This is a genomic window from Streptomyces sp. NPDC007164 (assembly GCF_040634135.1).
Taxonomy (GTDB): domain Bacteria; phylum Actinomycetota; class Actinomycetes; order Streptomycetales; family Streptomycetaceae; genus Streptomyces; species Streptomyces sanglieri.
Genome location: NZ_JBEYFB010000020.1, coordinates 1 through 56,970, shown reverse-complemented (window position 1 = coordinate 56,970; position 56,970 = coordinate 1). Strand labels below are relative to the sequence as shown.

The following is a 56,970-nucleotide window of genomic DNA, read 5'->3' as shown; positions in this document are numbered from 1 at the left end:
GCCCACGGCACCGCGGGCACCCTCCCGGCCATCGCCGACCTGCTGCTGCGCATCGTGGCCGAGCAGGCCGCGTCGGGGGAGCCGGGCGCGCCCGGCCGGACGGGCGAGTACGGGCAGCCGGCCGGTGAGCCGGTGGTGCCGCAGGAAGTCCTGGACGCGGTGGGCGCCCTGGGCCGCAGGCTGCACGAGCGGGGCGCGATCCGGCCGGTCTGTCTGCTCGGCGCCGAGAACGCGCGGGACGCCGGGAACGCACTCCTCGCGACCATCGCACTGGATCTGCTGGACCGGCCCGGACTGCTGGACAGCGAGCAGGCGATCCTGCTCGAACTGCTGCTCAGGGCCCCCTGGACGGGCACCCGCGCCCGGGTGCACCGGCTGCTGCGCCACCGCGACCGGCACGTACGCAAGCACGTCATCGCCCTGCTCGCCCGCGACGCCACGGGGGAGGACGCCGAGGCCCTGTCGGCGACGCTGATCGCGCTGACCACCGCGCCGGACATCCAGACCGTCCGGCAGGCACTGCTCGCCCTGGGCCACGCCCGCGCCCACTGGGCGAGCAGCGCTATCTCCGCGTGCCTCGACCATCCGAACATGAACATCAGGAAGACGGCGGCCGAGGCGCTGGTCCGCGCGGGCACCCCGGCGGCGCTCCCGAAGCTCCTCTTCCGGCTCGGACACGACGAGAACCTCGCTCTGCGCGACAGAATCTCCGAGGCCCTGCACGCCGTCCTCGGTGACGCCTACGCGGCCACGATCGTCGCCGCCGCCGAGCACAGCCGGGACGACAGCACCCGTGAACTGCTGCTGAAGCGTCTCCACGGCACCCTTGCCGCACGCTCGGTCCTCGCGCTGCACGACCAGGAGTCACCGGCGGCGGTCACGCTGCTCACGCTGGTGGCGTCCCGCCGGATCGGACTGGCCTCCGGCACGATGCAGGACCTGGCGACAGCCATGGCCGCGCACGGGATCGCCGCACCGGCCGCCGAGCAGCCTCCGTCGGTGGCCGACGAGGCGGACCGTGACATCAGGGCGCTGGTGGCGGGGGGCTGGAACCCGGCGGTCGCGCTGCGCGTCGCCGAACGGGACGGGCCGCCCGGCCACGACCGGACGGCACAGCTCCGGCCGATGCTGGCCGACTGGCTCCGGCTCGCCGGCTCCCGTCCGGGACCTGGGGGCGGGGCCGTGCGGAACAAGGTGGTGCGGTTCGCGCTGCGGATCTGCGCCGAGCCCCGCGACGACGCCGAGCTGGCGGCCTTCGCCAGGTCCGCCCCGGTCCTGCTGGACGCGCTCGCCGACGCCCGGGACGAGGACCGGCACGACCTGATCGCCGTACTCGAAGCGGTCGCGCCGCTGCTGACGGCCACCGGAAGAACGGCCGCCGTCGCCGCCGTACGGGCACTGCGCCCCGCACCCGCGACGCCGAGCCGGTCCACGCTGACGCTGCTGCGCCGCCTCGGTGCGGTGCCGGTCCGCGCCGACCTCGACCGTGCCCTCGCGGGCGCCCGGCTCGGCGCCGACCCCTGGCAGGCCGAGACCGCCGTGCTGCGGGAGGCCTTCGCCATACCGGAGAGGGCCGCCGCGCCCCTACCCACCGGAACCCGGGCATGGCGGGCCGCGCTGGACGAGGCGGTCCGCACCCCGGGCGCATGGGAGGAGTTCCGCGGGCGGGACGACGGCGCGGTCCCCTCGCGGGACCGGCTGACCGCCCTGATCGAGGTTCACCGGCGTGCCGATACCCGGGTCCGGGCCGGACTGCTCGACTGGATGACGCTGATCCAGCCCATCGACGCGCCGCCCTGGACCATCGCCGAGACCGCCCACGCGCCGACTCCGCCACCACGACGGGTACGCGACGACGACCTCGACCAGCCCCGTTCGGCGGCCTTGCGGGAGCGGCTGCTGGCCATGCTGAGATCGGCCGCCGCCGACCGCAGGGAGACCGCCGCCCTGGCGCTGGCGCGGTGGCCCGAACCGGAGGCCCGGCTGCCGGTGCTGCGCGCGTACCTCCGCGGCCGGGTCGACCTCCGCTGCGGCACCGACCTGGCCCGCGAACTGGGCGCTCTCGACGAGACGGAGCTCCGGGGCGACGACATCCGGCGTGACAGGGTGGCGCGAGCGGCCGCCCGACTCGACCCGTGGGAACTGGAACGGCTGGTCCCGCTGCTGCTGGAGTGGTGGGAGCAGGCTCCGCCCGCCGTGGCCCCCGCGGTCGCCGACGCGTTGCGCGCGTACCCCGCCGACGCACTGGCCGGGGCCCTGAGCGACCGCCTCGACGCCGGCGCCTGGGGCTTCCTGGACCTGCTCGTCGGCCGCCCGCTCCTGCGCACCCCCGCACTGACGCGGACCCGCCGACGCCTGCGTACCGAAGGGCGCGACGAACTCGCCGGCCGGCTCCTGCTCGTCGAGGGGCCACTGCGCGGGCCGGACGCCGGGCGGCAGGACGCGGCGGCTCTGGCAGCCCTCCGTGACCGTGGCACGGCGGTACCCGCCGGAACCGGGCGGCGCCCGACCCGGCGGGAACTGCTGGACCTGGCCGCAACCGGCGCACCGGAGCAGATCTGCCGGGCGCTCACCGAACTGGCCGGGACACACACCGGCCCGGAGCCGGACGAGGACCCGCAACTCCTCGATCTGCTGGGCGAGTTGCTCACGCATCCCCGGTCCAAGGTCCGCCTGCGGGCCCACCGCGCCTCACGGACGATGCTCGGCCGGCCGACCCACCTGCGCCACACCGAGCTCCTCCTGGACGACCCGATTCCGGACGTCGTGCGCATGGCGATCCGTACGCTCTGCCGGGCGGGTTGGGGCCCCGCGCTCCCCGCCGTGACGGGACTGCTCGGGCACCCGCATCCCGTCGTGCGCGAGACGGCGGCCGACGGGCTCGTCGAGATGGGCGGGCCGGCGGTCCCCGCCCTCCGCAGGGCCGCCGCCCACGCCCGGCCCGACCGGCGCACCCGCTACACCGACGTACTGGACCGGATCAGGGCCGGTGAGAACCAGGGCCCGCCCATGGAGCCCGGCCCTACACGTACCGCTTGATCTCCCGCCGGGCCAGCGACCGCTGGTGCACCTCGTCCGGGCCGTCCGCCAGCCGCAACGTCCGGGCCGCCGCCCACAGTTCGGCCAGCGGGAAGTCCTGACTCACCCCGCCCGCGCCGTGCAGCTGCACCGCCCGGTCGAGGATGTCGACCACCGCCCGCGGGGTGGCGATCTTGATGGCCTGGATCTCCGTGTGCGCGCCCCGGTTGCCCACCGTGTCCATCAGCCATGCCGTCTTCAGCACCAGCAGCCGCAGCTGCTCCACCGTGACCCGGGCGTCCGCGATCCAGTTCTGCACGACGCCCTGCTGGGCGAGCGGCTTGCCGAAGGCCGTACGGGACACCGCCCGCCTGCACATCAGCTCGATGGCCCGCTCGGCCATGCCGATCAGCCGCATGCAGTGGTGGATCCGGCCCGGCCCGAGCCGCGCCTGGGCGATGGCGAAGCCGCCGCCCTCCTCGCCGATCAGATGCGCGGCCGGCACCCGCGCGTCGGTGAACACGACCTCCGCGTGACCGCCGTGGTAGTGGTCCTCGTACCCGTACACCCGCATCGCGCGGCGCACTTCGAGGCCGGGAGTGTCGCGGGGGACCAGGATCATCGACTGCTGGCGGCGGATGTCCGGGTCGTCGGGGCCGGTCTTGCCCATCACGATGAAGATCTCGCAGTCCGGGTTCATCGCCCCGGAGATGTACCACTTGCGGCCGTTGATGACGTAGTCATCGCCGTCGCGCGTGATCCGGGTCTCGATGTTCGTCGCGTCCGACGAGGCGACCTCGGGCTCCGTCATCGCGAACGCCGAGCGGATCTCCCCGGCCAGCAGCGGCTCCAGCCAGCGCTTCTTCTGCTCGTCCGTGGCGAACTGGAAGAGCACCTCCATGTTCCCGGTGTCCGGGGCCGCGCAGTTGAGCGCGGTCGGCGCCAACTGCGGGGAACGGCCGGTGATCTCGGCCAGCGGTGCGTACTGGAGGTTGGTCAGCCCGGCCCCGTACTCGGCGTCGGGCAGGAAGAGGTTCCACAGACCCTGCCTGCGCGCCTCGGCCTTCAGGTCCTCGACGACCCGCGGCGTGTCCCACGGGGAGGCCAGCAGTGCGCGCTGCTCGTCCGCGGTCTTCTCGGCCGGGTACACGTACTCGTCCATGAAGGCGAGCAGCCTGCCGCGCAGCTCTTCGGTGCGGGCGTCGAATGCGAAGTCCATGGGGGTGATCAGCCTTCCTGGAGGGTGGTGAGGCCGTGCTCGATGAAGACGGGGACGAGATCGCCGATGCGGTCGAAGCCGGCGCCGACGGTCTGGCCCAGGGTGTAGCGGTAGTGGATGCCCTCCAGGATCACGGCGAGCTTGAACCAGGCGAACGCCGTGTACCAGGAGATGGCGGAGGTGTCCCGGCCGGAGCGGGCGGCATAGCGCTCGATCAGCTCGGCGGGGGAGGGGTGGCCCGCCGCGCCGCTGGTGGTGGAGACCGGCGAATCGGCCAGGCCGAGGTCGGAGCTGTACATCACCAGCAGGCCGAGGTCGGTCAGCGGGTCGCCGAGCGTCGACATCTCCCAGTCGAGCACGGCCTTGATCTCGTCGTCCGGGCCGATCAGGACGTTGTCCAGGCGGTAGTCGCCGTGCACGACGGTGGGTGCCGGGGAGACGGGCAGTTCGCGCCCGAGAGCCCCGTGCAGCTCGTCGATGCCGGGCAGCTCGCGGCCCCGCGAAGCGGCCAGCTGCTTGCCCCAGCGGCGCAGCTGCCGGTCGAGGAAGCCCTCGGGCCGCCCGAAGTCCCCGAGCCCGACGGACGCGGGGTCCACGGAGTGCAGTGCGACCAGGGTGTCGACGAGCCCGAGGACCGCTTCCCGGGTGCGCTCGGCGCCCAGCGGGGCGAGCTGCTCGGCGGTGCGGTACGGGGTGCCCTCGACGTACTCCATGACGTAGAAGGGCGCCCCGACGACCGAGTCGTCCTCGCAGAGCAGCACCGGTTCGGGTACCGGAACGGCCGTCGGGTGCAGGGCGCTGATCACCCGGTGCTCGCGCTTCATGTCGTGCGCGGTGGCCAGCACGTGGCCCAGCGGGGGCCTGCGGACGACCCAGCGGCCGGTGCCGTCCGTGACGACGTACGTCAGGTTCGACCGGCCGCCCTCGACGACCCGGGCTTCGAGCGGTCCGTTCACCAGGCCCGGCCGCTCGCGGTCGAGATGCCCGCGCAGCCGGTCGAGGTCGAGGCCTGGCGGGTGGACTGGGCTCATCGTGCGCACCTCCGGGGGTGAAGACGGTCGGAGACCATCATGCCGACCAGTCGGTATGTCGTCCAGTGGGCGCCCGGGATCCAGCGACCGGACTCGGCCCCGGCTTGGCCGGAGTCTGGCGTTCAGTCGTATCTCTGAATAAGGTTCACGTATGAATACAGTGCTGCTGATCGACGAAGTCCGGCTGACTCCGATCCTGATAGCCGACCCGCCGCTGCTCAACACCCAGGGCGTCCACCAGCCCTACACCCCGCGGCTCATCGTCGAGGTCGTCACCCGCGGCGGAGTCACCGGCATCGGCGAGACGTACGGGGACGGCAAGTACCTCGAACTCGCCCGGCCGCTCGCCACCGCCCTTGCCGGACGCCCGGTCAGCGATCTGAACGGCCTGTTCGCCCTGGCCGACGAGGTGTGCGGCGATTCACGCGCGGCCGACGACCGGGTCGACGCCGGCGGGCTGCGCGGCGTCCAGACCGCCGACAAGCTCCGGCTCTCCGTCGTCTCCGGCTTCGAGGTCGCCTGCCTGGACGCGCTGGGCAAGTCCCTCGGCCTGCCCGTGCACGCCCTGCTCGGCGGGAAGGTCCGCGACCGCGTCGAGTACAGCGCCTATCTCTTCTACCGCTGGGCCGCCCACCCCGAGGGCGGCGAGAGGGACGACTGGGGCGCCGCCCTCGACCCGGCCGGCGTCGTCGCCCAGGCCCGGCGCTTCGCCCGCGAGTACGGCTTCTCCTCCTTCAAGCTCAAGGGCGGGGTCTTCGAACCCGACCGGGAGATCGCCGCGATCCGTGCCCTGGCCGAGGAGTTCCCCGGACAGCCGCTGCGCCTGGACCCCAACGGAGCCTGGTCCGTGGAGACCTCGCTGTACGTCGCCGAGCAGTTGAAGGACGTACTCGAATACCTGGAGGACCCGGCGAGCGGCACGGACCTGATGGCCGAGGTCGCCGCCGGCGCCGGCGTACCGCTGGCCACCAACATGTGTGTGACCACCCTCGCCGAGGTGCCGGAGGCCTTCGCCCGGGGCGCCGTGCAGGTGGTCCTCTCCGACCACCACTACTGGGGCGGGCTGCACCGCACCCGTGAACTGGCCGGGATCTGCCGCACCTTCGGCGTCGGACTCTCCATGCACTCCAACACCCACCTCGGCATCAGCCTCGCCGCGATGACCCAGGTCGCGGCCACCGTGCCCAACCTGGACTACGCCTGCGACAGCCACTACCCCTGGCAGACCGAGGACGTCATCACCGCCCGTCACGTCTTCGAGGACGGCCGGCTCACCGTGTCCGACGCGCCCGGCCTCGGCGTCGAACTCGACCGCGAACGCCTGGCCGCACTCCACCGGCGCTGGCTCGACGACGACGGCACGATGCGCGAGCGCGACGACGCGGCCGCCATGCGCAAGGCCGAGCCGGAGTGGCGGACACCGGCGATCCCGCGCTGGTGACGCCCCCGCCGCACGGGCGGCGGGCCTGAGTTGCGGGTGCCCGGACCCGCACCGATGGTCGGGGCATGAAGGCGATCAGCTACAGCGGGTACGGCGGGGCCGAGGTGCTGGAGTACGGCGAGCGGCCCGACCCCAGGGTCGGCCCGGACACCGTCCTGGTGAAGGTGCGGGCCGCGGCGGTCAATCCGGTCGACTGGAAGGCCCGCGAGGGCTACCTGGACGCCGCGCTGGAGGCCGTGTTCCCGGTGATCCCCGGCTGGGACGTGTCCGGCGTCGTCGTGCAGCCCGGGGCGGCCGTCGACGAGTTCTCGGTCGGCGACGAGGTCATCGGCTATGTGCGGGAGGACTTCCTCAGCCGGGGCACCCTCGCCGAGTACGTCGCCGCCCCCGTGCGCACCCTGGCCCGCAAACCGCTGAGCCTCAGCTTCGAGGAGGCGGCCGGACTGCCGCTGGCCGGTCTCACCGCCTACCAGGTCCTGTACCGCACCCTGCGGATCAGGGCGGGCGAGACGGTCCTCGTCCACGCGGCGGCCGGCGGGGTGGGCTCCTTCGCGGTCCAGCTCGCCCGGCACACGGGCGCCCGTGTCATCGGCACCGCGAGCGAGCACAACCACGAGTACGTCCGGCAGCTCGGCGGCGAACCGGTGGCCTACGGGGACGGCCTCGCCGACCGGCTGCGGGCCCTGGCCCCGGACGGCATCGACGCCGCGTTCGACACCGTCGGCGGGGAGGCGCTCCGGGTCTCCGCCGAGGTGCTGAGGTCCGGGGGCCGACTGGCCTCCGTCGCGGACGGCGAGGTCCTCGCGTACGGCGGCCACTACGCCTACGTACGCCCGGACGCGACCGACCTCACCCATCTGGCCGAACTGGCCGAACAGGGCATCGTCTCGGTCCATGTGGAGCGGGTCTTCCCGCTGGAACGGGCGGCGGACGCCTACCGGCTCAACGAACAGGGGCGCACCCGCGGCAAGATCGTCGTCACCGTGGACTGGGAGGTCCCGGACCTCGGCCCGGACGCCTGACGGCCCCGCGTCCGGGAACCCGGGTCAGAACAGCATGGCCGCGGCGAACACCGCGAGCGCGACCGTGCACGCCGCCGCCGTCAGCGCGCCGCGTGCCGACAGCGGGCGCGGCCGCGCGGTCCCCATCCCGAGCACCCGCAGATGTGCCACCCGCAGGAAACCCAGCCAGGCCAGCGCGCTCAGCGACACCGCCACGATCGCGGCCGGGTCCGCCCCGCCGTGCAGCGCCTGCCTGACCGCCAGCAGCGCCACCACCGTGCACGACAGCGTCGTACGCCGCCAGGCCAGCCGGGTCCGTTCGGGCTGCAGCCCGGGGTCGCGACCCGGCGTGGTCACCGGCCCTCCCAGCCGAAGAGGACCACCACCACCATCGCCACGGCGACGACCCCGACGGCCAGTCCGAGCAGGGTCGGGAACCGCGAGACCGGCAGGTCCTCGCCGCGCCGCATCGCCCGCTCGCACCGCACCCAGTGGTTGACCGCCCGCAGCGCGCACAGCACCCCGGCCGCCAGCAGCGCGAGCGCCAGACCGGCCCGGATGCCCCACGCCAGCTCCGGCAGGAACTGGTCGACCGCGAACCCGCCGCCGATCAGCGCCAGAGCCGTCCGGATCCAGGCGAGGAAGGTCCGCTCGTTGGCGAGCGAGAACCGGTAGTCCGGGGTGTCGCCCTCGTCGCGGATGCGCTGCGGCGCGAACCACAGCCGCAGGCTCTGTACGAACTCGTTCACGCGTGAACCTTATCTGCCGTTTTGTGGATTCCGGACGCCGCGCTCAGGAGGCCGCTCCGCCCGCCCGGAAGGCGCGCATCCGCTGGTACGCCGCCAGGCCGTCCGGCACCCACTCCCAGTCGCCGATCCGCCGGGCCAGCTCGTCATCGGTGAGGAAGGTGTGCCAGGCGACCTCTTCTGCCTGCGGGTTCACCGGCAGCTCGCACCGTACCCGGTAGACGTACGACCACCAGGAGTGCCCGGCGCTCTCGTAGAGGAACTTGAAGAGCGGCTCCGGCCGGGGGAGCCCGGAGACCCCCAGCTCCTCCTCGGCCTCCCGCAGCGCCGCCTCGTCGTACGACTCACCGGCGCCGACCACCCCGCCGACGAACATGTCGTAGTGCGACGGGAAGACCAGCTTGTCCGGCGTCCTGCGGTGGACGAAGAGCCGGCCCTCCGCGTCCCGGGCCTCGATGAAGACACAGCGATGGCGAAGGCCCCGCGCGGTGGCCTCACCGCGCGGGGCCTGCCCCACGACCACGTCGTTCTCGTCGACGATGTCCAGGATCTCGTCAGAAGGAGTCATGCTCCTCATCCAACATCAGGCCATCGCGGGACGGGCTACTGGCCCATGACGTACTTGACCGTCGGGCCCGTGGTCCAGCCGCCGTCCACGGCGAGCTCGGCACCGGTGATGTACGAGGCGGCGTCCGAGAGCAGGAAGGCGACCGCCTCCGCGATCTCCGGGGCCTCGCCGACCCGGCCCATCGGGGTGTTCGGGTAGTTGCCCTCGCCCTGCTGGATGCCCACGGACGCGGTCATCGGCGTGTAGACCATGCCGGGGTGCACGGAGTTCACCCGGATCCTCGCCGTGCCCAGCTCCACCGCGCCGACCTTCGTCAGGCCGCGCACGCCCCACTTCGAGGCGCCGTAGCTGGAGGTCAGGGCGAGGCCCATCAGGCCGGCGGCCGAGGAGATGTTGACGATCGAGCCGCCGCCGTTCTCCTTCATCACCGGGATCACGGTCTTCATGCCTATGAAGACGGCCGTCAGGTTGATGTCGATGACCTTGCGGAAGTGCTCGACGGACTCGGTCTCCAGCGGCATACCGGTCGACACCCCGGCGTTGTTGACCAGGCCGTCGATCCGTCCGAACTCGGCGACGGCGAACTCCGCGACGCGCTGCCAGTCCTCCTCGGAGGTCACGTCGTGGTGCACGAAGCGGGCCTTCGCACCCAGCTCCGCGGCGGTCGCGGCGCCCTCCTCGTCGAGCACGTCGGTGATCACCACATTGGCCCCGCCCGCCACCGCGAGGCGGGCGGCCTCGGCACCCAGGCCCCGGGCGCCGCCGGTGATGACGACGGTCTTGTCGCTGAGCTTGCTCTTGTCGGTCATGTCGCTTCCTTCATGTGGTGCAGGTGGCATGTGGTGCCGGTGATGAGTGGTGCGGGTGGTCACGCGTGGCCCGGCACGGGAGCGTGCAGGAACGCGTGGGTGGTCTCGACGAGATCGGCGAGGAAGAGCTCGTCGCCGGTCAGCGGTTCGATGCCGTCGAGACGCTGGTGGGCGCGGTCGGCCATCGCCGCGCCGATCAGGGTGAGCGCCAGATCCAGCCGCTCCAGGCGGACGGGGCCGGGCAGCGCGCCCAGACGGTCCCCGACGCGGCCGATCAGCCGCCCGTAATTGGTGCCGTCCAGGGCGGGGTGCAGCCGGCCGGTCCGCAGCCCGGTCTCGTGGGTGAGCTGGGCCGAGATCCGCAGGCAGCGGCGGCCGCGGTCGTCGGCGAGCAGGCTCGCCTCGGCCGCCATCAGCGCGGTGAGCAGCTCCCGTACGCCGCAGTCCTCGCCCAGTGCGGCGAGCAGGGGCGTCAGCACCTGTTCGGTACGGGCCAGGCGGCCCGCCATCACCGCGTCGAGCAGTCCGGCCCGGGAGCCGAAGTGGTACTGGACCGCGGAAGGGTTGCTCTGCCCGGCCAGTCGGACGATGTCCCGCAGCTGGGCGCCGTCGGTGCCCTGCGCCGCGAAGACCTCCTCGGCCGCACGGATCAGCTTCTCCCTGGTCTCCTGTCCGGAGGTTCGCGCCATGCGACCACTCTAATGCTGGCCATTATTAAAAACCAGCGGGCGGGCGCCCCGGCGACCGGGAGGCCCGCTCAGTTCGGCTGGAGGCTCTTCTCGCGGCGCCCGCCCACCGGCCCCTCCGGCATCGCCGGATGCAGCCCGAGCAGCACGATCCCGGCGACGATCGCCGCCAGACCGGCCGCCTGCCAGGCCAGCGCGCCGGTGTCGGTACGCAGTTGGTCGCCGAGGAAACCGACCCCGCAGGCGATCCCGGCCAGCGGCTGGGCGGCCGTCAGCGGCGGCAGCGAGACCCGGAGCGGGCCCGTCTCGAAGGCGCTCTGCACCAGCAGCAGCCCGGTCACCCCCAGCACCAGCACCGCGTACGGCTGCCACGCCGTCACCAGCGCCGCCCACCCCTCGTCGGACAGCCGCTGGCCACTGACCCGGGTGAGCGCGTCCTGGAGCCCATACAGCAGCCCGGCCGCCACGGCGAGCAGCGCGGGGGCGGCCCCCGAGTCGGAGCGCTTGGCGAAGGCGGTGAGCAGCAGTGCGGTGCCCACGACGACACCGATCACCAGCCAGTGCCGCAGCGCGCTGGTCACCGCCTCGCCGCCCTGCGGCTGGCCCGCGAGCAGAAAGGCGGTGACCCCGCCGGCCAGCAGCCAGAGGCCGGCCCAGCCCTGATGGCCAAGCCGCTGACCGGTCCGATGGCGCGACAGGGCCATCGCGAAGAGCAGATTGGTCGCGAGGAGGGGTTCGACGACGGACACCTCGCCCTTGCCCAGGGCCAGGGCGCCCAGCACCATGCCGCAGACCATCAGCCCGATTCCGGCCAGCCAGCTCGGCACCCGCATCAGGTCGAGCAGCAGCCGGGGCGAGAGGTAGTCGCTCCGCGGGGCGTGCGAGGCGGCGGCCTGCTGCAGGACGAATCCGAATCCCAGGCAGCAGGCGGCACTCACGGCGAGCACGATGACCAGCACCGACACGCTTCTACCTCAAGTCAGGCCAGAAGTGGGTGATTTGTATCGACGATAGCGCCTGTGCCCCCGGGGTGCGGCCGGAGCGCCGCCGACCGGGCGGTTGACGCCGGAGCGGCCGGTGCCGAAGATCTGACGCACGAGTAACTTCCGGTGCCGGGGACGGTGCCGGAGCCCGACCGTGGCCGTGACCGGATCGCCCCGACAAGGATGGAACCCATGGCGTACGACGCTGATGTGATCGTGATCGGGGCAGGGCTCGCCGGCCTGGTGGCCACCGCCGAGCTGGTCGACGCGGGCCGCTCGGTGATCCTGCTCGACCAGGAGCCCGAACAGTCGATCGGCGGCCAGGCCCACTGGTCCTTCGGCGGCCTCTTCCTCGTCGACTCGCCCGAGCAGCGCCGGATGCGGGTCAAGGACAGCCATGAGCTGGCCCTGCAGGACTGGCTCGGCACGGCGGGCTTCGACCGCGAGGAGGACCACTGGCCGCGGAAGTGGGCCGAGGCGTACGTCGACTTCGCGGCCGGTGAGAAGCGCTCCTGGCTGCACGCCCAGGGCCTGCGGATCTTCCCCGTCGTCGGCTGGGCCGAGCGCGGCGGCTACGACGCGAACGGCCACGGCAACTCCGTACCCCGCTTCCACATCACCTGGGGCACCGGCCCCGGCGTCGTCGCCCCCTTCGAGCGCCGGGTCCGCGAGGGCGTCGCCAAGGGCCTCGTCCGGTTCCGGTTCCGCCACCGGGTCACCGGCCTCGGCCGCAGCGCGGGCGCCGTGGACACCGTGACCGGCGAGGTGCTGGAGCCGAGCGCGGCGGCCCGGGGCACCGCGAGCAGCCGGGTGGCGACCGGCACGTTCGAGCTGCGGGCCCAGGCGGTGATCGTCACCTCCGGCGGCATCGGCGGCAACCACGACCTCGTGCGCAAGCAGTGGCCCGCCCGGCTGGGCACCCCGCCGGCCAAGATGCTCTCCGGCGTGCCCGCCCATGTCGACGGGCTCATGCTCGGCATCGCCGAGGAGGCCGGCGCCCACCACATCAACCGCGACCGGATGTGGCACTACACCGAGGGCATCGAGAACTGGAACCCGATCTGGGCCAGGCACGGCATCCGGATCCTGCCCGGACCGTCCTCGCTCTGGCTGGACGCCACCGGCAAGCGCCTCCCGGTCCCGCTCTTCCCGGGCTTCGACACCCTGGGCACCCTCGAACACATCATGAGGTCCGGCCACGACCACACCTGGTTCGTCCTGGACCAGAAGATCATCGGCAAGGAGTTCGCGCTCTCCGGCTCCGAGCAGAACCCGGACCTCACCGGAAAGTCGATCCGCGACGTCATAGGCCGGGCCCGCGCCGACGTACCGGCCCCGGTGAAGGCGTTCATGGACAACGGGGCGGACTTCGTCGTCGAGAAGGACCTCGCCGCGCTCGTCCGGGGCATGAACGCCCTCACCGAGAAGCCGCTAATCGACGAGGCCGAACTGCGCCGCGAGATCACCGCACGCGACCGCGAGGTCGCCAACCCCTTCACCAAGGACCTCCAGATCACCGCGATCCGGGGGGCCCGCACCTACCTCGGCGACAAACTGATCCGCACCGCCGCGCCGCACCGCATCCTCGACCCCAAGGCCGGCCCGCTGATCGCCGTACGGCTGAACATCCTGACCCGCAAGTCGCTCGGCGGCCTGGAGACGGACCTGTCCTCCCGGGTGCTCACCGCGGACGGTACCCCGCTGGAGGGCGTGTACGCGGCGGGGGAGGCGGCCGGCTTCGGCGGCGGCGGGGTGCACGGCTACCGGTCGCTGGAAGGCACCTTCCTCGGCGGCTGCATCTTCTCCGGCCGCGCGGCCGGGCGGGCGGCGGCCCGGGCCGTCGGCTGAGGCGTCCCCCACGGCGCCCGTACCGGTCCGCAGCCCGTTCCGTACGGTCCGGGGCGGCCGGACCCGACCCCGGCGGGCGTGGATAGAGTCGTGGCGTGAAGATCCCGCGTCTCCTCGACGGCCGGCTGAAGCTCCGCCACCTGGTTCTCGTCGACGCGCTCTCCCGGCAGGGAAGCGTCGTCGGCGCCGCCGCGGAGCTGCACGTGACCCAGCCCGCCGCCACCCGCAGTCTGCACGAGCTGGAGGACATCCTCGGCGTCCCGCTCTACGATCGCGGGCCCCGGGGCGTCACCGCCACCGTGTTCGGAGAGGCATTCACCGAGCACGCCCGGTCCGTGCTCGCCCAGCTCGCGCAGGCGGGCCGCCATGTGGTGGAGCTGGCCGACGCCGACCGCGGCACGGTCATCGTCGGCACCCATCTGGCCGGTTCGAACGTGCTCCTGCCGCGGGCCATCGCCGACATCAAGAAGGCGCGCCCCTATCTGACAGTGATCGTCCGGGAGGCGTCGCCGGAGGCGCTGCTCCTGGAGCTGGAGGCCGGCCGGATCGACTTCGTCGTCGGCCGGCTCACGGTTCCCTCCGACGAGCGGACGGTGCGCCGCAAGCTCTACGACGAGTCGGTCGAACTCGTGGTCAGGGCCTCGCACCCGCTTGCCGGGCAGAGTGCGGTGGAGCTTGCGGACCTGCCGGACTATCCCTGGATCCTGCCGGGCGCGGAGACCGCGCTGCGACGGGAGATCGAGGAGTTCTTCGCCCGGCACGGCATGCCGCTGCCGATGAACCGGGTCGAGACGACCTCGTTCCTGACCGTGCGCCAGCTTCTGCTGGAGACCGATGTCGTCGCGGCGCTGCCCGGTCTGATCACCCGGGACGACACCCGTATCGTCCGGCTGGCGGTGCCGCTGGACCCGATCGGGCACAGCGTCGGGCTGACCCTGTCGGCCGCCCGGGCGCTGGGCCCGTCCGCGCAGGCGCTGATCCGGAGCCTGGAGGACATCGCCGCCGGCATGGCGTCGCAGAGCGCGGCCGGCGGTGACGGTCCGCTGTAGGCCGTGCCGGCGAACCGCCGTCGCCCGAAGGCGGGCCGGGCGGCAGTCCCGGAGGCGGGCCCACGGCAGACGACGAGGCACCAGCCCAGGAGCTGATGCCTCATCACCGCAAGGGCCGTTGCCGTACTAGGGACCGGTGAGTCCCAGGAAGCGCTCGGCGTTGCCGTGCGTGATCAGCTCCCGGCCGCGGTCGTCCAGGAAGGAGCTCTTGCGGACCACCTCGCCGACCGGCCGTTCCCCCAGCGGGTACGGATAGTCACTGCCCACCATCACCCGGTCCGCACCGACCGTGTCGACCAGCAGCCGCAGGGCACGGTCGTCGAACACCACCGAATCGACGTAGAAACGGCCCAGATAATGCGAGGGCGGGTACTCGGACGTGCCGATGACGTCGTGCCGGCCGTGCCAGGCGTTCTCCATCCGGCCGAGCCAGAACGCGAACGAGCCGCCGCCGTGCGCGAAACAGATCTTCAGCCGGTCGTCGATCCGGTCGAAGACCCCGCCCAGGATCAGGGCGAGGATCGACAGATGCGTCTCGGCGGGCATGGCCGTGAGCCACTGCGCCATCCACCGGTCCAGCCGCGGCGAACTCGCCATGTCCCAGGGGTGCACGAACACCGGCACATCGAGCGAGGCGCAGTGCTGGAGGAAAGTGACGACCCCTTCGCTGTCCAGGTCGCGATCCCCGACATGGTTGCCGATCTCCACGCCCCGGTGCCCGTTGGCGATGCTCCGTTCCAGCTCGCGGCAGGCCGCGTCGGGATCCTGCAACGGCACCTGGCAGAACGGGATCAGCCGGTCCGGCGCCGGAGCGGTGATCTCCAGCGCGAGATCGTTGAAGATCCGCGAGACCTTGGCGGCCTCGGCCCCGCTGCGCCCGTAGGTGAAGAACGCCGGGGTGGGGGAGACCACTTGACGGTGCACCCCGTCCGCGTCCATGTCCCGCAGCCGGGTCCCGGCGTCCCAGGCATCGGCCTGGATCCGCCGGAACTCTCTGGAGCCCATCATGATCATGGCGTCGGACTCGGACTCGATCCGCAGCCAGGGAGCCTCGGGACCGGCCTCGGCCGTCAGGTCCGGCCAGCCGCGCGGAACGTAATGCGTGTGTACGTCGATCGTGCGGTCCACGCTCAGCCCTTCCCGGGATGCAGAACACCGCACTCGGGGCACGTACGCGCCTTCTCGTCGCCGTAGAACCCGGCGAAGACCGGCGGCAGATCCGCGACGATGTCCCGCACCTGGAGCTCGACCTCATGGATCTTCGTGGCGCACTCGGGGCAGTACCACTGGAACCGCTCCAGGGTGCCCTCCTCCCGGACCCGCTCGATGACCAGCCCGATCGAACCGGCGTCCGGCCGCTGCGGGGAGTGCGGCACATTGCCGGGCAGCAGCCAGACCTCGCCCTGCCGGATGTGTACGGTCCGAGGTCCTTCCTCGGTCATGAGGTTGACATGCATATCGCCCTTGACCTGGTAGAACCACTCCTCGTACGGGTCGAGGTGGAAATCGGTCCGCTGGTTGGGCCCGCCGACGACCTGGACGATGAAGTCCTGGCCCAGGGACATGGTGCGGTTGTTCACCGGCGGCTTGAGCAGGTGCTCGTGCTCGGTGATCCAGCCCTGGAAATCGATGACCGGGGGAATGGCGGTCATGAGGACACCTCCGTGCTGTGCGCTCTGTGTGACTGGCGGGGCCGCGGCAGATGGGCGACCGCCTGGATCTCGATCAGCAGATGGGGATGCGGCAACTGGTGCACCGCGACGGTCGTCCGGGTCGGTCCCCGCTCGTCGAAGAACTCGCCGTAGACCTCGTTGTATCCGCCGAAGTCGTTCATGGACACCAGATAGGTGGTGATCTGGGCGATGTCGGAGAGCTCCGCGCCCACCTCGGCCAGGATGTCCCGGATGTTCTCGATCACCGCCCGGGTCTGGGCCCGGATGTCCAGTTCCGTGGTGCCGAACTCATCGGCCTCGACACCCACGAACGTGTTGTCCGGCCGGCGCGAACTGGTGCCGGAGACGAACACCAGGTCCCCGACGACCTTCACATGGGGGAACCGCCCGCGCGGAGTGGCCTTGCCCTCGATCACCCGTGAGCCGCTCATCAGAACCCCTTCACCGTGACGGACCCGATGCCCGCCACATCGCACTCGGTGACCCCCGCCACCAGCGGCACGGCCGCCGTGGCAGCGCCCGCGAGCACCACCTGACCGGCCTCCAGCGAAATGTTGCGGCGACGGCACATGTCCAGCAGGGCGTGCAGCGCGTGCACCGGGTCGCCGAGGATGGCGGCGGTCGATCCCACCGTCTCCGTCGCCGCGGTACGCAGCCGCACCGCGCGGTTGGCGACGTCCGCCAGGGGCCGCCACGGCCCGTTCGCATAGCCGGCCGCGGAGGTGTTGTCCGCGACGACATCGGTGTACGTGAACCGGAAGTCCCGGTATCGCGAGTCGATGATCTCGACGGCCGGGGCCACGGCGTCCACGCACGACTCGATGTCCGTCGTCGGATCCTCCGGATCCACGTCCCGGCAGAGCCGGTAGGCGACCTCGGGCTCGACCTTCGGGTGGATGAAGCGCGACAGATCGACCTCGTCGCCGTCCGCGATCCGCATGGCGTCCGTGAGCCGGCCCACGATCACGTCGGAGACACCCATCTGAGCCATCTTGGCCTTGCTGGTGAACCCCAGCTTCACCCCCACGACCCGCTCGCCGCGGCCCACCCGCAGCTCCAGCAGCGCCGCCTGCACCGCGTACGCGTCATCGATGTCGAACTCATGGCTGTCGGCGAGGCTCGGGGTGTCCCTGCGGGACGTCTGTGCCGTGTCCAGCCGCTGCGCCAGTATGCCGGTCAGCTCTGCCGAGATCATTTGCCGCTCCCTTCCGTGCCGGCCGCGCGCCGCGCGGCCAGGTCCAGTGCGATGTCCACGATCAGGTCCTCCTGACCGCCCACCATCTGCCGCCGGCCGACCTCCAGGAGGATCTCCCGGGTGTCGACCCCGTAACGCCGCCCCGCACGTTCGGCGTGCAGCAGGAAGCTGGAGTAGACACCGGCGTAGCCGAGCGTCAGGGTCTCCCGGTCCACCTGGACCGGCCGGTCGCGCAGTGGGCGGAGGATGTCGTCGGCGGCGTCCTGGAGCGCGAACAGATCGCAGCCGTGCTCCCAGCCCAGCAGGTCCGCGACGGCGACGAACGGCTCCGCCGGGCAGTTCCCGGCCCCGGCTCCCTGACCGGCCAGTGCCACGTCGACCCGGTACGCGCCGTGCTCCACGGCGGTCACGCTGTTGGCGACCGACAGTGAGAGGTTCTCGTGGGCGTGGATGCCGATCTCGGTCGCCTCGTCGAGCACCTCGCGGTACGCGTCGACCCGGGCGGCGACCTCACGCATCGTCAGACGGCCGCCGGAGTCGGTGACATAGACGCAGTGCGCCCCGTACGACTCCATCAGCGCGGCCTGACGGGCCAGGCCCTCGGGGGAGTTGAGATGGCTCATCATCAGGAACCCGGACACATCCATCCCGTTCTCCCGGGCCCAGGAGATGTGCTGCGCGCTCACGTCGGCCTCGGTGCAGTGCGTCGCGACGCGCACGCTGCGCACCCCGAGCGCGTGGGCCCGGCGCAGATGGTCGATGGTGCCGATGCCGGGCAGCAGCAGGGTGGTCAGCTTCGCGTGTTCCACGACGTCCGCCGCGGCTTCGATCCACTCCTCGTCGCTGTGCGCGCCGAACCCGTAGTTCGCGCTCGAACCGCCGAGACCGTCGCCGTGCGCGACCTCGATGGCCGCGACCCCGGACCGGTCGAGCGCGGCGACGATCCGGCGCACCTGGTCGACGGTGTACATGTGCCCCATGGCGTGCATGCCGTCGCGCAGGGTCACGTCCTGGACGTACAGCTTCATGAGGTCACCCATCCTCGGAGCGCGGCGATCTTCTCCGCGGTGCGGACCGCGGCGGAGGTCATGATGTCGAGATTGCCCGCGTAGTCGGGCAGGTAGTGGCCGGCGCCGAGCACCTCCAGGAACACCGAGACCCGGACCCCGGTGACCCGTCGGCCCAGGGCCGGGACGACGGTGTCCTCGACCGGGTCGAACTGGACGTCCTGCTTGAGCCGGTAGCCCGGCACGTACTCCCGTACCGACCGCGCCATCTGCTCGACGGAGGCCACGATCCGGTCCCGGCCGGCGTCCGAGAGCCCGCCCTCGACGAGGCAGAACACGGTGTCGCGCATGGCGAGCGGGGGCTCGGCCGGGTTGAGCACGATGATGGCCTTGCCGACCTCGGCGCCGCCGACCAGGCGGATCGCCTCACCGGTGGTCTCGGTGAACTCGTCGATATTGGCCCGGGTTCCGGGACCGGCCGACTTCGAGGCGATGGAGGCGACGATCTCCGCGTAGGCGACCGGTGCGATCCGGGAGATCGCGGCGACGACCGGAATGGTCGCCTGACCGCCGCAGGTGACCATGTTGACGTCCCCGGCGCCGAGATGCTCGTCCAGATTGACCGACGGCACCACGAACGGTCCGAGAGCCGCCGGAGTGAGGTCGATCATCAGCTTCCCGTGCTCCGCGGCGATCCGGGCGTTGCGTACGTGGGCCTTGGCCGAGGTGGCGTCGAAGATGACCTTGATGTCGGCGAACCCGGGCAGCTCCACCAGCCCGTCGACACCGCGGTGCGTGGTGGCCACCTTGAGCCGGGCGGCGCGGGCCAGGCCGTCGGAGTCCGGGTCGATGCCCACCATCGCGCCCATGCGCAGCGTCTTCGAGAGGCGCAGCACCTTGATCATGAGGTCGGTTCCGATGTTGCCGGACCCGATGACGGCCACCGGGACGGTGCCGGATGCGGTGGAACTCACTTGGTCTCCTCCTCGATGACTGCCTCGACCTCGCCGAGCCCGTCCAGGGCCAGCCGGTACCGGCCGGGGCCGCCGATCGGCACCATCGGGCCCAGCGCCCCGGACATGACGACGTCCCCGGCGCGCAACGGCTGTTCCCGGGCGGCCAGTTCGCGCGCCAGCCAGGCCACGGCGACGACCGGGGAGCCGAGGCAGGCGTGTCCCGCGCCGAAGGAGACCGGTTCGCCGTCCCGCTGGAGCACCATGCCGACCCGGGACAGGTCGAGCCCGCTCAGCGGATACGGAGTGGTGCCGAGCACGAACGCGCCGCTGGAGGCGTTGTCGGCGACCGTGTCGGTGATGGCCAGATCCCAGCCGGTGATCCGGGAATCGACGATCTCGATGGCGGGCAGCACGAACTCGGTGGCCCGCAGTACGTCGGCGACGCCGGCCCCGGGCCGGTCGATGTCCTGGCCGAGCACGAAAGCGATCTCGCCCTCCGCACGCGGCTGGAGGAAGCGGTTCAGCGGCAGCGGTTCGTTGTGGGCGTACATCATGTCGTCGAAGAGCACCCCGAAGTCGGGGCGGAACACGCCGAACTGCTGCTGCACGGCGGGCGCGGTGAGGCCGATCTTGGCGCCCACCACCCGGGCTCCGGCGGCGCTCCGGCCGGCCGCGATCCGGCGTTGCACCTCATAGGCGGCGTCGATGTCCTCGCGGCCCAGGAACTCCCGGACGGGAGCGCACGGGGTCCGCGAGCCGGCGGCGGCGGTGAGGCGTGCCGCGGCCGCCTCGATCCGAGCGGGCAGGCCGGGGGTGTCGTGATCGGTCACAGCTGTACGCACACATTCGTCGGCTCGGTGTAGAAGTGCAGGGAGGATTCGCCGCCCTCGCGGCCGATGCCGGAGAGCCCGACACCGCCGAAGGGGGAGCGCAGATCGCGCAGGAACCAGGTGTTGACCCAGGCCATGCCGACGTTCATGGACTGCGCCACCCGGTGGCCGCGGCGCAGGTCGTTGGTCCACACGGAAGCCGCGAGGCCGTACTCGGTGTCATTGGCCAGGGCGATGGCCTCCGCCTCGGTGTCGAAGGGGATCAGGGCGGCCACCGGGCCGAAGATCTCCTCGCGCACGGGCCGGTCGGCGTTGGTCAGACCCGTCCACAGCGTCGGCTCGATCCACGAGCCGCCCGCGAGTCCGGGACCGAGCTGCGGCACGCCGCCGCCGGTGAGCACCTTCGCCCCGGCCTGTTCGGCCAGTTCGAAGTAGCTCAGCACCTTGTTCCGGTGGGTCTGGGAGATCAGCGGCCCGGTGGTGGTCCGCTCGTCCAGCGGGTCGCCCAGCCGCAGGCTCCGGGCCCGCTCGGCGAGCCCGTCGGCGATATCGGCGAAGACCGAGCGCTGTACGTAGACCCGCTCGGTGCACAGGCAGACCTGGCCGGTGTTGGTGAAGACCGACCTGGTCAGCCCGGCCAGCGCCTCGTCGATGTCGACATCGTCGAAGACGACGGCGGCGTTCTTGCCGCCGAGCTCGAAGGACACCGGACGGACGCGGGGCGCGACGGTCTTCATGACGTGCGAGCCGGTGGCCGACGAGCCGGTGAAGGTCACCCCGTCGATCCCCGGGTGCGAGGTCACGTACTCACCGGCGGAGTCGCCGCCGAAGCCGTGGACGACGTTGTACACCCCGGCGGGCAGCCCGACCTCGGCGAGCACGTCGGCCAGCAGCGTGGCGGTGGCCGGGGTCTCCTCGCTGGGCTTGACGACCAGGGCGTTGCCGCAGGCCAGGGCGGGGGCGACCTTCCAGGTCAGCAGCAGGAGGGGCAGATTCCACGGGACGACGACCGCGACGACGCCGAGCGGCTTGCGCACCGCGTAGTTGAGCGCCTGCCGGCCGCCCGCGAGGTCGGTGAGGAAGGACTCCTGGCCGGCGGCGGCCACCACGTCGGCGAAGGTGCGGAAGTTCGTCAGCGCGCGTGCGACATCGAGCTCCCGGGCCTGGGTGACCGGCTTGCCGGTGTCGGCGACCTCCGCCGCGACGAACTCCTCGAAGCGCTCCTCGATCCGGTCCGCGGCCCGGCGCAGCAGCGCGGCCCGCTCCCGTACCGGCGTAGTCGCCCACCCGTTGTGCAGGGCGCGCCTGGCCGCGTTCACCGCGCGGTCCACCAGCTCCCTGTCCGCTTCGTGCACCCGGGCGAACACCCGGCCGGTCGCCGGATCGGTCTTGTCGAAGCTGCGGTTCTCGTCGGGCTCCACGAACTGCCCGGCCACGAAGTTGCGGATCCACCGCCCAGTCTCTGCCGTCATGCGTCCCACTGTGATTCGCATGGCCATGCCGGACAAATGCGATTCTCGTGTCGAGCCATACCCGAAATGGCATACCGGGTTGCCGGTGACGGATGCGCGCGCGGGATCGCCGGACGGTCGTCCGTATGTTCGCGGGGGCGTTCCGTTATACCCGAACAGATATGGCAGGTTCCGGATTCGGTATTTGTGTGTCATTTCCCGGACCATCAGGATCCACGGTTAACGACGGGTGAAGCCCGGCCGTCGTAGCGGCTGTCCGGGGCGAACCGCCCACAGCCCGCCATCCAAGTGATAGGTCACCCCGTGAACACTTCACCTCACGAAGAACACTCGGGCGGCGCCCGAGCCACTGCTGGCAGAACCGCCCTCGCCACGCTCGCGGGCACCACGCTGGAGTGGTACGACTTCTTCCTCTACGGAACAGCCGCGGCCCTCATCTTCAACGAGCAGTTCTTCCCCTCGCTCAGCCCCGCCGCCGGCACGCTGGCCGCCTTCAGCACCTTCGCCGTCGGCTTCATCGCCCGCCCCCTCGGCGGCCTGGTCTTCGGCCACTACGGAGACCGCATCGGCCGCAAGGCGACGCTGGTGGTCTCGCTCGTCCTGATGGGCATCGGCTCCACCCTCATCGGCGCCATCCCGAGCTACGACACCATCGGCTTCTGGGCACCCGTCCTCCTGGTCATGCTGCGTATCGTCCAGGGCATCGGGCTCGGCGGCGAAGGGGCCGGGGCGACCCTCATGTCGATGGAACACGCGCCACCGGGCAAGAAGAACCTCTACGCGGGCTTCCCGCAGATGGGCACACCGGGCGGCCTGGTCCTGGCCAATGTGATCTTCCTGGTCACCAACGCGGTCATGGGCGACCACGCGTTCACCTCGTGGGGCTGGCGCATCCCGTTCCTGCTCAGTTTCGTCCTGGTGGCCGTGGGGCTGGTGATCCGGCTGCGGGTGACCGAGTCGCCGTCCTTCGACCGCGTCCGGGCCCAGGACCAGGTGGTCAGGTTCCCGCTGGCCGAATCGATGAAGGTCGGCTTCCCCCGGCTCGCGCTGACCCTGCTCGCCGTCGTGGCCAACTCGGCCGTCGCCTACGTGTTCATGGTCTTCACGCTCTCCTACGGCTCCCAGCACCTCGACTACGACAAGCAGTTCCTCATCGTGAGCGTCACGGTCGCGGCGGCCCTGTGGTTCGTGACCATTCCGGTGTGGACGAAGATCGCCGACCGGCACGGCCGCCGGACCATGTTCATCGCCGGATCCGCCGCCATCCTCGTCTGGTGCGTCGCCTTCTTCCCGCTCATCAACACCGGCAACTCCGCCCTCGCCGTGGTGGCGCTGCTCGGCATGGGCCTCATCATCCCGGTCACCCACTGCGTGCAGGGCAGCATCATCGTCGACACCTTCCCCGTCAACGTCAGGTACTCCGGCTCCTCGGTGATCCTGCAGGGCGGCGCCATCCTGGGCGGCGGACTCGCCCCCATGATCTCCACGGCACTGCTCAACTCGGGCGGTTCGTCGACCGGGGTGACGTGGTATCTCGTCGGGATCTGCGCGGTCAGTCTGGCCGGCGCGGTCGCCCTGTTCCGGCTGGTACCCGAAGGGGCGCCGGAGCCGGCGCGGGCCGCCCCGGCCCAGGCGCTCTCCGGGCGCGGCGCATGACCGGCGCCGCCGTGGTCCGGTCCGGCCCGGTCCGCTACGCCGTGGCCGAGCGCTTCGCGCGGCCCCGCCCGGTGGGTGACGACGACCGCCCGCCCACCGGCGAGATCTGCCCGCAACTGCCGTCCAGGCTCGACGCGGTGATGGGACCGCCGCTCGACCGGCACCCGCAGGGCGAGGACTGTCTGAACCTGACCGTCACCACACCCGCCCGGGACAGCGCGGCCCGGCCGGTGATGGTCTGGTTCCACGGCGGCGGGTTCAGCAGCGGCGCGGGCCTCATGGACTGGTACGACGGCGGGGCACTCGCCACCGAGGGCGATGTCGTCGTGGTGGCCGTCAACTACCGTGTCGGCGCACTCGGATACCTCTGCCTCGACGGGGTGTCCGAGGGCAATCTCGGCCTGTACGACCAGCTCGAAGCGCTCCGCTGGGTGCGGACGCACATCGCCGCGTACGGCGGCGACCCCGCCGATGTCACGGTCTTCGGGCAGTCCGCCGGGGCGCTCTCCATCCGGCTGCTGATGGAGCTGCCCGAGGCCCGGGGGCTGTTCCGCCGCGCGATCCTGCAGAGCGCGCCGCTGGCGATCGCCACCCGGCCGCGGGCCGATGCCGAAGCCCTCGGCCGGATCTTCAGCGAGCGGCTCGCGGTACACGCCCCCGGCGCCGACCCGCGTACCGCCGCCAGGGCAGCCGTACTCGCGGCGCAACGGGACACCGGGCTCGCCCACCGGGAACGTTCCGGCTCCACCCTGGAGCCGCCGTTCGGCCCCGTCGGCAAGGCCGTCGCCGCCCCCGGACCGCACGTCGGCGGCCTGGACATCATGTACGGCTGGAACGCGGACGACATGTCGGCCTTCCCCGGAGAGAGGAGCGGGAACGGTGACCCGGCGGAGCCGACCCGGCGGATGTACACCGAACCGCTGACCGCCCTCGGGCAACAGCTCGTCCGGGCCGGAGCCCGGGTGCACGCCTACCGGCTGGACTGGCGCCCGGCCGGATCGGAGTACGGCGCCACCCACTGCGTGGAACTGCCGCTGCTTCTCGGCTCCCGGTCCGCCTGGCGGTCCTCCCCGATGCTGGGCGACACCACCTGGGAGGAGGTGAACGAGCTGGGCAGGGCCGTCCGCGCCACCTGGACCGCCTTTGCCCGCACCGGCCGCCCCGGTACCGTCGCGCCCCCGCTGACCTGCCGCGAGATCCTCGCCCGACGGCCGTAGCGCCCTGCCGCCCGCCCGGTCTACCGGCTGTCCGTGCCCGTGGCGGGGTCCAGCAGCTCGACGACCCGGAACCGTTCGGCGACCACCATGGTGTCGTCGTCGACGGTGAACCCCGGGTCGCCGAGCGCCTCCCGCATCTCCTCGCTCTGCCAGAACTTCTCGTGTCCCGCCCGCCACTCGGCCACCGAGGTGTCGCCCTCGCCCTCGTCGAGTGCGTGCTGGAGGTCGACATCGCCCAGGCGCAGCACCCGTACCTCCGTCACCTCCAGTACCGCGGTCTCCCGGCCGTCCGAGTCGATCAGCGCGGAGCGCTCACCCACCGGAGGCAACTCCTCCCTCTCGGCCTCGTACTCCGCGAGCAGCCCGGTCGTCGACACCTTCGTACCGGCGAGCACTGCCCGCACCAGCTGATCGCGCAGCGGTCCGGGAAAGGCGAGCAGGAAGGGCTTGAGGGGTTCACGGTTCGACATGGTGCCAAGTCTGACATGTCCCCGGGGCGCGGTGCCGGGGCCGGAACCGGGCAGCGGGCGGCAACTGCACGCCGGACGGGCCGAGTTGTGAACCGGTACCGGCCGGCAGTGGCTGCGGGCCGCGCGCCGCCGCGGCCACCGCCCCGGCTCCCGGCCGGCCGGGCACATGGCAAGGGCGCCCGCCGGCCCGGAGGCACGCCGTGGCATGCGTACCGGGTCGGTCGAGCGCCCTTGGGCACGGTCGCAGCATGCGCTGTGGGGGGAGGACCGTGCGGGCAGCCGCGCGCTAGACAATCAGCGACAGCAGCAGGATGAAGGCCAGCGAGACCACGGAGATGATGGTCTCCATCACCGACCAGGTCTTCACCGTCTGGCCGACGTTCATGCCGAAGTACTCCTTCACCAGCCAGAACCCGGCGTCATTGACATGGCTGAAGAAGAGCGAGCCCGCGCCGACGGCGAGGACCAGCAGAGCGGCGTGGGACGTCGACATGTCGACGGCCAGCGGGGCGACCAGACCGGCCGCCGAGATGGTGGCCACGGTCGCCGAACCGGTCGCCAGCCGGATCGCGACGGCGATCAGCCAGCCCAGCAGCAGCGCGGGTATCGACCAGTCCTTGGAGAAGTCCAGGATCATCTGGCCCACACCGGCGTCGATCAGGGTCTGCTTGAAACCGCCGCCCGCGCCCACGATCAGCAGCACACCGGCGATCGGGGCCAGGGACTTCTCGACGGTGGTGGAGAGCCGGCCCTTGGAGAACCCGGCCGCCCGGCCCAGCGTGAACATCCCGACCAGGACGGCCGCGAGGAGCGCGATCAGCGGCGAGCCGACCACATCGGTGACCCTCTGCAGGCCCTGCTCCGGGTCGTCCACCACGATGTCGACCAGCGCCTTGATCAGCATCAGCACGACCGGCAGCAGGATCGTCGCCAGGGTGGCGCCGAAGCTGGGACGACGGTCCAGGTGCTCCGAGGGACGCTGCGGAATCATCTTCTCCGGCGCCTTGATGTCCACCCAGCGCGCCGCGTAGCGGGAGAAGACCGGTCCGGCGATGATCACGGTCGGGATCGCGACCAGCACACCCAGCGCCAGCGTGACCCCGAGGTTGGCGCCGAGGGCGTCGATCGCCACCAGCGGGCCGGGGTGCGGCGGGATCAGACCGTGCATCACGGAGAGACCGGCCAGCGCCGGGATACCGATCCGCATCAGGGAGAAGTTGCCGCGCTTGGCGACGAGCAGCACCACCGGGATCAGCAGCACGATGCCGACCTCGAAGAAGAGCGGCAGCCCGATGATCGAGGCGATCAGCACCATCGCCCACGGCATGGAGCGCCGGCTCGCCTTCGCGAGGATGGTGTCGACGATCTGGTCCGCGCCGCCGGAGTCGGCCAGCAGCTTGCCCAGGATCGCACCGAGCGCGATCAGCACACCGACACCCGCGACGGTCGAGCCGAGACCCGCGGTGAAGCTGGCGATCGTCCTGGCCGGAGCGGCACCGGCGAACGAGCCGAGCGCCAGCGAGCCGATGGTCAGCGCGAGGAACGCGTGCATCTTGAACTTGGTGATGAGCAGAACGATGACGGCGATGCCCGCCAGAACGGCGACACCCAACTGCGCGTTGCCTGCCGAAGTGATCGGTTCGACGGCGTCCGCTGCCAACATCTCGACGCTGAGACTGGTCACGGTGGTGATCCTTAGTTATCGAGCCGGCGCAACGCGGCGACGGCCCGCTCGGTGATTTCTTCGGGGGTGCCGGACACGTCGACCGAGACGCCGGCCTCGTCCTCCTGCAACGGCTGCAGGGTGGCGAACTGCGAGTCGAGCAGCGCGGTGGGCATGAAGTGCCCCTTGCGCTCTGCCATGCGCGCCTCGATCAGCGCCCGGTCGCCGGTCAGATGGAGGAAGACCGCGCCGGGCGCCTCGGCGCGCAGCCGGTCCCGGTAGACCCGCTTGAGCGCCGAGCTGCTCACCACTCCGCCGAGCCCGGCCCGGCCGTGCGCCCACTGGCCGATCGCGTCGAGCCAGGGCCACCGGTCGGAGTCGTCCAGCGGAACGCCGGCCGACATCTTGGCGATGTTCGCCGCGGGATGGAAGTCGTCGCCCTCTGCGTACGGAACGCCGAGTCCGGCGGCGAGCAGGGGGCCGATCGTGGTCTTGCCGGTCCCTGCTACGCCCATCACCACGACGACGTGGGGGGTGCTCATTGGTGGTGCCTCGCAGTCTTCTTCGACGTCTTCCTCGACATCGGTCCGTCGCGCTACTGAAACCTATACGTACGACTTATTCAAGATGCTGTGACGTAAACGTCGTACTTTTTGTTCCTGAAGGGTGCCCCGTAGGCTGTGCTCATGACCACACAGGGCCCCGGGCTGCATACACATGTGCTGGACACCCTGGGTCTGGAGATCGCCGCCGGGGCACACCCGCCCGGACAGGTGCTGCGCACCGACGAGCTGGCCCGGCGCTTCGACGTCTCGCGCACCGTGGTCCGCGAGGTGATCCGCGTCCTGGAGTCCATGCACCTGGTCGAGTCCCGGCGCCGGGTCGGCGTGACGGTACGGCCGACCGAGGCGTGGAACGTCTACGATCCGCAGGTCATCCGCTGGCGGCTGGCCGGTGCCGACCGCCCGCGCCAGCTGCGCTCCCTGACCGTGCTGCGGTCGGCGATCGAACCGGTCGCGGCCGGCCTCGCCGCGCGCAACGCCACCCCCGAGCAGTGCGCGGCCCTCACCGAGTGCGCGCTCGGCATGGTCGCCACCTCGCGCGGCCAGCAGCTGGAGGGCTATCTGGAGCACGACATCGCGTTCCACCGGATCGTGCTCAACGCCTCCGGCAACGAGATGTTCGCGCGGCTCGGCGATGTCGTCGCCGAGGTTCTGGCGGGCCGCACCCACCACCAGGTGATGTTCGAGGACCCGGACCCGGCCGCGGTGACTCTCCACGTCCGGCTCGCCGAGGCGGTGCGCGAGGGCGACGCGGTGGCGGCGGAGCGGCTGACGAAGGAGATCGCGGTCGGCGCCCTGCACGAGCTGGACGTGCTCGCTCCCTAGCCGAGCAGATCCGAAGCCGGCCGCACTCTCCGGCGTCGTCGACGTGTACGCGGGCCGGAAGCGCGGTCGGGCCGGTCAATTCCCGCGCGCACCCGCGGTTCGCACACCAGAATGCCCGCATGGAAACGGACAGCGTGGCGGAACTGGTCACGCAGGCACTGACGGCATTGCGCGCCGCCACCGACCCGGACGACCCGGACGAGTACGTACCGCTGCTGTGGCGGGCGGCCGCCGACGCGGCGGCGCTGCCGCTCGGCCTGGAGCTGATCGGTTCGGCCGATCCGGTCGAGCGCGAGGGGGGCTGCGACCTGCTGCGCGACACCGGCATTCAGCACGAGGCAGTCCGTGCCGGTACGGCCACCGCGCTGGTCGCCCTCGCGCAGCGGGAGACCGAGGGGCGCGTGCTGCGGTCGCTGGCGCGCGCGATCGAGATGACGTGCGACCCGCGCGCCGTCCCCGTCCTCGTCACCCTCGCCGGGCACCCCGACGCCGAGGTCCGCGAGGAAGTGGCCCGCTCGTTCGCGGAGGTCGTCACCGGCCTGCCGGACGGACCGGACATCCACGCCCTCATCGGGCTGACCCAGGACCCGGACCCGCACGTCCGCGACTGGGCGACGTTCACCCTCGGCGTCCAGGCCAAGGTGGACAGCCCCGCGATCCGGGCCGCGCTCTGGGAGCGGACGGCCGACGAGCACGCGGAGACCCGTACGGAAGCGATCCGCGCACTGGCCTGTCGGCACGACCCCCGCGTCATCCCGCTCCTGGCCGAACTGCTCGACAACCCCGAGGGCGTGCACGTCCTGACGTTCGGTGCGGAGCGGATCACGGATCTCCCCGAACCGCTGCCGGCCCTCCCGGAGTACGAGCCCGGCGACGACTGGGTCACCGACGCCGTGAACGCCTGCAACCCGGCGCGGCGGGCCCGCCTGGACGCCTGGGCCTGGGAGCTGGTCTCCACGCTCCACCGGCTCCGCCCCGACCTGGACGCCGCCGTCTCGATGGAACGCTTCGGCTGGGGCCGCCTCCTGGGCGTCGACGCCGCCTTCGGGTCGTCGGGCTACGACATCGAGGCACTGCTCGCACGCGCGGACGGCAGCTCCGCACGCGCTGCCGAACTGGTCGCGACCGACCTGCCGAGAACCCTGCCCGACCCCACTCCCGGCCCTCGGCCCCAGTGATCCGACGCGATCAGCGACCGGGAGGCCGGCGCGCCGGTCCACTCGTCCAAGGCCCCCGCTCCCCGGACGCCCGACGGCCCCCGCGGAGCGATTCCGCGGGGGCCGCCTCCGTGCGCACCGTCCGTACGGTCAGCCGCTGTGCCCGTGATGGCCGCCGTGCCCGGCCCCGTGGTCGAACTTCATCGCCTCGGGCGGCATCACGACGAACGGCCGCATCATGCCCATGTCCTCGTGCTCCAGCAGATGGCAGTGGTACATGAACCGCCCGTACGCCCCGTCGAACTTCCCGAGCACCTTCACCAACTGCCCGGCAGGCACCCGGAAGACGTCCTTCCAGCCCTGTTCGTTCGGTGCCGTCGCGATCGTGGTGCCATGGTCGAACGCCACCGGGGAACGGGTTCCGCCGACCGCCGGATCGAAACCGTCGAGCTTGTACGCCTCCCGGCCCATCACCTGGAAGTCCGCCAGGTGGATGTGCATCGGATGCGTCGGACCGCCCAGGTTGAGGAACGACCACTGCTCGTAGCTGCTCTCGCCCACCGTGAAGCCGAGACCGTCGTTGAACGTCCGCGAGATCCTTCGGTACGTGCGCACCGTGCCGTCCTCGCCCCGCACCTGGATCACCCCGTCCGAGGGCACCCGCACATCGGCGGCGTCCTCGACCTCGGCCATCTCCCAGATCTCCGGGTGACCGCCACCGCCGACCGTGCCGGGCACCGTCAGCACCACGAGCCGGTGCCCGTGCTCCACCTCACCGTGCTCGTACCGCCGGAAGGAACCCGACAGCACCTCGGGCAGCTCGAACCCGTCCCGCTCTCCCGTCTCCCGCACCCGGAACTCCATCACCTGCGGGAACGGCACGTTCGCGGCAGGATCCGGCACCCCCGGCGCGAGCCTGCCCCGGTTGACCAGCCGGACCCGGCGGCCGGCCAGCGCCGAGAAGTCGATCAGCAGGTCCATCCGCTCGGCCGGAGCGATCGTCAGCTGCGGCAGCACCTCGTCGAAGTCGACCGGCACCGGGCGCGGCAACAGCCCGCCGTCACTGCCGATCTGCCGGATCACACCCGGCACCGGGTTGTTCTCCTCGTCGACCAGCACCAGGTCGTAGATCCGCGCGTTGGACGCGTTGACCAGCCGGAAGCGGTACCACGCGTCGTCCACGTCCAGATGGGGCCAGATACGGCCGTTGACCGTCGTGTACGGGCCGAGGAACGGCAGCGACACCGGCTTCCCGGTCTCCGGGTCGGCCTCTACGAGCACCGTCGTCTTGTGCAGCAGCCGCCCGTTGAGCCGGCCGTCGTCGTCGGTGTCCAGGTTGCGGTCGGTGAGGATCAGCGGCAACTCCCGGTCGCCGGACGGCAGACCGAGCGCGTCCTCCTCGTCGTCCCTGATCAGATAGGTGCCGACGAGCCCGGCGTACACGTTCCACCGGGTGATGTTCATGGCGTGGTCGTGGTACCAGTACTGCGTGGCCTGGTGGTCGTTCGGGTACTCCGACAGCTGCGCGTCGCCGAAGCCGACCGCGTTGTCCGCCCAGCCGTCGTTGCCGCCGCCGGTCTGCGCGCCGTGCAGATGCGTCACCGTCCAGGCGGGCAGCGCGGCGACGTCCTCGTCCGGCTTCACCCCGTCGCGTCCGGGGCGGTTGTGCGGTGCCGGTTCGCCCTGCTTGACCGGGCCGACCTCCACCGCCGTGACCGGGTACTCGCTCCCCTTGGGGATGCGGTTGGTCCAGGCGATCCTGATCCGCTCCCCGCGCCGCACCTCGACGGTCGGTCCCGGCACCGTGCCGTTGTACCCCCACATCAGGGTCGGCGGCAGCTGCGCGTGCAGCCGCACCCAGGTGGGCGTCAGGGCGATCTCCGTCTCGCGCAGCACCTCACCGGTCTGCGGGCGGAGCACCGGCGGTACGGGCAACGCGTCGGTGTACGGCACGAGTCCGCCGACCGGCGCCCCGAGCGCGGCCGCCTCGGAACCCGGTTCCCGTCCCTCGCTCCGCCGGCCGGTCTGCCCCGTCTTCTCCATGATCTCGGCGATTTCGGTCAAGGTACTTCCCCCATGATCCGCAATTCCACTGCTGGTGGACCACACGACCCCTGCCCCCGCAGGTAATGATTCAGTGGCCCCTGTGTATCGAAGGACCGTCCGGAAGCCGCCGAAGTTCATCGATGGGGGCAATCTGACCGAAACCGGTACGGCCCACCGGGCGAACGGCAGTCGTTTCGCGCCAACGCGGCGCGCCGCCGTGACACCCTCACTGGGCGTACGGTTGTTCGCGATCGATCTTCGCAAAAAGACGGAAACAGGAGACCACGGTATGTCGCAGCAGGTGCAAGGGGTCATCGCACCGGGGAAGAACGAGCCGGTACGGATCGAGACGATCGTGATCCCGGACCCGGGCCCCGGCGAGGCCGTGGTGAAGATCCAGGCGTGCGGCGTCTGCCACACCGATCTGCACTACAAGCAGGGCGGGATCAACGACGACTTCCCCTTCCTGCTCGGCCATGAGGCCGCGGGCGTGGTGGAGTCCGTCGGCGCGGGCGTCACGGACGTCGCCCCCGGCGACTTCGTCGTCCTCAACTGGCGTGCCGTGTGCGGCCAGTGCCGCGCGTGTCTGCGCGGCCGCCCCTGGTACTGCTTCGACACCCACAACGCGAAGCAGAAGATGACCCTGCTCGACGGCACGGAACTGTCACCGGCCCTCGGCATCGGCGCGTTCGCCGAGAAGACCCTGGTCGCCGCCGGCCAGTGCACCAAGGTCGACCCGGAGGTCTCCCCGGCCGTCGCCGGGCTGCTCGGCTGCGGCGTGATGGCGGGCATCGGCGCCGCCATCAACACCGGTCAGGTCGGCCGCGGCGACTCGGTCGCCGTGATCGGCTGCGGCGGTGTCGGTGACGCGGCGATCGCCGGAGCCCGGCTGGCCGGGGCGGCGAAGATCATCGCCGTGGACATCGACGACCGCAAGCTGGAGACGGCGAAGAAGATGGGTGCCACGCACACCGTCAACTCCCGCTCCACCGACCCGGTCGAGGCCATCCGCGCGCTCACCGGCGGCAACGGCGCCGACGTCGTCATCGAGGCGGTCGGCCGCCCCGAGACCTACAAGCAGGCTTTCTACGCCCGCGACCTCGCCGGCACCGTCGTCCTGGTCGGCGTCCCCACCCCGGAGATGCAGCTGGAGCTGCCGCTGATCGACGTCTTCGGGCGCGGCGGCTCGCTCAAGTCCTCCTGGTACGGCGACTGCCTGCCCTCGCGCGACTTCCCGATGCTGATCGACCTGCACCAGCAGGGCCGGATCGACCTCGGCGCGTTCGTCACCGAGACCATCGGCCTCGGCGACGTCGAGCAGGCCTTCGCCCGGATGCACGACGGCGACGTGCTGCGCTCGGTGGTGGTCCTCTGATGGCCGCCCGCATCGACCACCTGGTCACCTCCGGCACCTTCGCCCTCGACGGCGGGGAGTGGGACGTCGACAACAACGTCTGGATCATCGGCGACGACACCGAGGCGATCGTCATCGACGCCGCCCACGACGCCGCCGCCATCGAGGCCGCGCTGAACGGCCGTACGCTGCGCGCCATCGTCTGCACGCACGCGCACAACGACCACATCGACGCCGCCCCGGTCCTCGCCGACGCCACCGGCGCACCGGTCCTGCTGCACCCCGACGACCTGCCGCTGTGGAAGCAGACCCACCCGGACCGCCTCCCGGACGGCGAACTGGCCGACGGCCAGGAGCTGGAGATCGCCGGCACGACCCTCCAGGTCCTGCACACCCCCGGGCACGCCCCGGGCGCCGTCTGCCTGTACGCACCCGGGCTGTCCACCGTCTTCACCGGGGACACGCTCTTCCAGGGCGGACCCGGCGCCACCGGACGGTCCTTCTCCCACTTCCCGACCATTGTCGAGTCGATCCGGGACCGGCTGCTCACCCTCCCGCCGGAGACCACCGTCCGTACCGGACACGGCGACTCCACCACCATCGGCGCGGAGGCCCCGCAGCTCGACGAGTGGATCGCCCGCGGTCACTGAGAACCGCGGAGCCTCACCGGTCCGGCCACGCGGAGAGCCGCAGCCCGCTCTCGAAGCGGCGCGGCTCGCCCGTGACCGGATCGGTGAACTCCAGCACCCGGGCCAGGAGTTGGAGCGGACGCGAAAAGTCGTCCGGCGCCCCCTCCGCCTCGACCACCGGATAGAGCGGGTCATGGACGATCGGCAGCCCCAGGCCGTTCATGTGGACCCGCAGCTGATGGGTCCGCCCGGTGGCGGGCAGCAGCCGGTAACGGCCGAGCCCCTCCCGGTGCTCCAGCAGCCCGATCCGGCTCTCGCTGTTCGGCTCGCCCGGCTCCTCGCGCGCGGCCACGATCCCGCGCTCCTTCACGATCCGGCTGCGCACGGTCCGCGGGAAGGCCCGCGCGGGATCGTACGGCGCCACCGCCTCGTACTCCTTGCGCACCAGACGGTCCCGGAACATCGTCTGGTACGCGCCCCGCTCCCCGGGCCGTACGACGAACAGCACGAGGCCCGCGGTCAGCCGGTCCAGCCGGTGGGCCGGCTGGAGCGCGGGCAGCCCCAGCTCGCGGCGCAGCCGGGCCACCGCGGTCTCGGTGATGTGCCGGCCGCGCGGCGTCGTCGCCAGAAAGTGCGGCTTGTCGGCGACGACGAGATGCTCGTCGCGGTGGACGACCCCGACCGGGAACGGCACCGGCTCCTCCGGCGCGAAGTCCCGGTGGAACCAGATGTACCGGCCCGCCGCGTACGGCTCCTCGGCGGAGACCGGGCCCCGCACCGAGACGAACCGGCCCTCCGCGAACATGGCGTCCACCCGCCGCGCCCCGATCGCGTCCGCGAACCGCGCCAGCAGATGATCACGCACCGTCGGCCACGCCCCGTCCGGATCCTCCGGGAGCCGCAGCCGGACCGGGTCGATCCCGTCCCGCTGCGGCAGCGGTGCCGCCGGGGGCTTCGCGCGCCCCCTCATCGGGGAACGCCGACCACTACGGCGGTGCTCATGGTGCAGGCTCCTCGCTCCGTCGCCCCGGGGTGTGCGCACATTATCGCCGGTCACCGGGCCGGAGCCGTCACGCCCCCGGCAGCGTCACCTTCAGCGGACCGCAGCCGATGCGCTCCGCCTCGGCGGCGACATAACCCGGCAGCAGCGCGCGGGTGAGGCCGAAGTCCCCGTCGGCCACCGGTTCCAGCTGCTCCACCATGAAGACCACGGGGCCGGTCTGGCAGGACGCGCGGTAGAGCGCCCTGGTGCCGTCGAGCCTGCCGTACCCCTTGGTGCCCTTCACGGACAGACCGGCCTTGAGCGCGTCCCGGGAGAAGATCTCGGTGAGCGCCGCGTCCGTCACCGTCGTCATCCGCAGCGCGGGGGAGTAGTGGCCACCGGCCTCGCAGACCCGGGCGGGCCCGCCGTCACCGCCGACACGGGTCCGGGCCAGGTCCTTGCGGTACGCCGCGGGAAGGGCGAGGCCCTCGACGCCGCAGAAGGCATCGGCCGCCGTGTCCTGCTGCGTCACCAGGGCGGGCAGGTCACGGGGCACCCGGTAGGCGCCCGAGCAGCCGAACTCGCGAATGACCCCGTTGGTGGCCTCCACCACCGCACGGGTCAGCGCCGCCCGGTCCTCCCGGCTGTACTCCGCGGACACCTCCAGCCCGGCCTGCCCCATGGCGACGTCCACCACGGTGGGGCCGGTGAACTCGTCCCGCCCGGTACAGCTCTGCGGGAGGGCCAGCCAGGCACGCGTGGACGAGGTCATCCCGGGCAGCCCGTCGCCGAGCGCCACCAGACCGGCCGCGAGGTACTCCCGCGGCCACTCGTGCGCGTCGGTGCCCCGCAACCCGTCCAGCCGATGCACCCGCACGGTCACCTGGCGGCGGGCCATGTCGTCCTTGTAGCCGGTGATGCGGCACTGGCCGTACGAGGACTCCCGGTCCCGGGGATTGGCCTGCAGCGACTGCTCCTCGACCCCGGTCCTGCGGTCGCCGAAGAGGTCCGACACGGTCGCGTCGGTGAGCGAGTCCCAGCAGGGCGCGGGACCGACCAGCGGAAGCGTGTCCGTGCGCCAGGCCACCGCACCGGCACCGAGGAGCGCGCCGGCCAGCCCGGCGGCGGTGACGGCACGGACGGTACGGCTGCGCAGCAGACGCCGCAGCACCGGAACGCGGTCGGGGGCGGGCCCCGGCTGGGGAGATCCGTACTCCTGCTCCTGGTCCCGCGGCTCAGGAACCGCGGTCCTCTCGCCGTGCTCGTTCCCGTCCACAGCCGCTGCCCCGTTCTTCTCGGTACCGTCCGTCGCTCCGGTCTCTCCGCCGCTCACGCGCCCTCACCGGCCCCGCACCCGAGGCGCCTGCTCACGGACTCGGTGAAGTTCTCGAACACCCGCCGGTCGTCCGGCCGCCCCGAACCCTTCAGCCCGGTCCCGACGTTCCCGTAGAACACCGTCGGCCGCCCGTTGCACTCGGTGCGCACGAGCCCATGGCCGGCCCCCTCGGGCAGCCCGGTGAACAGCGCGGCCATACGCGGATCGCCGGCCATCACATACTGCGCCGCCGGCTCGTCGGGCGTCCCCGGCGCCTTCCACACCACCGAACACGTCTGGAGCCGTCCGTCGACCACACCCACCTGCTCCCGGTACCTGGAGCCCGGGCCGAACCCGAAGGTCACACCGGGTATCCGGCACAACGGGCTCCCGGCGGACTCGTCGTCCTCGGAGACCGTAACGAAGGGTGACGTCACGCGCAGCGGCTCGCCCGGAGCACAACCGGCCTTGCGCATACCGGTGTTGGCCGCGTCCAGCAGCATCCGGGCGACCTCGGGACGGCTGCCGATCGTGAACGGCATGGCCAGCCTGCCCAGATGGCCGTTGCCGGTGCTCTCGCTCCGGATGGTCACCGTGGCCGGCCGGCCGTCCACATCGCAGGCAGTGGGCAGGACCAGCATGGCCCGGTCCCCGGCGACCAGCCCGTCGAGTCCGTCCGGCAGCCGGGAGGCGGACCCGTGGAAGAACCGGCCTATCCAGGCGTGGTGTTCCTCGGCTCCGGAGGGGACCGGACCGTACTCGACGGTGACCTGCTCCTTGAACCGGAGCGGCTCGTCCGAGTCGTCGTCCGGCACCGTCGAGGTCACCGTGACCGTGCAACTGGCCCGGTGGCGGCCGGCCGAGGGCGGCGCCGACTCGGTGGCGCGCCGCTCCGAGCCGGACTTGGCGATCCCGCCGTCGCCCAGGAACGGCGCACCGCTGTTCTGCTCCCACGCCCCCCAGCAGTAGCTGTCCCGGAACGGCCGGCTGTCCGTCGCCCACAGCCCGACGCCGGAGGCGAGCACCGCCACCGCGACCGTCCCGGCCAGTATCGCCCCGCGCCGTCCGCGCCCGCCGCCCATCACATTCCCCCTGTGAAGTACCAAGATCGCGCAAAGCCCCGATGGTACGTCCTCGCCTCCGGAGCACGGGCCGGGCCCCGCCCCCGCCGCTCAGCCCAACGGCGAGAACACGAAGGAGAACTCCGCTGGCCCCGCGTCGAGCCGGTGATCGGGCAGCACCCCCGGCCCGCACGACCCCGAACCGATCCCCTGCACCGCGTGATCCAGATTCACCCAGACGCTCCGGCCGGCCCGCAACTCCGGTACGTGCCCGGCCGCATCGAGCTGCTCGCTCGTCCACCGCCGCGCGGTGAACCAGAACGGCGCACCTCCCTCGACCCGTACACCCGCTCCGCCGCCGTCCGTCAGCTCCGCCCACCGGACGTCGGCCCGCGCGCCGTTCTCCTGGGGCCGCACGTACGGCGTCTGCATGTCGTCCACGGACATCCGCCACCGGCCGAGCACCGAGGCGGCCCGGGTGTCCGGGTACGCCTCACCCGGCCCGCCGCCGAACCAGCGCGCCGCGCCGTACCGGGCGGGCAGCCCGAACCGGACGCCCAGCCGGGGCAGCGGCACCCGCCACTCACCCTCCGGCACCACGGACACCGTCAGCCCCAGCCGCTCCCCGTCGGCCGTCCACCGGTACGCGGTGCGCAGCCCCAGCCCGCCCCCGGCCGGCGCCACCCTGGTCCGTACGACCAAGGCGTCCTCGCCGGCCTCGACCGCGTCGACCCGGTGCCGCATCCGGTGCAGCCCCGACTCCCGCCACCGCGGCCCGAACTGTTCGTCCGGCTGCCACGCCGCCCCGTTGTCGTTGTCGGTGGGCGCCCGCCAGACATCCAGCCGGAACCCCTCCAACGGCACCCCGCCCAGCCGCACCGGGTCCCCGGTCACCGCGTCGAAGACCCCGGGGCCCAGGACGATCGGCCCCTCGCCGCGCTCCGGCCGCGCGCCCGTCGCGGCGGCGGGAACGACGGGCACGCCCGCCTCGGCCTGGCCCCACGCCACCACATGCCCGCGCTCGCCCCAGGCGGTGTCCCGGGCCAGCACCGCCCGTACGGTCCACACCCCGGCACCGTCCACCGGCAGCGGCACCTGAGCCGACGCACCGGGCGCGAGCTCCGGCACGGCGAGCGTGCCCGATCCGACCGGCACCCCGTCCACCTCGTGCGACCACTCGAAGTCCAGGTGCGCCGAGCTCGCGAAGTCGTACCCGTTGGCGATCCGGACCGAGCCCGGCGCCGTCCGGGGTTCGATCCGCACCGGCTCGATGACCTTCTTGTACTCGATCAGCCCGGGGGAGGGGGTGCGGTCGGGGAAGAGCAGCCCGTCGCAGACGAAGTTCCCGTCGTGCAGCTCCTCGCCGAAGTCCCCGCCATAGGCGAAGCCGTGCTCGGGGTGGGCGATGCCGTGATCGATCCACTCCCAGACGAATCCGCCCTGGCAGCGCCCGTACCGCTCGAACAGCCGCTGGTACTCGCCGAGTCCGCCCGGACCGTTGCCCATCGCATGCGCGTACTCGCACATCAGGAACGGCATCGCACGCCGTCGCGCGTCCGCCTCCGGGTCGGCCAACGGCTCCTCGGCCCGGCGGCCGATCAGCTCGACCTCGGCGTGCGTCGGGTACATCCGCGAGTACAGGTCGACGTCCCGGCAGGAGAGATCGCCCTCGTAGTGCACCAGCCGCTGTGGATCCCGCCCCCGGATCCACCCGGCCATCGCGCTCAGCCCACGCCCCGTCCCGCACTCGTTGCCGAGCGACCAGATGATCACCGAGGCGTGGTTCTTGTCGCGCTCCACCATCCGCGCGGCGCGGTTGAGCAGCGCCGGGGTCCACCGCTCGTCGTCCACCGGGTTGCCGCGCCACCCCTGCCCGGAGAAGCCGTGCGTCTCCAGGTCGCACTCGTCGATCACCCAGAGCCCCAGCTCGTCGCAGAGATCGAGAAAGGCGGGATGCGGCGGGTAGTGGCTGGTCCGCACGGCGTTGATGTTGTGCTGCTTCATCAGCACCAGGTCGTGCCGCATGGTCGCCGCGTCCACGGCCCGCCCGGTCTCCGGATGGAACTCGTGCCGGTTCACCCCGCGGAAGAGCACCCGCCGCCCGTTGACCCGGACGAGCCCGTCCTCGACCACGACGCTGCGGAACCCCACCCGCAGCCCGATCCGTTCACCGGAGGTCACCAGCTCCCCGTCGTACAGCCGGGGCGTCTCGGCCGTCCACGGCTCGACGGCGACGGTCACCGTCTCACCCGCTGCGACATCGATCCCCAGCTCGGGCACCAGGACCCGCCCCTCGGCCCCCGCGCACTCCACCCGCAAGGTCCCGGAACCGGCGCGGTGGTCGTACCCGGCGTGCACGAAGAAGTCCCGGGGCGCATCCGGCGGCCGCTCCAGCAGGGTCACGTCGCGGAAGATCCCGGGCAGCCACCACTGGTCCTGGTCCTCCAGATAGCTCCCCGACGACCACTGGTGCACCCGTACCGCCAGCACATTGCCCTCGGGCCGCAGCAGCCCGCCGACGGCGAACTCGTGCGGCAGCCGTGACCCCTTGAAGTCGCCCAGCTCCACACCGTTGAGCCAGACCCGGGCGCAGGACTCCACCCCGTCGAAACGGAGCAGTACGTCCCCGTCCCCCGACCACCCGGCGGGCAGGTCGAAGCCGCGCAGATGGTCGCCGGTCGGATTCTCGTCCGGCACCCTCGGCGGATCCACCGGGAAGGGGTACACCACATTCGTGTAGGCGGGCGCCCCACCGGCCCCCTGGAGCACCCAGTGCCCGGGAACCACGACCGTCGCCCACTCCGAGGCGTCGAACCCGGGGCGCGCGAACGACTCGTCCCGGTCGGCGGCACCCGGCGAGAGCCGGAACAGCCACTGACCGTTCAGTGACATCCGCCCGGCGTCCGATTCCGCGTACCAGGCCCGCGGCGCCGTCCCACCGGATCCGGGGGCCATGTCCTCGTACCAGGGAAGATCGGGCGTGTGCGTGCGGATCACGGAGGGACTCCTCACTCGGGGCACAACGCAAAAGCGCCGATCAGGATTGCTCCTGATCGGCGCTTTGCCTTGTGTCCGAGGGGGGACTTGAACCCCCACGCCCGATAAAGGGCACTAGCACCTCAAGCTAGCGCGTCTGCCATTCCGCCACCCGGACCGGGTGTCTGTCTCGCGGGCCCTGGCCCGTTCCGACGTGGAAAACAATAGCAAACATTCGGGGGTGCTCGATCACGCCCCGGACCGTGTGAAGGACGCATGACGACGGGTGGGTGCCCTTGGGTGTACGGGCCCGGCGCGGGAGGATGAGGGGGAGCACCACAGCGACAGTGGAAGGAAGCAGCGTGAGCGAGACCAACACGGCCCGGACCGTCTCCGGCGAGGACGAGGTCGTGGACCTCTGTCGTGAGCTGATCCGGATCGACACCAGCAACTACGGGGACCATTCGGGACCGGGGGAGCGGGGCGCGGCCGAGTACGTCGCGGAGAAGCTCGCCGAGGTCGGGCTGGAGCCGCAGATCTTCGAGTCCCACAAGGGCCGCGCCTCGACCGTGGCCCGGATCGAGGGCGAGGACCCGTCCAGGCCGGCCCTGCTCATCCACGGCCACACCGACGTGGTTCCGGCCAATGCGCACGACTGGACGCACCACCCGTTCTCGGGCGAGGTCGCGGACGGCTGCGTGTGGGGCCGCGGCGCGGTCGACATGAAGGACATGGACGCGATGACCCTCGCGGTCGTCCGTGACCGGATGCGCAGCGGCCGCAAGCCCCCGCGCGACATCGTGCTGGCCTTCGTCGCGGACGAGGAGGCGGGCGGCACGTACGGGGCGCGATACCTCGTGGACAAGCACCCCGGCCTCTTCGAGGGGGTCACCGAGGCGATCGGCGAGGTCGGCGGCTTCTCCTTCACGGTGAACGAGAAGCTGCGGCTCTACCTCGTCGAGACGGCCCAGAAGGGCATGCACTGGATGCGGCTCACCGTGGACGGCACCGCCGGCCACGGCTCGATGACCAACGACGACAACGCGATCACCGAGCTCTGCGAGGCGGTCGGGCGGCTCGGGCGGCACAAGTGGCCGGTCCGGGTGACCAAGACCGTGCGGTCCTTCCTGGACGAGCTGTCCGACGCGCTCGGCACCCCGCTCGACCCGGAGGACATGGAGGCCACGCTCGCCAAGCTGGGCGGCATCGCCAAGATGGTCGGCGCCACGCTGCGCAACTCCGCCGCCCCCACCATGCTGGGCGCCGGCTACAAGGTGAACGTCATCCCCGGCCAGGCCATCGCCCATGTCGACGGCCGGTTCCTGCCCGGCTACGAGGACGAGTTCCTGGCCGACCTGGACTGGATCCTCGGCCCGCGCGTGAAGCGCGAGGACGTGCACGGCGACAAGGCGCTGGAGACCAGCTTCGACGGCTCGCTCGTCGACGCGATGCAGGTCGCCCTGAAGGCGGAGGACCCGATCGCCCGTGCGGTGCCCTACATGCTCTCCGGCGGCACCGACGCCAAGTCCTTCGACGATCTGGGCATCCGCTGCTTCGGATTCGCCCCGCTGAAGCTGCCGCCGGAGCTCGACTTCGCGGGCATGTTCCACGGCGTGGACGAGCGCGTTCCGGTGGACGGTCTGAAGTTCGGCGTGCGTGTGCTCGACCGTTTCATCGACAACTGCTGACGCCTTGCCGGATTTCCGCCGACTTTCCGCACCAACAATCGCCAGCGTGTGCGTATTTGACCGGAACGAGTGAAAGCGTCCATATGCTCGTAGCCCGATTAGCTCTTCCTCGTTACAAGTGATGCGGTCCGCGGCTGGGACCGCATTGCCAACTAGGAGGAATAATGATCAAGAAGGTCGTCGCTGCTGCGGCTGTCACCGGTGGTCTGGTGCTCGCGGGTGCGGGCATGGCCGTCGCGGACTCCGGTGCCCAGGGTGCCGCTGTCGGCAGCCCCGGTGTGATCTCGGGCAACAACATCCAGGTGCCCATCCACGTGCCGGTGAACGTGTGCGGCAACACGATCTCCGTGATCGGGCTGCTGAACCCCGCCTTCGGCAACACCTGCGTCAACGCCTGACGTTGTGCGTCAACCCGTAAGGGTTTGAATCCGGTCGGCCCCGGAGTGCACGCCATGCACTCCGGGGCTGCTGGGTACTCCGCCCCCGCACGGTCAAGTCCGGGGGTTTTCCGGAAGGTAGAAGGCAGGAATCAACCTATGCGACAGGTCACGCGTAAAGGCCTGATCACCATGGCGGCCGCGGGCGGCGCGATCGCGCTGAGTGGCGGCTACGCGCACGCGGACGCGGGAGCGTCCGGCGGGGCGACGAATTCCCCGGGGGTGCTGTCAGGGAATTCGGTACAGATCCCGGTCCATGTGCCGGTCAACGTGTGCGGCAATTCCGTGGACGTCGTGGCACTGCTCAACCCGGCGTTCGGAAACACCTGCGGAAACGGTTCGCAGGACGACTCCCAGGGCAAGCACGTCTCCGGAAGTCACGTCTTCGGCGACCTCGCCCAGGCGAGCCGGCCCGGCAAGGGCAAGCACCGGGCACCCATCGGCGGCGGGGCGACGGCCCAGGGCGTCGCGACGGGCTCTCCGGGGGTGCTGTCCGGCAACAACATCCAGGTGCCCATCGACATCCCCGTGAATGCCTGTGGGAACAGCATCACCATCGGTGGTCTGCTCAACCCCACCTTCGGCAACGACTGCGAGAACGCTCCGGAGGCCGTCACACCGCCCCCGGTCACCCCGGTCACCCCGGTCACCCCGGTCACCCCGGTCACCGAGCACAAGCCCCCGGCGCCGGAGAAGCCGGCCGTGCCGAACGTGCCCGAGACACAGAACGTTCCGCAGCTCGCACACACCGGAGCGGGCGGGCTCGACCTGCTGATCCCGGCCGGCGCGGGCCTGCTGCTGGCGGGTGCGGGCACGGTGCTCTACCGCCGCGCCCGGGCGTCCGCGTAGCGGACCGGGACGGCGACACAAGCACCACGAAGGGAGCGGGCCCCGCGGATGCCGGGCCCGCTCCGACTCACCAGGTGGCCCGGAGCTGGCGGATGATCCGCCGCCGCAGGCGCACCCTTCGACTGCCGTCGCGACGCAGCGTCAGCCGGTCCAACTCCCAGTGACCGTACTCCGCAGGGTCGGTCAGCAGACGGGCCGTCTCCTTCCGGGACACCCCGCGCGGCACGTACACATCGACAAATTCGTATTCCGGCATCGCATCTATTGTGCGGGCAGAGCCCGTGTACGGATAGCGTCTGCACTATGTCTGATGCTGCGCAGCCCACCGCTGCCGAGGTACGCGCCGCCGCCGAGGCGGTCAAAACCGCGCTCGACCACCACCTCGCGGCCGTCGAACGCCGGACCGGGGACGACGACGTGGCCGTCTATGACGCGTTCAACGCACTGGCCGCTGCCGCCGAGTTCTACGACGAGCTGCTCTACGACCGATACGACGAGGTCACCCCTTTCGAGATCCCGGGTGCGGAGGATTCGCTGCCGCCGTACACCGGCCCCGAGGAGCCGAACGCACTCAGTGTGCTGATCCGGCGCGACTACGCGGTGGTGGAGCCGCCGAGGCTGCTCGCACAGGCCCAGCGGATCGCCGACCTCGACCAGGACGAGCGCGGCGGGAGTGCCGCGGTGGTCGGCTCCAGCGTCCACGCGGCGCTCGGCGTGCTCTTCGGGGAGTACGAACCCGACGAGATCGCTTCCCGGCACACGGAGTTCGGCCTGGAGGAGGGGGACTCCACGCTCTGGGTCACGGCCGCCGAGGAACTCCCCGAGGCGGGGGAGTGGCTCGGCGCACCCTTCGACGACGCGGATCCGCAACTGGTGGTCTGCCGCTTCGACGTCAGCGCCGTCTTCGACGAGGACGAACCGGACGAGGAACCGGCCCGCCTGGCCGCGGAAAGCTCCTGATCCACCGGCAGGACGGGCTCGACGCCGAGCCCGTCCGGTGCCGGCGTCCCTGCCGGGGGCCCGGTCAGCCGGCCGGGGTCTCCAGCAGGGCGCGCAGTCTCGTCGTGCGGTCCTGGGCCGGGGGCTGGGCGACCGCGCGAGGCAGTGCCTGATCCACCCCGTGCACCACGGACAGATGCCGCTCGCCCCGGCTGAAGGCGGTGTACACCCAGGAACGGCTCAGCCCCTGCGCGGCGTCGCCCGGCAGTACGACGACCACCGCGGGCCAGCGCATCCCGACCGCCTGATGCGCGCTGAGGGCCCAGCCGTGGCGCACGGAGGACTCCACCCGGTGCTGGGCCACGACGACCTCTGTGCCCGCGCAGTCCAGATGCAGACCTTCGGCGTCCGCCGAGACGACCACGGCGGGCTCGGCCCTGCCGGGCGCCGGGACATGGACGACGCGGTCGCCCGGGTCGAAGCCGCCGAACCGGCCGGGGCCGGGGTTGAGCCGCTGCTTCAACGCCGCGTTCAGCGCCCGGGTGCCCGCCGAGCCGCCGTGGCCGACAGTGATCACCTGGGTGTCCGACGACGGGACGCCGATGGCGCGCGGCACCGAGTCGGCCACCAGCTGCACGGTGCGGTGCACCGCCTCGCCCGCATCGCGCACGGGGACGATCACCACCTCCTTGCCGGGCGCCTCGACCTGGTTCAGCTCGCCGATGCCGATGCCGGAGACCAGCTCGCCGATCGGTCCCGGATCCGGCGTACGGGAGACGATCTGCGGGCACGCACGGGCCGCAAGCACATCCGCGAACACCCGCCCCGCCCCGGCCGATCCCAGCACGCCCGGATCGCCGCTGAGCACCAGTCGGGTGCCGTCGGCCAGGGACTCGACCAGCATCGCGGCGGTCTCCACGTCCAGCTGCGGGGCGTCCAGCACGACGAGCAGGTCGACCGCGATCGCCCTTTCCGTATCGCGCCCCGGGCCCTGCTCGCCCGAGAGCAGCCCGGCGAGGGTGACGGCCGCCCCCGGATCGCCGGTCGCCCCGGCCAGCCGGCGCCTGCCGTCGGCGCTGTGCGTGGCGCCCAGGGCCCGCAGCCCGAGGGCGCGGGCCGCGGTGATCAGGGCGGCGGGCTCGGCCCTGGCGGCCTCGCCCCCCGTGTGTGCCACGAGACCGTGGGCCGCGACCGCGCGGATCAGTTCGGCTGCGGAGGGGGAGCCCGCGGCCGAGGCCGCCTGCGTCCAGTCGGCGTCCTTCTCGCAGGCGTTGACCAGCCGGGCCAGGCCGTCCGCGAGGCTCTCCTCGGCGAGTGCGTAGCGGTCGAGGCCGAGCAGCACCTGCACCGGCTCCTGCCCGGCTTGCTCGGCGCCCGCTCCCTCGTCCCCGCCCTCTCCCTCGCCTTCGCCGGATTCCGCGGGTGCCTCGGATCCCCGGCCGTCGTGGTCCTGCTCGTCCTCCTGGCCGTCCTGGAAGACCAGGACGACTCCCTCGGCGACGGCGTGCTGCACGGCCGCCTCGGGATCGGTCACCGAACGCTCGGCCAGCGCGGCCCGTACCTCCGACGCGTCCAGCGCCGTGTGGCCCCGGAGCGCGGCCCGCTCCAGCAGCCAGCCGACCAGGGCGGCGGTCCGCCGTTCGTCGTCCGGACCGCACTCGGTACCGAGCAGGGCCCGCGCGAATCCGTCGGCCTGTTCGGGCTTGACCCCCGGCACACCCAGCAGCTGCCAGGGGTCGGCGCGCAGGGCGTCGGCCGCCTGCGCCCCGAGGGTCTCGGCCGCGGGCCCCGCCAGCACCGCCGGAGCCCCGCCCTCGGCCAGCACGGCGGCGGCCGCGGCGACGGCCTCCGGCGGGGCGCTCTGCGGCGCCCGTGCCGGTTCGGGAACGCGGGGGCGGACCGGGGCGGGCTCGGGCGCGGTCCGGCGCGGGGCGGCGGGTGCGGGGGAGTCGAAGAACGAGGTGGCGGACTGCTCGCCGCTCTCCACCGCGCGCACGGCCGCCAGCAGGTCGGCCGCCTTGCCGCTCAGCTTCCCCCCGGCGGCGATGGGGCCCTCCTTCTCGGCCTTGCGCTTCTCGATCCGCTCCCGCAGCTCACGCTGTGCCGCGAGCTCGGCCTCCGCCTCGGAGAGCGGCGCGGGGACGGCGTCGGCTCCGGCCGGAGCGTCGGATTCCGCCTCGGCCGCAGCGTCGGAGTCGGCGTCTGCCTCCGCCTCGGCACCGGAGCCTCCGGCCGCGTCGGCAGCATCGTCCGTCGCGTCGCCCGTTTCGTCGTCGGTCGTGTTGTCCGTCGCTTCAGCCCGTTCGCCGGTCCCGGGGGCGCCGCCGCCCGCCTCCGGCCCGTCCCCGGCGGACGGGGCGGGCACGGCGGCGGAGTGGGGCGCGACGTCGTCGTCGGCGGCCGGGGAGCCGGGGGTTTCCCCCCGGGGAAGCGCAGTCACAGCGTGCTCCAGTCCTGGTCGGGATAGCGGTGCACGGGCGCCGACACATCGTCGAGCGCCTGGCAGATCTCGTCAGGAAGACTAAGCGCCTCCACTGACAATGCCTCCGCGAGCTGCTGCGCGTTGCGCGCGCCGACGATCGGGGCCACCACCCCGGGCCGGTCCCGGATCCACGCGAGAGCCACCTGGAGCGGCGTTGTGGCCAGCCCGTCCGCCGCCGTCGCCACCGCGTCCACCACACGGCTCGCCGCCTCGTCGAGATACGGCTCGACGAACGGAGCGAGCAGCTCCGAGGCGCCGCGCGAGTCCGCCGGAGTGCCCGACCGGTACTTCCCGGTGAGGACGCCGCGGCCCAGCGGGGAGGAGGGCAGCAGCCCGACACCGAGATCGACGGCGGCGGGCAGCACCTCGCGTTCCACCCCCCGCTGCAACAGGGAGTACTCCATCTGGGTGCTCGCCACCCGGGTGCGCACCCCGGGCGAGGCGAGCTGCCAGGTCGCCGCCTTGGCCAGCTGCCAGCCGCAGAAGTTCGACACCCCCGCGTACCGGGCGCGCCCGCTGGACACCGCCAGATCCAGTGCCTGGAGCGTCTCGTCCAGCGGGGTCACCGGGTCGAAGGCATGGATCTGCCACAGATCCACATGGTCCGTGCCGAGCCGTTCCAGGGAGTCGTCCAGCGCCGCCAGCAGATGCCCGCGCGATCCGTCGAACCGGCGGTACGGATCGGCCACGCTGCCGGCCTTCGTCGCGACGACCAGATCGCGCCGGGGCACCAGGCCGTCGAGGAGCTGCCCGAGGAGATACTCGGCCTCCCCACCGCCGTACACATCGGCCGTGTCGACCAGCGTGCCGCCCGCCTCCCAGAAGGCTTTCAGCTGTTCCGCAGCGTCGTGCTCATCGGTGTCCCGGCCCCAGGTGAGGGTGCCGAGCCCGATCCGGGACACTCGAAGGCCGGTGCGGCCGAGATGCCTCTGCTCCATGGGCGCTGAGATTACTGGCCGGAACCCCACTCGGCGGAAGCCTGTGGACAACCCGGCGTCAAGTCGCCCCTGCCGGATCGCGCCGCCGCGCGCTAGAGTCCGGAACTCAGGGACGTTACTGATCGGTAAGGGGAGCGGCTATGCGGCTCGGCATCAATCTCGGTTACTGGGGTGCGGGAATGGACGGCGACAATCTCGCCGTCGCCCAGGAGGCCGACCGGCTGGGATACGACGTCTGCTGGGCGGCCGAGGCGTACGGCTCCGACGCACCGACCGTGCTCTCCTGGGTCGCTGCCCGGACCGAGTCCATCGACGTCGGCTCCGCGATCATGCAGATCCCGGCCCGCCAGCCGGCCATGACGGCGATGACCGCCGCCACTCTCGACTCGCTCTCCGGCGGCCGGTTCCGGCTCGGCCTCGGCGTGTCGGGGCCGCAGGTCTCCGAGGGCTGGTACGGCGTCAAGTTCGACAAGCCGCTGGCCCGCACCCGGGAGTACGTCGAGATCGTCCGGCGGGCGATGTCCCGCGAGCGGCTCTCGTACGAGGGTGAGCACTGGACGCTGCCGCTGCCGGACGGTCCGGGCAAGCCCATCAAGCTGACCGTGCACCCGCAGCGCGAGCACATCCCGCTCTACATCGCGGCGATCGGCCCTAAGAACCTGGAGCAGACCGGCGAGATCGCCGACGGCGCGCTGCTGATCTTCCCCTCCGCCGAGCACCTTGAGGACACCGCAGTGAAGTACCTGCGGGCGGGCCGGGAGAAGGCGGGCCTGACCATGGAGGGCTTCGACGTCTGCCCGACCCTGCCGCTCGCCGTCGGCGACGATGTCAACGGCCTCGCGGACATGTTCCGTCCGTACACCGCCCTGTACGTGGGCGGCATGGGCAGCCGGAAGCAGAACTTCTACAACCAGCTCGCACAGCGCATGGGCTACGAGAAGGAAGCCGCCGAGATCCAGGACAAGTACTTGTCCGGCGACAAGAGCGGTGCCGCCGCCGCCGTACCGCACCAGCTGATCGACCAGACCACGCTGCTCGGCCCGGTCGAGCGGATCGCCGAGCGGATGCAGGCCTACGCCGCGGCCGGTGTCACGACACTGACCCTCGCCCCGGCCGGGTTCACGCTGGAGGAGCGGCTCACGGCGCTGCGGGCCGGTACGGACGCGCTGGAGCGCTCCGGGCTCGCGTAAAGCCCCGGACAGCAGCACTACGGCCGTGGTGGGGGCTCGGGGCCTCCCCGCCACGGCCGTTACGCGTATCAACGCGCGCACGGTCGGGCGGTTACGCCGGCCCGCGCCCCATCCGGCGTAGCCGGGGCTCGTTCCTGTTGCCCGCCCGGGTGTGCCGCACTTGACTGTCGCTCGGTGGATGCGGCACGGAGGTGGCAGACATGCTCTCGGCAAGGAACCTGTTCCAGGAGATTCTCGACGACGACGAGTCGTTCCGGCTGTTCTGTTCCATCGCGGCCGGCGGGGAGTCCCAGGGCGGCTGGGAGAACGGCCGGATCGCCGCCCTGGTACCGGAGAGCCAGCGCGCCCTGGCGCCCAAGATCGCCCGGCACGGCGCCGACGAGGACAAGCACGGCCGGATCTTCAACGCGCTGCTGAGGAAGCGCGGACTCCGGCCGGCGGAGGTCCCGCACGAGACCGACTACACGATGCTGCTGGAGAAGCACGGCATCGGCCTCGCCCATGAACAGCTGCGGGGCGAGGAGCGGCTCTCCGAGCGCGACATCATCACCTACCTCGCCCACAGCCGGGTCACCGAGCAGCGCGCCTCCGAGCAGATGGCCCTGCTCCGCAGGCACTTCGCCGACCACCCCGACCTCGGCCGCGCCGTGAAGATGATCTCGAACGACGAGGACAACCACCTGGCGTACTGCCACGAGGAACTGCTCCGCCTCGCCCGGGCCGGACACGGCCGCACCATCCAGCGCACCCTGCGCGAGTGCGCGCTCGCCGAGATCCGGGTGTACCGCGACGTCAGCCTCGCCGTGATGGACCACATGGGCCGCATCCTGGCCTGGCCCCGTGCCAGATCGGCGGTGCTGGCCGCCGGGATCCACGCCGTCTACGCGTACGAACGGCTCGTGGGCTGGCGGCGGATGGTGAGCCTGGAACAGCCCGAGCGGCGCGACGCGCTGGGCGGCCCGGCGGCACCCGAGCCCGGGTTCGCCTGAACCGGGGGCGGGCCGGTTGCGGACCGGGTGCGGTGACCGCCCGTCCGTCAGAGCCAGCCGCGGCGCTTGAACTGCCGGTGCAGCGCGAAGACCACCGCGGCCATCAGCGCGATCACCGCCGGATAGGCCCACACCCAGCGGAGCTCGGGCATGTGGTCGAAGTTCATGCCGTAGATCCCCGCGACCATGGTCGGTACGGCGGCCATCGCCGCCCAGGCCGAGATCTTGCGCATGTCGTCGTTCTGCCGCACGCCCACCTGGGCCAGATGGGCCGAGAGGATGTCGGAGAGCAGCCGGTCCAGCCCCTCCACGTACTCGTTGGCGCGCGTCAGGTGGTCGCTGACGTCGCGGAAGAACGGCTGCGAGTGCTCGTGGACGAACGGCACGCCCGCGCCCGCCAGCCGGGCCATGGGGGCGCTCAGCGGCCCGGTGGCCCGGCGGAACTCCAGGATCTGCCGCTTGAAGGTGTAGATGCGGGCCGCGGTGCTCTTGGTGTCGGCGCCGCCGACCGGCGCGAACACCTCGGTCTCCAGCTCCTCCAGGTCGACCTGGAGCTCGCCCGCGACCTCTATGTAGTGGTCGACGACGGCGTCGCTGATCGCGTACAGCACCGCGGTCGGCCCGTGCCTGAGCACCTCCGGCTCGGCCTCCAGCCGGCGGCGTACCGCGGCGAGCGGCGCGCCCTCCCCGTGCCGGACCGTCACGACGAACGAATCGCCTATGAAGGCCATGAGCTCGTCGGTGGTGACCGTGTCGCTGCTCTGCTCGTACACCACCGGCTTGATGACCGCGAAGAGCGAGTCGTCGTACACCTCCAGCTTGGGCCGCTGGTGGGCGCTCAGGGCGTCCTCCACGGCCAGCGGGTGCAGCCCGAACTCGCTGCTGACGAGGTCGAACTCCTTCTCCGTCGGCTCGTGCAGCCCGATCCAGAGAAAGGCGTCCCCGGTGGCCCGCGCCTCGTCGAGGGCATCGGAGAAGTCGGCGGGGCCGTCGGTGCGGCGCCCGTCCCGGTAAATGGCACAGTCCACGATCACGGCGCGCATTCTTCCCTGCCGCGCTTCCCGGCGCACCTCATCGGCGGCGGCAGGATCCGAACGAAAGGCCCTACGCTGGCCCGTATGCCCACCCTGATCCTCGTACGCCACGGACGCTCCACCGCCAACACCGCCGGGGTGCTCGCGGGATGCACCCCCGGGGTCGCGCTCGACGAGCGCGGCGCGGAGCAGGCCGCCGCCCTGCCCGGCCGGCTCGCCGGGCTGCCGCTGGCCGCCGCCGTCAGCAGCCCGCTCCAGCGCTGCCGGGAGACCCTGCGGCCGCTGCTCGCCGCCCGGCCGGAGCTGGAACTGCACACCGAGGACCGGATCAGCGAGTGCGACTACGGCGACTGGTCGGGGCGCAAGCTCGCGGAGCTCGCCGACGAACCGCTGATGGGCGTCGTGCAGCAGCATCCGTCGGCCGCGGCGTTCCCCGGCGGTGAGTCGATGCGCGGCATGCAGGCGCGCGCGGTCGACGCGGTACGGGACTGGAACGCCCGGATCGAGGCCGCGCACGGCGACGACGCCCTGTACGTGATGTGCTCGCACGGCGACATCATCAAGGCCCTGGTCGCCGACGCGCTCGGCATGCACCTCGACCTCTTCCAGCGGATCCAGGCCGACCCCTGTTCGGTCACCGCGATCCGCTACACCAGGCTGCGGCCCTTCCTGCTGCGGCTGGGCGACACCGGTGACCTCGCCACGCTGGCACCGCGCGAGCACCCGCGCCCGGCGGCGGACTCGGACGCGGCGGTCGGGGGCGGCGCTGGGGCGCCGTGATCGCTTCGCGCAGTAGGGTGGACGCTCCGTAGGCCCCGGGGCCCGGGGAACAAATCTCCCGGGCCGGGGCCACCCCTCATCCACCGTCGAATTCAAGGGAGACAGGACGTGTCCCGTCAGGTGTTCCTCTACGACCCCCCGGACCGTTTCGTGGCCGGTACGGTCGGGTTGCCTGGACGCCGTACGTTCTTCCTGCAGGCATCCTCAGGCGGACGTGTCACCAGCGTGGCCCTGGAGAAGACCCAGGTCGCCGCGCTCGCCGAGCGGATCGACGAACTGCTCGACGAGGTGGTGCGGCGGACCGGCGGAAACTCCCCGGTGCCCGCCGTCGCGCCGATGGACGTCACCGACACCGCGCCCCTGGACGTCCCCGTCGAGGAGGAGTTCCGGGTCGGCACGATGGCGCTCGCCTGGGACGGCGAGGAACAGCGCATGATCGTCGAGGCGCAGGCACTGGTCGAGCTGGACGTGGAATCCGACGAGGACCTCGCCGAGGCCGAGGAACGGCTGCTCCAGGACGAGGAGAACGGCCCGCCGATGCTCCGGGTCCGCCTCAGCGGCGCGCAGGCCAGGGCCTTCGCCAAGCGCGCCCTGGACGTGGTGAACGCCGGCCGTCCGCCGTGCCCGCTGTGCAGCCTGCCGCTCGACCCGGAAGGACACGTATGCCCGCGCCAGAACGGATACCGTCGCGGAGCCTGACCGGCACCGAGCTGGTCGGCCTGCTCACCGAGGGCGAGCTCACCGTTCTCGGACAGATCCGCGGCGCGTCCAACGCGGTGCTCTACTGCACCGTCGCGCGCGACGGCGAGGAGGCCACCTGCGTCTACAAGCCGGTGGCGGGCGAACAGCCGCTGTGGGACTTCCCGGACGGCACGCTCGCCGGGCGCGAGGTGGCCGCGTACGAGATCTCCGAGGCGATGGGCTGGGGCCTGGTGCCGCCCACCGTCCTGCGGGACGGCCCGTACGGCGAGGGCATGTGCCAGCTGTGGATCGACGCGGCCTCCCATGACGACGGGGACGGCGAGGACGGCGAGGCGGGCGAGCCGCCGCTGCTCGCGCTCGTCGAGGACGAGGAGCCCGGCGAGGGCTGGAAGGCCGTGGCCCGGGCCGAGGTCGGCGAGGGCCGGACGGCCCTGCTGGTCCACGCGGACGATGCCCGGCTGCGACGGCTGGCCGTCCTCGACGCCGTGATCAACAACGGCGACCGCAAGGGCGGCCATCTGCTGCCCGCCCCCGGCGGCCGGCTCTACGGCATCGACCACGGTGTGACATTCAACGCCGACGACAAGCTGCGCACGCTGCTCTGGGGCTGGGCGGGGGAGCCGCTGACGGCCGAGGCCGCCGAGGCCGTCGAACGGCTGGGGGCACAACTCGCGCCGGACACCCCGCTCGTCACCCGGCTGGGTGAGCTGATCACCGAGGCCGAGATCGAGGCGTTGCGGGGCCGTGTGGCGGGGCTGAGGGCGACCGGACGGCACCCGGAGCCGAGCGGTGAGTGGCCCTCGATCCCCTGGCCGCCGGTCTGAGCCGAGCGGGGGAGGAACGGGGCGTGGGGGCGCGGGCGGGGTGCCGGGACCGCGTCCCGAAGCAGATGGAGCGCCCCGGCGCAAGAGCGCCTCTTCGGTCAAGATCCGGCATCCGGTTCGTATCCGGAACATGCATCCGGTTACGCTCGTGGCATGCATGCCTGGCCCGCTTCTGAGGTCCCCGCCCTGCCTGGCAAGGGCCGCGACCTTCGGATCCACGACACCGCGACCGGCGGACGGATCACCCTTGACCCCGGTCCCGTCGCCCGCATCTACGTCTGCGGCATCACGCCGTACGACGCGACCCACATGGGTCATGCGGCGACCTACAACGCGTTCGACCTCGTTCAGCGCGTGTGGCTCGACACCAAGCGGCAGGTTCACTATGTCCAGAACGTGACCGACGTGGACGACCCGCTCCTGGAGCGGGCCGTGCGCGACGGCCAGGACTGGACCGAGCTCGCCGAGCGCGAGACGGCCCTGTTCCGCGAGGACATGACTGCCCTGCGCATGCTTCCGCCGAAGCACTACATCGGTGCCGTGGAGGCGATACCCGGCATCGTCCCGCTGGTGGAACGGCTCCGCGACGCCGGTGCCGCCTACGAGCTCGACGGCGACGTGTACTTCTCCGTCGAGACCGACCCGCACTTCGGCGAGGTGTCCAACCTCGATGCCGAGGCGATGCGGCTGCTCTCCGCCGAGCGCGGCGGCGACCCGGAGCGCCCCGGCAAGAAGAACCCGCTCGACCCGATGCTGTGGATGGCCGCCCGCGAGGGCGAGCCGAGCTGGGACGGCGGCTCGCTCGGCCCCGGCCGGCCCGGCTGGCACATCGAGTGCGTCGCCATCGCCCTCGACCACCTCGGCATGGGCTTCGACGTCCAGGGCGGCGGGTCCGACCTCGCCTTCCCGCACCACGAGATGGGCGCCTCGCACGCCCAGGTGCTGACCGGGGAACACCCCTTCGCCCAGGCCTATGTGCACGCCGGAATGGTCGGCCTGGACGGCGAGAAGATGTCCAAGTCCAGGGGCAACCTGGTCTTCGTCTCGCGGCTGCGACGCGACGGGGTGGACCCGGCGGCGATCCGGCTGGCGCTGCTCTCGCACCACTACCGGTCCGACTGGGAGTGGACGGACCAGGTGCTCGCCGACGCGGTGGAGCGGCTCGCCCGCTGGCGGGCCGCCGTCTCCAGGCCCGACGGACTGTCCGCCGAGGCGTTGGTCGAGGAGGTCCGCGAGGCCCTCGCCGACGACCTGGACGCGCCGGCCGCGCTGGCCGCCGTGGACCGCTGGGCCGAGCGGCAGATCGCCGACGGCGGTACGGACGAGGGTGCGCCCGGCCTCGTCTCGCGCACCGTCGACGCGCTGCTGGGCGTCGCCCTGTAGCGCCGTAGCAGGGTGGCAACCCGCTGACAACCACCGGACGTTCCGGACGAACCGGCCTTGGACTTCTCGACGAAGTTCAGGGCCGGTTCCGTTTTGTCCATGGTCAAGTGCTCGATGCTGCGCTAAAAGCGCTCTATGCAATCATCAACGCGCATCAGAACGGCGGCAGTTGCAGCCTTGCTGGGGCTGCTCGCCGTCCTCTCGGGCCCCGGCGCGGCCCCGGCCGGCGCCGCCGAGCCGGACACCACGGTCGGCGACCTCACCGGGTTCTCCGCCGACGGATCCGTCTACCACCTGAAGGCCGGGACCGCCGAGGCCCGGGTCAGCTTCGTCTCCGACGAGACCTTCCGTATCGAACTCGCCCCTGACGGCACGTTCTCCGACCCGACGGGCGACGACATCGTGCTGCCGCAGGGCACCCCGCCGCACACCCGGTGGAAGGAGCGTGCCGACCGCTACGAACTCTCCACCGGCCGCGTCACCCTGCGCGCCTACAAGTCGCCCCTGAGGTTCGCCCTGTACCGGGCGGACGGCCGCCAGGTCTGGTCCGAGGCCCAGGGGCTGAGCTGGAACGGCGAGAAGACCACCCAGACGCTGGCCCGCGGCGCGGACGAGCAGTTCTACGGCGCCGGCATGCAGAACGGCCGGGGCAACACCTCGCACCGCGACAAGACCGTCGAGGTCGGCGTCGACTACAACTGGGACGACGGCGGCCACCCCAACTCGGTGCCGTTCTACCTCTCCTCGGCCGGCTACGGCGTCTTCCGCAACACCTACGCGCCGAACACCTACGCCTTCACCGACCCGGTGACCACCAGCGCGAAGGAGCAGCGCTTCGACGCCTACTACTTCGCGGGCGACAGCGCCAAGGACGTCATCGGGCAGTACACGAAGCTCACCGGCAAGCCCTTCCTGCCGCCGGTGTACGGGATGGAGATCGGTGACGCCGACTGCTACCTCCACAACGCCAACCGCGGTGAGCGCCACACCCTGGACGCCCTGAAGGTCGCCGACGGCTACGTCGAGAACGACATGCCGAACGGCTGGATGCTCGTCAACGACGGCTACGGCTGCGGCCACGAGGACCTCGCCGAGACCGCGAAGGGCCTCCAGGACCGCGACATGCAGCTCGGCCTGTGGACCGAGGACGGCATCGACAAGATCGCCGACCAGGTCAAGGCCGGCCAGCGGGTCGCCAAGCTGGACGTCGCCTGGGTCGGCGCCGGCTACAAGTTCGCCCTGGACGGCTGCAAGGACGCCTACCAGGGTATCGAGGACAACAGCGACGCCCGCGGCTTCACCTACGCCCCCGAGAGCTGGTCCGGCGCCCAGCGCTGCGGTGTGCAGTGGTCCGGCGACCAGTACGGCACCTGGGACTACATCCGCTGGCAGATCCCGACCTACGCGGGCGCCACGATGTCCGGTCTCGCCTACACCACCGGCGATGTGGACGGCATCTTCGGCGGCAGCGCCAAGACCTACACCCGTGACCTCCAGTGGAAGATGTTCCTGGGGACCACGATGACGATGGACGGCTGGGCGGCCAGCGACAAGCAGCCCTTCCGGTACGGGGAGCCGTACACCACCATCAACCGCGACTACCTCAAGCTCAAGGAGTCGCTGCTGCCCTACCAGTACTCCTACGCGCACGAGGCGACGAAGACCGGCGTCGGCATGGTCCGCCCGCTCGTCCTCGAATACCCGGACGACCCGAAGGCGGCGACCGACGCGGCGAAGTACGAATTCATGTCCGGCGAGGACTTCCTCGTCGCCCCGGTCTACCAGGACAGCACCGGACGCGACGGCATCTACCTGCCGAAGGGCACCTGGACCGACTACTGGAGCGGGCGGACCTACGAGGGACCGGTCACCGTCGACGACTACAGCGCCCCGCTCGACACCCTGCCGCTGTTCGTCAGGGGCGGTGCCAGTGTGCCGATGTGGCCGGGCATCCGCTCGTACAAGGACCGCACTGCCGGCTCCCCGCTCGCCTGGGACATCTACCCGCAGGGCAAGTCGTCCTTCACGCTGTACGAGGACGACGGCGTCACCCGGCAGCACCGCGACGGCAAGTACGCCACCCAGCGGGCCGACGTGGACGCACCCGTCCGGGGCGCGGGCGACGTGACGGTGCGGATCGGCGCGAGCAAGGGGAAGTTCACCGGCAAGCAGGGCAGGCGCCCGTACGAGTTCAGCGTGCACACCGGCTCCGCGCCGAGCGCGGTCGAGCTCGGCGGGAAGCTGCCCCGGCTGGACTCCGCCGCCGCGTACCAGGCCGCGAAGCAGGGCTGGTGGTACGACCGGGACGACCGCGGCGGTGTCGTGAAGATCAAGACCGCGCCGCTCTCCACCGCCAAGGCGTTCTCCGTGAAGCTGAAGCACACCAGCGCGGTCGGCGGACGGACCGCCGAGGCGAACGCCGCGGTCTCCGCACCGGCCGGGCAGGAAGTGGGCGCCGGGGCCGAGGGCGCCGTCACCGTCGACGTCACCGCGGGCAGCTCCGATGTGACCGGCGCCGAGGTCGGCCTGGACGTCCCCGAGGGCTGGCGGGTCGCCCGGCCCGCGAAGGTGGACCGGATCCCGGCGGGCACCACCCGGCGGGTCGAGGTCTCCGTCACCCCCGCGAAGGACGCCGTGGCGGGGGAGGCGCGGATCACCGCCCTCGTCCGCTACCGGTCGGCCGGTGAGCCCCGCACCGCCACCCAGCGGTTCGCCGCCGCGGTGATGCCGCCGCCGCCCACCGGCGAGGCCTGGGCGAGTGATCTGGTCTGGCTGAGGTCCACCAACGGCTACGGACCGGCCGAACGCGACCGCAGCAACGGCGAGTCGGGCGCGGCCGACGGCAAGCCGCTGACCCTCGCCGGGAAGACGTACGAGAAGGGGATCGGCACCCACGCCGACTCCGACATCGAGGTCTACCTCGGCGGGCGGTGCACCGCGTTCACCGCCGACGCGGGGATCGACGACGAGATCAACGGCTACGGCGAAGTGGCCTTCTCCGTCGAGGCGGACGGCAAGGTGCTGTGGACCTCCCCGAAGGTGACCGGGGCCTCGGCGGCCGTACCGGTCGACGTGAAGCTCGACGGCGCGCGCCATGTGCACCTGAAGGTCACGGACACCAACGGTTCCAAGACCGGTGACCACGGGGACTGGGCCGCGGCCCGGTTCACCTGTTCCTGAATGTCCCGGACAGCACGGGAGCGCCGGGCGGGTACGTACCCGCCCCCGCGGCCCCCCCGGCCCGCACAGCCCCCCGGCCGTCAACCACCCAAACCCCCGGCCCGCCCGC

General features: G+C 71.9%; 49 protein-coding genes, 1 tRNA gene and 1 pseudogene (1 of these 51 only partly in view). 22 read left to right on the top strand and 29 right to left on the bottom strand.

Annotated elements, in window-relative coordinates; all coding sequences use genetic code 11:
• On the top strand, positions 1-3,039 hold the 3' portion of the coding sequence (locus tag ABZ622_RS23955; RefSeq protein ID WP_360546319.1) for a HEAT repeat domain-containing protein. Its footprint begins 1,767 nt before the window's first position; 3,039 of the gene's 4,806 nt are visible here — the last part of the coding sequence; its start codon lies beyond the left edge, outside the window; its stop codon occupies positions 3,037-3,039.
• Here the strand turns inward: ABZ622_RS23955 and ABZ622_RS23950 are convergent.
• Both ABZ622_RS23950 and ABZ622_RS23945 read right to left on the bottom strand, forming a co-directional pair.
• Positions 3,023-4,237 (bottom strand): acyl-CoA dehydrogenase family protein, encoded by a 1,215-nt coding sequence (locus ABZ622_RS23950; RefSeq protein WP_360546317.1) that lies wholly within the window; start codon positions 4,235-4,237, stop codon positions 3,023-3,025. The two genes, ABZ622_RS23955 and ABZ622_RS23950, sit on opposite strands and share 17 nt — an antisense overlap.
• Positions 4,238-4,245: 8 nt before the next feature.
• Positions 4,246-5,268, bottom strand: coding sequence for a phosphotransferase family protein (locus tag ABZ622_RS23945; protein WP_360546315.1), 1,023 nt, complete (start codon positions 5,266-5,268; stop codon positions 4,246-4,248).
• A gap of 151 nt (positions 5,269-5,419) precedes the next feature.
• Here ABZ622_RS23945 and ABZ622_RS23940 point away from each other — a divergent pair, with 151 nt between their 5' ends.
• Together ABZ622_RS23940 and ABZ622_RS23935 are read left to right on the top strand one after the other, a co-directional pair.
• Entirely contained in the window at positions 5,420-6,709 is a 1,290-nt protein-coding gene (locus ABZ622_RS23940) for a glucarate dehydratase family protein (protein WP_360546313.1), read from the top strand.
• A gap of 65 nt (positions 6,710-6,774) precedes the next feature.
• Positions 6,775-7,731, top strand: a complete 957-nt coding sequence (locus ABZ622_RS23935; RefSeq protein WP_360546311.1) for an NADP-dependent oxidoreductase — start codon at positions 6,775-6,777, stop codon at positions 7,729-7,731.
• 24 nt (positions 7,732-7,755) lie between these two features.
• Here the strand turns inward: ABZ622_RS23935 and ABZ622_RS23930 are convergent, their stop codons facing one another.
• From ABZ622_RS23930 to ABZ622_RS23905, 6 genes are all read right to left on the bottom strand, one after another.
• Positions 7,756-8,067 carry a DUF202 domain-containing protein gene (locus ABZ622_RS23930; RefSeq protein ID WP_360546309.1) on the bottom strand — a complete coding sequence of 104 codons (312 nt, stop codon included), beginning with the start codon at positions 8,065-8,067 and terminating at the stop codon, positions 7,756-7,758.
• Positions 8,064-8,459: a DUF202 domain-containing protein gene (locus ABZ622_RS23925; RefSeq protein WP_093541392.1), complete on the bottom strand. Its 396-nt coding sequence runs from the start codon at positions 8,457-8,459 to the stop codon at positions 8,064-8,066. Before ABZ622_RS23925 ends, ABZ622_RS23930 begins: the two co-directional genes overlap by 4 nt.
• Positions 8,460-8,502: 43 nt before the next feature.
• Positions 8,503-9,024, bottom strand: coding sequence for an NUDIX domain-containing protein (locus tag ABZ622_RS23920; RefSeq protein ID WP_360546307.1), 522 nt, complete (start codon positions 9,022-9,024; stop codon positions 8,503-8,505).
• Positions 9,025-9,059: 35 nt separating this feature from the next.
• Entirely contained in the window at positions 9,060-9,833 is a 774-nt protein-coding gene (locus tag ABZ622_RS23915) for a glucose 1-dehydrogenase (protein ID WP_266916984.1), read from the bottom strand.
• A gap of 59 nt (positions 9,834-9,892) precedes the next feature.
• Positions 9,893-10,522, bottom strand: coding sequence for a helix-turn-helix domain-containing protein (locus ABZ622_RS23910; RefSeq protein WP_360546305.1), 630 nt, complete (start codon positions 10,520-10,522; stop codon positions 9,893-9,895).
• 68 nt (positions 10,523-10,590) lie between these two features.
• Positions 10,591-11,484: a DMT family transporter gene (locus tag ABZ622_RS23905; RefSeq protein ID WP_360546303.1), complete on the bottom strand. Its 894-nt coding sequence runs from the start codon at positions 11,482-11,484 to the stop codon at positions 10,591-10,593.
• Positions 11,485-11,694: 210 nt separating this feature from the next.
• On the opposite strand from ABZ622_RS23905, the gene ABZ622_RS23900 reads away from it, so the two are divergent.
• Both ABZ622_RS23900 and ABZ622_RS23895 read left to right on the top strand, forming a co-directional pair.
• Positions 11,695-13,350 carry an FAD-binding dehydrogenase gene (locus ABZ622_RS23900; RefSeq protein WP_360546301.1) on the top strand — a complete coding sequence of 552 codons (1,656 nt, stop codon included), beginning with the start codon at positions 11,695-11,697 and terminating at the stop codon, positions 13,348-13,350.
• Between the two features lie 95 nt (positions 13,351-13,445).
• Entirely contained in the window at positions 13,446-14,399 is a 954-nt protein-coding gene (locus tag ABZ622_RS23895; RefSeq protein WP_360546299.1) for a LysR substrate-binding domain-containing protein, read from the top strand.
• A 126-nt stretch (positions 14,400-14,525) separates the two neighbouring features.
• Here the strand turns inward: ABZ622_RS23895 and ABZ622_RS23890 are convergent, their stop codons facing one another.
• From ABZ622_RS23890 to ABZ622_RS23855, 8 genes are read right to left on the bottom strand one after another with little or no spacing between them, the layout of a single operon-like run.
• Positions 14,526-15,527 carry an amidohydrolase family protein gene (locus ABZ622_RS23890; RefSeq protein ID WP_360546297.1) on the bottom strand — a complete coding sequence of 334 codons (1,002 nt, stop codon included), beginning with the start codon at positions 15,525-15,527 and terminating at the stop codon, positions 14,526-14,528.
• A gap of 2 nt (positions 15,528-15,529) precedes the next feature.
• On the bottom strand, positions 15,530-16,051 hold the full coding sequence (locus tag ABZ622_RS23885) for a 3-hydroxyanthranilate 3,4-dioxygenase (RefSeq protein ID WP_360546295.1): 522 nt from the start codon (positions 16,049-16,051) through the stop codon (positions 15,530-15,532).
• Positions 16,048-16,503: a RidA family protein gene (locus tag ABZ622_RS23880; RefSeq protein ID WP_124718658.1), complete on the bottom strand. Its 456-nt coding sequence runs from the start codon at positions 16,501-16,503 to the stop codon at positions 16,048-16,050. Before ABZ622_RS23880 ends, ABZ622_RS23885 begins: the two co-directional genes overlap by 4 nt.
• Positions 16,503-17,267: a 4-oxalocrotonate decarboxylase gene (locus tag ABZ622_RS23875; protein WP_360546293.1), complete on the bottom strand. Its 765-nt coding sequence runs from the start codon at positions 17,265-17,267 to the stop codon at positions 16,503-16,505. Before ABZ622_RS23875 ends, ABZ622_RS23880 begins: the two co-directional genes overlap by 1 nt.
• Positions 17,264-18,295 (bottom strand): 4-hydroxy-2-oxovalerate aldolase, encoded by a 1,032-nt coding sequence (gene dmpG / locus ABZ622_RS23870; RefSeq protein ID WP_360546291.1) that lies wholly within the window; start codon positions 18,293-18,295, stop codon positions 17,264-17,266. The genes ABZ622_RS23875 and dmpG overlap by 4 nt, the downstream gene beginning before the upstream one ends.
• Positions 18,292-19,248 carry an acetaldehyde dehydrogenase (acetylating) gene (locus ABZ622_RS23865; protein WP_360546289.1) on the bottom strand — a complete coding sequence of 319 codons (957 nt, stop codon included), beginning with the start codon at positions 19,246-19,248 and terminating at the stop codon, positions 18,292-18,294. The genes dmpG and ABZ622_RS23865 overlap by 4 nt, the downstream gene beginning before the upstream one ends.
• On the bottom strand, positions 19,245-20,060 hold the full coding sequence (locus ABZ622_RS23860) for a fumarylacetoacetate hydrolase family protein (protein ID WP_360546287.1): 816 nt from the start codon (positions 20,058-20,060) through the stop codon (positions 19,245-19,247). Before ABZ622_RS23860 ends, ABZ622_RS23865 begins: the two co-directional genes overlap by 4 nt.
• Positions 20,057-21,532, bottom strand: coding sequence for a 2-hydroxymuconic semialdehyde dehydrogenase (locus ABZ622_RS23855; protein WP_360546285.1), 1,476 nt, complete (start codon positions 21,530-21,532; stop codon positions 20,057-20,059). The genes ABZ622_RS23860 and ABZ622_RS23855 overlap by 4 nt, the downstream gene beginning before the upstream one ends.
• A gap of 303 nt (positions 21,533-21,835) precedes the next feature.
• Between ABZ622_RS23855 and ABZ622_RS23850 the strand changes: the two genes are divergently transcribed.
• Together ABZ622_RS23850 and ABZ622_RS23845 are read left to right on the top strand one after the other, a co-directional pair.
• Positions 21,836-23,188, top strand: a complete 1,353-nt coding sequence (locus tag ABZ622_RS23850) for an MFS transporter (RefSeq protein WP_360546283.1) — start codon at positions 21,836-21,838, stop codon at positions 23,186-23,188.
• Complete coding sequence (locus ABZ622_RS23845) at positions 23,185-24,405, top strand: carboxylesterase family protein (RefSeq protein WP_360546281.1); 1,221 nt, start codon at positions 23,185-23,187, stop codon at positions 24,403-24,405. The genes ABZ622_RS23850 and ABZ622_RS23845 overlap by 4 nt, the downstream gene beginning before the upstream one ends.
• 20 nt (positions 24,406-24,425) lie before the next feature.
• On the opposite strand, the gene ABZ622_RS23840 is transcribed toward ABZ622_RS23845, so the two are convergent.
• The 3 genes from ABZ622_RS23840 to ABZ622_RS23830 all read right to left on the bottom strand — a co-directional run bounded on the left by ABZ622_RS23840 (position 24,426) and on the right by ABZ622_RS23830 (position 27,080).
• Entirely contained in the window at positions 24,426-24,875 is a 450-nt protein-coding gene (locus ABZ622_RS23840; protein WP_360546279.1) for an ASCH domain-containing protein, read from the bottom strand.
• Positions 24,876-25,161: 286 nt separating this feature from the next.
• Complete coding sequence (locus ABZ622_RS23835; RefSeq protein ID WP_360546277.1) at positions 25,162-26,559, bottom strand: gluconate:H+ symporter; 1,398 nt, start codon at positions 26,557-26,559, stop codon at positions 25,162-25,164.
• Positions 26,560-26,570: 11 nt separating this feature from the next.
• On the bottom strand, positions 26,571-27,080 hold the full coding sequence (locus ABZ622_RS23830; protein WP_360546275.1) for a gluconokinase: 510 nt from the start codon (positions 27,078-27,080) through the stop codon (positions 26,571-26,573).
• 144 nt (positions 27,081-27,224) lie between these two features.
• Between ABZ622_RS23830 and ABZ622_RS23825 the strand changes: the two genes are divergently transcribed.
• Together ABZ622_RS23825 and ABZ622_RS23820 are read left to right on the top strand one after the other, a co-directional pair.
• A complete protein-coding gene (locus ABZ622_RS23825) occupies positions 27,225-27,926 on the top strand; it encodes a FadR/GntR family transcriptional regulator (RefSeq protein WP_266691797.1) in 702 nt (233 codons plus the stop codon).
• A gap of 119 nt (positions 27,927-28,045) precedes the next feature.
• Positions 28,046-29,104 (top strand): HEAT repeat domain-containing protein, encoded by a 1,059-nt coding sequence (locus ABZ622_RS23820; protein ID WP_360546272.1) that lies wholly within the window; start codon positions 28,046-28,048, stop codon positions 29,102-29,104.
• A gap of 129 nt (positions 29,105-29,233) precedes the next feature.
• On the opposite strand, the gene phsA is transcribed toward ABZ622_RS23820, so the two are convergent.
• The gene (gene phsA, locus ABZ622_RS23815; RefSeq protein WP_360546445.1) at positions 29,234-31,126 is read right to left on the bottom strand and encodes an O-aminophenol oxidase PhsA; all 1,893 of its coding nucleotides are present in this window, start codon (positions 31,124-31,126) and stop codon (positions 29,234-29,236) included.
• 292 nt (positions 31,127-31,418) lie between these two features.
• Between phsA and ABZ622_RS23810 the strand changes: the two genes are divergently transcribed.
• Entirely contained in the window at positions 31,419-32,504 is a 1,086-nt protein-coding gene (locus ABZ622_RS23810; RefSeq protein ID WP_360546270.1) for an S-(hydroxymethyl)mycothiol dehydrogenase, read from the top strand.
• On the top strand, positions 32,504-33,133 hold the full coding sequence (locus ABZ622_RS23805; protein WP_360546268.1) for an MBL fold metallo-hydrolase: 630 nt from the start codon (positions 32,504-32,506) through the stop codon (positions 33,131-33,133). The genes ABZ622_RS23810 and ABZ622_RS23805 overlap by 1 nt, the downstream gene beginning before the upstream one ends.
• Before the next feature lie 13 nt (positions 33,134-33,146).
• Here ABZ622_RS23805 and ABZ622_RS23800 read toward each other — a convergent pair whose 3' ends face one another.
• The 5 genes and pseudogenes from ABZ622_RS23800 to ABZ622_RS23780 all read right to left on the bottom strand — a co-directional run bounded on the left by ABZ622_RS23800 (position 33,147) and on the right by ABZ622_RS23780 (position 39,624).
• The gene (locus ABZ622_RS23800) at positions 33,147-34,082 is read right to left on the bottom strand and encodes a pseudouridine synthase (RefSeq protein WP_360546266.1); all 936 of its coding nucleotides are present in this window, start codon (positions 34,080-34,082) and stop codon (positions 33,147-33,149) included.
• Positions 34,083-34,182: 100 nt separating this feature from the next.
• Positions 34,183-35,427, bottom strand: coding sequence for a hypothetical protein (locus tag ABZ622_RS23795; RefSeq protein WP_360546264.1), 1,245 nt, complete (start codon positions 35,425-35,427; stop codon positions 34,183-34,185).
• A pseudogene (locus tag ABZ622_RS23790) lies at positions 35,427-36,491 on the bottom strand (hypothetical protein); the annotation flags it as partial. The gene ABZ622_RS23795 and the pseudogene ABZ622_RS23790, both read right to left, overlap by 1 nt.
• Before the next feature lie 90 nt (positions 36,492-36,581).
• Complete coding sequence (locus tag ABZ622_RS23785; protein WP_360546262.1) at positions 36,582-39,467, bottom strand: glycoside hydrolase family 2 TIM barrel-domain containing protein; 2,886 nt, start codon at positions 39,465-39,467, stop codon at positions 36,582-36,584.
• A gap of 72 nt (positions 39,468-39,539) precedes the next feature.
• Positions 39,540-39,624: transfer RNA gene (locus tag ABZ622_RS23780), tRNA-Leu, on the bottom strand.
• A 184-nt stretch (positions 39,625-39,808) separates the two neighbouring features.
• On the opposite strand from ABZ622_RS23780, the gene ABZ622_RS23775 reads away from it, so the two are divergent.
• The 3 genes from ABZ622_RS23775 to ABZ622_RS23765 all read left to right on the top strand — a co-directional run bounded on the left by ABZ622_RS23775 (position 39,809) and on the right by ABZ622_RS23765 (position 42,420).
• A complete protein-coding gene (locus ABZ622_RS23775; RefSeq protein ID WP_360546260.1) occupies positions 39,809-41,134 on the top strand; it encodes a M20/M25/M40 family metallo-hydrolase in 1,326 nt (441 codons plus the stop codon).
• Between the two features lie 164 nt (positions 41,135-41,298).
• Positions 41,299-41,532, top strand: coding sequence for a chaplin ChpH (chpH, locus tag ABZ622_RS23770; RefSeq protein ID WP_342280777.1), 234 nt, complete (start codon positions 41,299-41,301; stop codon positions 41,530-41,532).
• 138 nt (positions 41,533-41,670) lie between these two features.
• Positions 41,671-42,420, top strand: a complete 750-nt coding sequence (locus ABZ622_RS23765) for a chaplin (RefSeq protein ID WP_360546258.1) — start codon at positions 41,671-41,673, stop codon at positions 42,418-42,420.
• Between the two features lie 67 nt (positions 42,421-42,487).
• Here ABZ622_RS23765 and ABZ622_RS23760 read toward each other — a convergent pair whose 3' ends face one another.
• Positions 42,488-42,676 (bottom strand): DUF5703 family protein, encoded by a 189-nt coding sequence (locus ABZ622_RS23760; RefSeq protein WP_360546256.1) that lies wholly within the window; start codon positions 42,674-42,676, stop codon positions 42,488-42,490.
• Between the two features lie 47 nt (positions 42,677-42,723).
• On the opposite strand from ABZ622_RS23760, the gene ABZ622_RS23755 reads away from it, so the two are divergent.
• Positions 42,724-43,380 (top strand): hypothetical protein, encoded by a 657-nt coding sequence (locus ABZ622_RS23755; RefSeq protein ID WP_360546254.1) that lies wholly within the window; start codon positions 42,724-42,726, stop codon positions 43,378-43,380.
• A gap of 64 nt (positions 43,381-43,444) precedes the next feature.
• Here the strand turns inward: ABZ622_RS23755 and ABZ622_RS23750 are convergent, their stop codons facing one another.
• Entirely contained in the window at positions 43,445-45,799 is a 2,355-nt protein-coding gene (locus ABZ622_RS23750) for a helix-hairpin-helix domain-containing protein (RefSeq protein ID WP_360546252.1), read from the bottom strand.
• Positions 45,796-46,779, bottom strand: coding sequence for an aldo/keto reductase (locus ABZ622_RS23745; RefSeq protein WP_360546250.1), 984 nt, complete (start codon positions 46,777-46,779; stop codon positions 45,796-45,798). The genes ABZ622_RS23750 and ABZ622_RS23745 overlap by 4 nt, the downstream gene beginning before the upstream one ends.
• A 140-nt stretch (positions 46,780-46,919) precedes the next feature.
• On the opposite strand from ABZ622_RS23745, the gene ABZ622_RS23740 reads away from it, so the two are divergent.
• Together ABZ622_RS23740 and ABZ622_RS23735 are read left to right on the top strand one after the other, a co-directional pair.
• Entirely contained in the window at positions 46,920-47,969 is a 1,050-nt protein-coding gene (locus ABZ622_RS23740) for an LLM class F420-dependent oxidoreductase (RefSeq protein ID WP_124718680.1), read from the top strand.
• Positions 47,970-48,169: 200 nt separating this feature from the next.
• Positions 48,170-48,958 (top strand): ferritin-like domain-containing protein, encoded by a 789-nt coding sequence (locus ABZ622_RS23735; RefSeq protein ID WP_360546247.1) that lies wholly within the window; start codon positions 48,170-48,172, stop codon positions 48,956-48,958.
• Between the two features lie 47 nt (positions 48,959-49,005).
• Here ABZ622_RS23735 and corA read toward each other — a convergent pair whose 3' ends face one another.
• Positions 49,006-50,001: a magnesium/cobalt transporter CorA gene (gene corA, locus ABZ622_RS23730; RefSeq protein ID WP_360546245.1), complete on the bottom strand. Its 996-nt coding sequence runs from the start codon at positions 49,999-50,001 to the stop codon at positions 49,006-49,008.
• A 75-nt stretch (positions 50,002-50,076) separates the two neighbouring features.
• On the opposite strand from corA, the gene ABZ622_RS23725 reads away from it, so the two are divergent.
• The 5 genes from ABZ622_RS23725 to ABZ622_RS23705 all read left to right on the top strand — a co-directional run bounded on the left by ABZ622_RS23725 (position 50,077) and on the right by ABZ622_RS23705 (position 56,861).
• Positions 50,077-50,772, top strand: a complete 696-nt coding sequence (locus ABZ622_RS23725) for a histidine phosphatase family protein (protein WP_360546242.1) — start codon at positions 50,077-50,079, stop codon at positions 50,770-50,772.
• A gap of 108 nt (positions 50,773-50,880) precedes the next feature.
• Positions 50,881-51,471 carry a DUF3090 domain-containing protein gene (locus ABZ622_RS23720; protein WP_124718684.1) on the top strand — a complete coding sequence of 197 codons (591 nt, stop codon included), beginning with the start codon at positions 50,881-50,883 and terminating at the stop codon, positions 51,469-51,471.
• Positions 51,435-52,298, top strand: a complete 864-nt coding sequence (locus tag ABZ622_RS23715) for an SCO1664 family protein (protein WP_360546240.1) — start codon at positions 51,435-51,437, stop codon at positions 52,296-52,298. Before ABZ622_RS23720 ends, ABZ622_RS23715 begins: the two co-directional genes overlap by 37 nt.
• 153 nt (positions 52,299-52,451) lie before the next feature.
• Positions 52,452-53,681 carry a cysteine--1-D-myo-inosityl 2-amino-2-deoxy-alpha-D-glucopyranoside ligase gene (mshC, locus tag ABZ622_RS23710; protein WP_360546238.1) on the top strand — a complete coding sequence of 410 codons (1,230 nt, stop codon included), beginning with the start codon at positions 52,452-52,454 and terminating at the stop codon, positions 53,679-53,681.
• 135 nt (positions 53,682-53,816) lie between these two features.
• The gene (locus tag ABZ622_RS23705) at positions 53,817-56,861 is read left to right on the top strand and encodes an NPCBM/NEW2 domain-containing protein (RefSeq protein WP_360546236.1); all 3,045 of its coding nucleotides are present in this window, start codon (positions 53,817-53,819) and stop codon (positions 56,859-56,861) included.
• Positions 56,862-56,970 lie beyond the last annotated feature (109 nt).

Bases quoted from the DNA above. Each gene is read 5' to 3' on its own strand.
- ABZ622_RS23950 (WP_360546317.1), bottom strand. From the start codon at position 4,237: ATGGACTTCGCATTCGACGCCCGCACCGAAGAGCTGCGCGGCAGGCTG.
- ABZ622_RS23945 (WP_360546315.1), bottom strand. From the start codon at position 5,268: ATGAGCCCAGTCCACCCGCCAGGCCTCGACCTCGACCGGCTGCGCGGG.
- ABZ622_RS23940 (WP_360546313.1), top strand. From the start codon at position 5,420: ATGAATACAGTGCTGCTGATCGACGAAGTCCGGCTGACTCCGATCCTG.
- ABZ622_RS23935 (WP_360546311.1), top strand. From the start codon at position 6,775: ATGAAGGCGATCAGCTACAGCGGGTACGGCGGGGCCGAGGTGCTGGAG.
- ABZ622_RS23920 (WP_360546307.1), bottom strand. From the start codon at position 9,024: ATGACTCCTTCTGACGAGATCCTGGACATCGTCGACGAGAACGACGTG.
- ABZ622_RS23915 (WP_266916984.1), bottom strand. From the start codon at position 9,833: ATGACCGACAAGAGCAAGCTCAGCGACAAGACCGTCGTCATCACCGGC.
- ABZ622_RS23910 (WP_360546305.1), bottom strand. From the start codon at position 10,522: ATGGCGCGAACCTCCGGACAGGAGACCAGGGAGAAGCTGATCCGTGCG.
- ABZ622_RS23900 (WP_360546301.1), top strand. From the start codon at position 11,695: ATGGCGTACGACGCTGATGTGATCGTGATCGGGGCAGGGCTCGCCGGC.
- ABZ622_RS23885 (WP_360546295.1), bottom strand. From the start codon at position 16,051: ATGACCGCCATTCCCCCGGTCATCGATTTCCAGGGCTGGATCACCGAG.
- ABZ622_RS23880 (WP_124718658.1), bottom strand. From the start codon at position 16,503: ATGAGCGGCTCACGGGTGATCGAGGGCAAGGCCACTCCGCGCGGGCGG.
- ABZ622_RS23875 (WP_360546293.1), bottom strand. From the start codon at position 17,267: ATGATCTCGGCAGAGCTGACCGGCATACTGGCGCAGCGGCTGGACACG.
- dmpG (WP_360546291.1), bottom strand. From the start codon at position 18,295: ATGAAGCTGTACGTCCAGGACGTGACCCTGCGCGACGGCATGCACGCC.
- ABZ622_RS23855 (WP_360546285.1), bottom strand. From the start codon at position 21,532: ATGACGGCAGAGACTGGGCGGTGGATCCGCAACTTCGTGGCCGGGCAG.
- ABZ622_RS23845 (WP_360546281.1), top strand. From the start codon at position 23,185: ATGACCGGCGCCGCCGTGGTCCGGTCCGGCCCGGTCCGCTACGCCGTG.
- ABZ622_RS23840 (WP_360546279.1), bottom strand. From the start codon at position 24,875: ATGTCGAACCGTGAACCCCTCAAGCCCTTCCTGCTCGCCTTTCCCGGA.
- ABZ622_RS23830 (WP_360546275.1), bottom strand. From the start codon at position 27,080: ATGAGCACCCCCCACGTCGTCGTGGTGATGGGCGTAGCAGGGACCGGC.
- ABZ622_RS23825 (WP_266691797.1), top strand. From the start codon at position 27,225: ATGACCACACAGGGCCCCGGGCTGCATACACATGTGCTGGACACCCTG.
- ABZ622_RS23820 (WP_360546272.1), top strand. From the start codon at position 28,046: ATGGAAACGGACAGCGTGGCGGAACTGGTCACGCAGGCACTGACGGCA.
- phsA (WP_360546445.1), bottom strand. From the start codon at position 31,126: ATGGAGAAGACGGGGCAGACCGGCCGGCGGAGCGAGGGACGGGAACCG.
- ABZ622_RS23810 (WP_360546270.1), top strand. From the start codon at position 31,419: ATGTCGCAGCAGGTGCAAGGGGTCATCGCACCGGGGAAGAACGAGCCG.
- ABZ622_RS23805 (WP_360546268.1), top strand. From the start codon at position 32,504: ATGGCCGCCCGCATCGACCACCTGGTCACCTCCGGCACCTTCGCCCTC.
- ABZ622_RS23800 (WP_360546266.1), bottom strand. From the start codon at position 34,082: ATGAGGGGGCGCGCGAAGCCCCCGGCGGCACCGCTGCCGCAGCGGGAC.
- chpH (WP_342280777.1), top strand. From the start codon at position 41,299: ATGATCAAGAAGGTCGTCGCTGCTGCGGCTGTCACCGGTGGTCTGGTG.
- ABZ622_RS23765 (WP_360546258.1), top strand. From the start codon at position 41,671: ATGCGACAGGTCACGCGTAAAGGCCTGATCACCATGGCGGCCGCGGGC.
- ABZ622_RS23760 (WP_360546256.1), bottom strand. From the start codon at position 42,676: ATGCCGGAATACGAATTTGTCGATGTGTACGTGCCGCGCGGGGTGTCC.
- ABZ622_RS23755 (WP_360546254.1), top strand. From the start codon at position 42,724: ATGTCTGATGCTGCGCAGCCCACCGCTGCCGAGGTACGCGCCGCCGCC.
- ABZ622_RS23745 (WP_360546250.1), bottom strand. From the start codon at position 46,779: ATGGAGCAGAGGCATCTCGGCCGCACCGGCCTTCGAGTGTCCCGGATC.
- ABZ622_RS23740 (WP_124718680.1), top strand. From the start codon at position 46,920: ATGCGGCTCGGCATCAATCTCGGTTACTGGGGTGCGGGAATGGACGGC.
- ABZ622_RS23735 (WP_360546247.1), top strand. From the start codon at position 48,170: ATGCTCTCGGCAAGGAACCTGTTCCAGGAGATTCTCGACGACGACGAG.
- corA (WP_360546245.1), bottom strand. From the start codon at position 50,001: ATGCGCGCCGTGATCGTGGACTGTGCCATTTACCGGGACGGGCGCCGC.
- ABZ622_RS23725 (WP_360546242.1), top strand. From the start codon at position 50,077: ATGCCCACCCTGATCCTCGTACGCCACGGACGCTCCACCGCCAACACC.
- ABZ622_RS23715 (WP_360546240.1), top strand. From the start codon at position 51,435: ATGCCCGCGCCAGAACGGATACCGTCGCGGAGCCTGACCGGCACCGAG.
- mshC (WP_360546238.1), top strand. From the start codon at position 52,452: ATGCATGCCTGGCCCGCTTCTGAGGTCCCCGCCCTGCCTGGCAAGGGC.
- ABZ622_RS23705 (WP_360546236.1), top strand. From the start codon at position 53,817: ATGCAATCATCAACGCGCATCAGAACGGCGGCAGTTGCAGCCTTGCTG.